This window comes from Actinoplanes sp. HUAS TT8, assembly GCF_051380535.1.
Lineage (GTDB): Bacteria > Actinomycetota > Actinomycetes > Mycobacteriales > Micromonosporaceae > Actinoplanes.
The window spans coordinates 11,535,001-11,591,798 of record NZ_CP195646.1; the positions used below are offsets into that span (position 1 = coordinate 11,535,001).

The 56,798-nt window shown below is 70.6% G+C and carries 49 protein-coding genes; 32 read left to right on the top strand and 17 right to left on the bottom strand.

Translation table 11 applies throughout. The annotated features are described in order from the left end of the window. The first annotated feature begins 73 nt into the window (after positions 1-73). Positions 74-1,525, top strand: a complete 1,452-nt coding sequence (gene argH, locus ACSHV8_RS51550; protein WP_436528005.1) for an argininosuccinate lyase — start codon at positions 74-76, stop codon at positions 1,523-1,525. A gap of 338 nt (positions 1,526-1,863) precedes the next feature. Here argH and ACSHV8_RS51555 read toward each other — a convergent pair whose 3' ends face one another. Then, complete coding sequence (locus ACSHV8_RS51555) at positions 1,864-2,913, bottom strand: LacI family DNA-binding transcriptional regulator (protein ID WP_436528007.1); 1,050 nt, start codon at positions 2,911-2,913, stop codon at positions 1,864-1,866. A 185-nt stretch (positions 2,914-3,098) separates the two neighbouring features. Here ACSHV8_RS51555 and ACSHV8_RS51560 point away from each other — a divergent pair, with 185 nt between their 5' ends. The 4 genes from ACSHV8_RS51560 to pulA all read left to right on the top strand — a co-directional run bounded on the left by ACSHV8_RS51560 (position 3,099) and on the right by pulA (position 12,228). Continuing rightward, positions 3,099-4,358: a sugar ABC transporter substrate-binding protein gene (locus ACSHV8_RS51560; protein WP_436528008.1), complete on the top strand. Its 1,260-nt coding sequence runs from the start codon at positions 3,099-3,101 to the stop codon at positions 4,356-4,358. Next, entirely contained in the window at positions 4,358-5,905 is a 1,548-nt protein-coding gene (locus tag ACSHV8_RS51565; RefSeq protein WP_436528010.1) for an ABC transporter permease subunit, read from the top strand. The genes ACSHV8_RS51560 and ACSHV8_RS51565 overlap by 1 nt, the downstream gene beginning before the upstream one ends. Next, positions 5,902-6,747, top strand: coding sequence for a sugar ABC transporter permease (locus tag ACSHV8_RS51570; protein WP_436528012.1), 846 nt, complete (start codon positions 5,902-5,904; stop codon positions 6,745-6,747). Before ACSHV8_RS51565 ends, ACSHV8_RS51570 begins: the two co-directional genes overlap by 4 nt. A gap of 63 nt (positions 6,748-6,810) precedes the next feature. Further along, positions 6,811-12,228 (top strand): pullulanase-type alpha-1,6-glucosidase, encoded by a 5,418-nt coding sequence (gene pulA, locus ACSHV8_RS51575; protein WP_436528014.1) that lies wholly within the window; start codon positions 6,811-6,813, stop codon positions 12,226-12,228. Between the two features lie 34 nt (positions 12,229-12,262). Here the strand turns inward: pulA and ACSHV8_RS51580 are convergent, their stop codons facing one another. Beyond that, positions 12,263-12,976: a GntR family transcriptional regulator gene (locus tag ACSHV8_RS51580; protein ID WP_436528016.1), complete on the bottom strand. Its 714-nt coding sequence runs from the start codon at positions 12,974-12,976 to the stop codon at positions 12,263-12,265. Positions 12,977-13,113: 137 nt separating this feature from the next. On the opposite strand from ACSHV8_RS51580, the gene ACSHV8_RS51585 reads away from it, so the two are divergent. The 6 genes from ACSHV8_RS51585 (at position 13,114) to ACSHV8_RS51610 (ending at position 19,733) form a co-directional block, all read left to right on the top strand. Continuing rightward, positions 13,114-14,100, top strand: a complete 987-nt coding sequence (locus tag ACSHV8_RS51585) for a BMP family ABC transporter substrate-binding protein (protein ID WP_436528018.1) — start codon at positions 13,114-13,116, stop codon at positions 14,098-14,100. Continuing rightward, on the top strand, positions 14,097-15,737 hold the full coding sequence (locus tag ACSHV8_RS51590; RefSeq protein ID WP_436528020.1) for an ABC transporter ATP-binding protein: 1,641 nt from the start codon (positions 14,097-14,099) through the stop codon (positions 15,735-15,737). Before ACSHV8_RS51585 ends, ACSHV8_RS51590 begins: the two co-directional genes overlap by 4 nt. Next, positions 15,734-16,816 (top strand): ABC transporter permease, encoded by a 1,083-nt coding sequence (locus ACSHV8_RS51595; protein ID WP_436528022.1) that lies wholly within the window; start codon positions 15,734-15,736, stop codon positions 16,814-16,816. The genes ACSHV8_RS51590 and ACSHV8_RS51595 overlap by 4 nt, the downstream gene beginning before the upstream one ends. Then, positions 16,813-17,724 (top strand): ABC transporter permease, encoded by a 912-nt coding sequence (locus ACSHV8_RS51600; RefSeq protein ID WP_436528024.1) that lies wholly within the window; start codon positions 16,813-16,815, stop codon positions 17,722-17,724. Before ACSHV8_RS51595 ends, ACSHV8_RS51600 begins: the two co-directional genes overlap by 4 nt. A gap of 232 nt (positions 17,725-17,956) precedes the next feature. Beyond that, positions 17,957-18,922, top strand: a complete 966-nt coding sequence (locus ACSHV8_RS51605; RefSeq protein WP_436528026.1) for an ornithine cyclodeaminase family protein — start codon at positions 17,957-17,959, stop codon at positions 18,920-18,922. A gap of 268 nt (positions 18,923-19,190) precedes the next feature. After that, positions 19,191-19,733, top strand: coding sequence for a DinB family protein (locus tag ACSHV8_RS51610; RefSeq protein ID WP_436528028.1), 543 nt, complete (start codon positions 19,191-19,193; stop codon positions 19,731-19,733). Here the strand turns inward: ACSHV8_RS51610 and ACSHV8_RS51615 are convergent. From ACSHV8_RS51615 to ACSHV8_RS51625, 3 genes are all read right to left on the bottom strand, one after another. Beyond that, positions 19,694-22,087, bottom strand: a complete 2,394-nt coding sequence (locus ACSHV8_RS51615) for a putative bifunctional diguanylate cyclase/phosphodiesterase (protein ID WP_436528030.1) — start codon at positions 22,085-22,087, stop codon at positions 19,694-19,696. The two genes, ACSHV8_RS51610 and ACSHV8_RS51615, sit on opposite strands and share 40 nt — an antisense overlap. Before the next feature lie 54 nt (positions 22,088-22,141). Further along, positions 22,142-23,782, bottom strand: a complete 1,641-nt coding sequence (locus tag ACSHV8_RS51620) for a diguanylate cyclase domain-containing protein (RefSeq protein WP_436528032.1) — start codon at positions 23,780-23,782, stop codon at positions 22,142-22,144. A 187-nt stretch (positions 23,783-23,969) separates the two neighbouring features. Continuing rightward, positions 23,970-26,309: a putative bifunctional diguanylate cyclase/phosphodiesterase gene (locus ACSHV8_RS51625; RefSeq protein WP_436528034.1), complete on the bottom strand. Its 2,340-nt coding sequence runs from the start codon at positions 26,307-26,309 to the stop codon at positions 23,970-23,972. Between the two features lie 83 nt (positions 26,310-26,392). Between ACSHV8_RS51625 and ACSHV8_RS51630 the strand changes: the two genes are divergently transcribed. Then, the gene (locus tag ACSHV8_RS51630; protein ID WP_436528036.1) at positions 26,393-26,593 is read left to right on the top strand and encodes a hypothetical protein; all 201 of its coding nucleotides are present in this window, start codon (positions 26,393-26,395) and stop codon (positions 26,591-26,593) included. On the opposite strand, the gene ACSHV8_RS51635 is transcribed toward ACSHV8_RS51630, so the two are convergent. Then, on the bottom strand, positions 26,580-27,587 hold the full coding sequence (locus tag ACSHV8_RS51635; protein WP_436528037.1) for a hypothetical protein: 1,008 nt from the start codon (positions 27,585-27,587) through the stop codon (positions 26,580-26,582). The genes ACSHV8_RS51630 and ACSHV8_RS51635 overlap by 14 nt on opposite strands. Before the next feature lie 149 nt (positions 27,588-27,736). On the opposite strand from ACSHV8_RS51635, the gene ACSHV8_RS51640 reads away from it, so the two are divergent. The 3 genes from ACSHV8_RS51640 (at position 27,737) to ACSHV8_RS51650 (ending at position 30,544) form a co-directional block, all read left to right on the top strand. After that, complete coding sequence (locus tag ACSHV8_RS51640) at positions 27,737-28,117, top strand: STAS domain-containing protein (RefSeq protein WP_436528038.1); 381 nt, start codon at positions 27,737-27,739, stop codon at positions 28,115-28,117. A 386-nt stretch (positions 28,118-28,503) separates the two neighbouring features. Further along, positions 28,504-28,803: a hypothetical protein gene (locus ACSHV8_RS51645; RefSeq protein WP_436528040.1), complete on the top strand. Its 300-nt coding sequence runs from the start codon at positions 28,504-28,506 to the stop codon at positions 28,801-28,803. A gap of 109 nt (positions 28,804-28,912) precedes the next feature. Then, the gene (locus ACSHV8_RS51650; RefSeq protein WP_436528042.1) at positions 28,913-30,544 is read left to right on the top strand and encodes an alkaline phosphatase D family protein; all 1,632 of its coding nucleotides are present in this window, start codon (positions 28,913-28,915) and stop codon (positions 30,542-30,544) included. A 7-nt stretch (positions 30,545-30,551) separates the two neighbouring features. On the opposite strand, the gene ACSHV8_RS51655 is transcribed toward ACSHV8_RS51650, so the two are convergent. The 6 genes from ACSHV8_RS51655 to ACSHV8_RS51680 are packed head-to-tail and all read right to left on the bottom strand — an operon-like array spanning position 30,552 to position 37,204. Beyond that, a complete protein-coding gene (locus tag ACSHV8_RS51655) occupies positions 30,552-32,126 on the bottom strand; it encodes a hypothetical protein (protein ID WP_436528044.1) in 1,575 nt (524 codons plus the stop codon). Positions 32,127-32,182: 56 nt separating this feature from the next. Next, complete coding sequence (locus ACSHV8_RS51660) at positions 32,183-33,553, bottom strand: DUF2079 domain-containing protein (protein ID WP_436528046.1); 1,371 nt, start codon at positions 33,551-33,553, stop codon at positions 32,183-32,185. Between the two features lie 39 nt (positions 33,554-33,592). Then, positions 33,593-35,107 carry a sensor histidine kinase gene (locus ACSHV8_RS51665; protein WP_436528047.1) on the bottom strand — a complete coding sequence of 505 codons (1,515 nt, stop codon included), beginning with the start codon at positions 35,105-35,107 and terminating at the stop codon, positions 33,593-33,595. Further along, the gene (locus ACSHV8_RS51670; RefSeq protein ID WP_436528049.1) at positions 35,100-35,777 is read right to left on the bottom strand and encodes a response regulator; all 678 of its coding nucleotides are present in this window, start codon (positions 35,775-35,777) and stop codon (positions 35,100-35,102) included. The genes ACSHV8_RS51665 and ACSHV8_RS51670 overlap by 8 nt, the downstream gene beginning before the upstream one ends. Positions 35,778-35,822: 45 nt before the next feature. Beyond that, a complete protein-coding gene (locus ACSHV8_RS51675; RefSeq protein ID WP_436528051.1) occupies positions 35,823-36,677 on the bottom strand; it encodes a hypothetical protein in 855 nt (284 codons plus the stop codon). 17 nt (positions 36,678-36,694) lie between these two features. Then, positions 36,695-37,204: a hypothetical protein gene (locus ACSHV8_RS51680; protein WP_436528052.1), complete on the bottom strand. Its 510-nt coding sequence runs from the start codon at positions 37,202-37,204 to the stop codon at positions 36,695-36,697. Between the two features lie 183 nt (positions 37,205-37,387). Between ACSHV8_RS51680 and ACSHV8_RS51685 the strand changes: the two genes are divergently transcribed. Beyond that, complete coding sequence (locus ACSHV8_RS51685) at positions 37,388-39,706, top strand: HelD family protein (RefSeq protein WP_436528054.1); 2,319 nt, start codon at positions 37,388-37,390, stop codon at positions 39,704-39,706. 273 nt (positions 39,707-39,979) lie between these two features. On the opposite strand, the gene ACSHV8_RS51690 is transcribed toward ACSHV8_RS51685, so the two are convergent. Together ACSHV8_RS51690 and ACSHV8_RS51695 are read right to left on the bottom strand one after the other, a co-directional pair. Next, positions 39,980-40,579: a DNA-3-methyladenine glycosylase gene (locus ACSHV8_RS51690; RefSeq protein WP_436537362.1), complete on the bottom strand. Its 600-nt coding sequence runs from the start codon at positions 40,577-40,579 to the stop codon at positions 39,980-39,982. Between the two features lie 297 nt (positions 40,580-40,876). Beyond that, positions 40,877-41,452 (bottom strand): MarR family winged helix-turn-helix transcriptional regulator, encoded by a 576-nt coding sequence (locus tag ACSHV8_RS51695; RefSeq protein WP_436528056.1) that lies wholly within the window; start codon positions 41,450-41,452, stop codon positions 40,877-40,879. 98 nt (positions 41,453-41,550) lie between these two features. On the opposite strand from ACSHV8_RS51695, the gene ACSHV8_RS51700 reads away from it, so the two are divergent. Further along, the gene (locus tag ACSHV8_RS51700) at positions 41,551-41,925 is read left to right on the top strand and encodes a DoxX family protein (protein WP_436528057.1); all 375 of its coding nucleotides are present in this window, start codon (positions 41,551-41,553) and stop codon (positions 41,923-41,925) included. A gap of 501 nt (positions 41,926-42,426) precedes the next feature. Further along, positions 42,427-43,131, top strand: a complete 705-nt coding sequence (locus tag ACSHV8_RS51705) for a hypothetical protein (protein ID WP_436528059.1) — start codon at positions 42,427-42,429, stop codon at positions 43,129-43,131. Position 43,132: 1 nt separating this feature from the next. Here the strand turns inward: ACSHV8_RS51705 and ACSHV8_RS51710 are convergent, their stop codons facing one another. Beyond that, positions 43,133-43,372, bottom strand: a complete 240-nt coding sequence (locus tag ACSHV8_RS51710; protein ID WP_436528061.1) for a hypothetical protein — start codon at positions 43,370-43,372, stop codon at positions 43,133-43,135. 236 nt (positions 43,373-43,608) lie between these two features. On the opposite strand from ACSHV8_RS51710, the gene ACSHV8_RS51715 reads away from it, so the two are divergent. The 4 genes from ACSHV8_RS51715 to ACSHV8_RS51730 all read left to right on the top strand — a co-directional run bounded on the left by ACSHV8_RS51715 (position 43,609) and on the right by ACSHV8_RS51730 (position 46,115). Next, positions 43,609-44,484, top strand: coding sequence for a helix-turn-helix domain-containing protein (locus ACSHV8_RS51715; protein WP_436528063.1), 876 nt, complete (start codon positions 43,609-43,611; stop codon positions 44,482-44,484). Further along, a complete protein-coding gene (locus tag ACSHV8_RS51720) occupies positions 44,477-44,689 on the top strand; it encodes a DUF397 domain-containing protein (RefSeq protein WP_436528065.1) in 213 nt (70 codons plus the stop codon). Before ACSHV8_RS51715 ends, ACSHV8_RS51720 begins: the two co-directional genes overlap by 8 nt. A gap of 118 nt (positions 44,690-44,807) precedes the next feature. Beyond that, entirely contained in the window at positions 44,808-45,518 is a 711-nt protein-coding gene (locus ACSHV8_RS51725; protein ID WP_436528067.1) for a CAP domain-containing protein, read from the top strand. 24 nt (positions 45,519-45,542) lie between these two features. Beyond that, positions 45,543-46,115 (top strand): TetR/AcrR family transcriptional regulator, encoded by a 573-nt coding sequence (locus ACSHV8_RS51730; protein ID WP_436528069.1) that lies wholly within the window; start codon positions 45,543-45,545, stop codon positions 46,113-46,115. Here the strand turns inward: ACSHV8_RS51730 and speB are convergent. After that, positions 46,080-47,114, bottom strand: a complete 1,035-nt coding sequence (gene speB, locus ACSHV8_RS51735; RefSeq protein WP_436528071.1) for an agmatinase — start codon at positions 47,112-47,114, stop codon at positions 46,080-46,082. The two genes, ACSHV8_RS51730 and speB, sit on opposite strands and share 36 nt — an antisense overlap. A 101-nt stretch (positions 47,115-47,215) precedes the next feature. On the opposite strand from speB, the gene ACSHV8_RS51740 reads away from it, so the two are divergent. The 3 genes from ACSHV8_RS51740 to ACSHV8_RS51750 are packed head-to-tail and all read left to right on the top strand — an operon-like array spanning position 47,216 to position 49,111. Further along, positions 47,216-47,833 carry a type II toxin-antitoxin system PemK/MazF family toxin gene (locus ACSHV8_RS51740; protein WP_436537364.1) on the top strand — a complete coding sequence of 206 codons (618 nt, stop codon included), beginning with the start codon at positions 47,216-47,218 and terminating at the stop codon, positions 47,831-47,833. Between the two features lie 26 nt (positions 47,834-47,859). Further along, complete coding sequence (locus ACSHV8_RS51745) at positions 47,860-48,435, top strand: hypothetical protein (protein WP_436528073.1); 576 nt, start codon at positions 47,860-47,862, stop codon at positions 48,433-48,435. A 13-nt stretch (positions 48,436-48,448) separates the two neighbouring features. Further along, positions 48,449-49,111, top strand: a complete 663-nt coding sequence (locus ACSHV8_RS51750; RefSeq protein WP_436528075.1) for an adenylate kinase family protein — start codon at positions 48,449-48,451, stop codon at positions 49,109-49,111. A gap of 230 nt (positions 49,112-49,341) precedes the next feature. Here the strand turns inward: ACSHV8_RS51750 and ACSHV8_RS51755 are convergent, their stop codons facing one another. Further along, positions 49,342-50,724, bottom strand: a complete 1,383-nt coding sequence (locus ACSHV8_RS51755; protein WP_436528077.1) for an MFS transporter — start codon at positions 50,722-50,724, stop codon at positions 49,342-49,344. Between the two features lie 73 nt (positions 50,725-50,797). Between ACSHV8_RS51755 and ACSHV8_RS51760 the strand changes: the two genes are divergently transcribed. The 7 genes from ACSHV8_RS51760 (at position 50,798) to ACSHV8_RS51790 (ending at position 56,791) form a co-directional block, all read left to right on the top strand. Continuing rightward, a complete protein-coding gene (locus tag ACSHV8_RS51760) occupies positions 50,798-51,703 on the top strand; it encodes a LysR family transcriptional regulator (protein ID WP_436528078.1) in 906 nt (301 codons plus the stop codon). A 229-nt stretch (positions 51,704-51,932) separates the two neighbouring features. After that, positions 51,933-52,694, top strand: a complete 762-nt coding sequence (locus ACSHV8_RS51765; protein ID WP_436528080.1) for a DeoR/GlpR family DNA-binding transcription regulator — start codon at positions 51,933-51,935, stop codon at positions 52,692-52,694. Continuing rightward, complete coding sequence (gene pfkB, locus ACSHV8_RS51770; protein WP_436528082.1) at positions 52,691-53,632, top strand: 1-phosphofructokinase; 942 nt, start codon at positions 52,691-52,693, stop codon at positions 53,630-53,632. The genes ACSHV8_RS51765 and pfkB overlap by 4 nt, the downstream gene beginning before the upstream one ends. Before the next feature lie 143 nt (positions 53,633-53,775). Beyond that, positions 53,776-54,942, top strand: coding sequence for a mannitol-specific PTS transporter subunit IIC (gene mtlA, locus ACSHV8_RS51775; RefSeq protein ID WP_436528084.1), 1,167 nt, complete (start codon positions 53,776-53,778; stop codon positions 54,940-54,942). A gap of 61 nt (positions 54,943-55,003) precedes the next feature. Then, on the top strand, positions 55,004-55,312 hold the full coding sequence (locus ACSHV8_RS51780) for a PTS lactose transporter subunit IIB (protein ID WP_436528085.1): 309 nt from the start codon (positions 55,004-55,006) through the stop codon (positions 55,310-55,312). Next, positions 55,305-55,754, top strand: coding sequence for a PTS sugar transporter subunit IIA (locus ACSHV8_RS51785; RefSeq protein WP_436528087.1), 450 nt, complete (start codon positions 55,305-55,307; stop codon positions 55,752-55,754). Before ACSHV8_RS51780 ends, ACSHV8_RS51785 begins: the two co-directional genes overlap by 8 nt. Then, a complete protein-coding gene (locus tag ACSHV8_RS51790; protein ID WP_436528089.1) occupies positions 55,751-56,791 on the top strand; it encodes a zinc-dependent dehydrogenase in 1,041 nt (346 codons plus the stop codon). The genes ACSHV8_RS51785 and ACSHV8_RS51790 overlap by 4 nt, the downstream gene beginning before the upstream one ends. Positions 56,792-56,798: the final 7 nt, after the last annotated feature.

Sequence of the window (56,798 nt, forward strand, 5' to 3'; positions counted from 1 at the left end):
TTATTATGCGTACGGCCTTGAGTGCCCCGTCCCCGCACCCCTCGCGGCGATAGGGTCGGCAGGGCAGCGCAACATGATCGAACGAGGAGTAGGTGTGCCGGAGAGTGACGAGCCGACCCGGCTCTGGGGTGCGCGGTTCGCCGGCGGCCCGGCGGAGGCCCTGGCCCGGCTCAGTGTCAGCGTCCAGTTCGACTGGCGCCTGGCGCCGTACGACTTGCTCGCCTCCCGGGCCCACGCCCGCGTGCTGGCCAACGCCGGGTTGTTGAACGCCGACGAGCTGGGCCGGATGCTGGCCGCGCTGGACGATCTGGAGCAGGCCTGCGCCACCGGCGAGTTCCGCCCCACGATCGAGGACGAGGACGTGCACACCGCCCTGGAGCGCGGCCTGCTGGAGCGTCTCGGCGCGCTCGGCGGCAAGCTGCGCGCCGGCCGGTCCCGCAACGACCAGGTCGCCACCGACCTGCGGCTCTACCTGCGCGATCACGCCCGCGGGGTGGCCGTCGCGCTGATCGAACTGGCCGACGCGCTCACCGAGCAGGCGTCCCGCAACGTCGACACCCCGGCGCCCGGCCTGACCCACGTGCAGCACGCGCAGCCGGTCAGTTTCGGTCACTGGCTGCTGGCGCACGTCCAGCCGCTGCTGCGTGACCTGGAGCGCCTGCGGGACTGGGACGTGCGGACCGCGATCAGCCCGCTCGGCTCGGGTGCGCTGGCCGGTTCGTCGCTCCCGCTCGACCCGGCCGCCGTCGCCAAGGAGCTGGGCTTCTCGGCCCCGGCGGCGAATTCGATGGACGCTGTCGCCGACCGGGACTTCGTGGCCGAGTTCCTGTTCATCACCGCCCTGATCGGCGTCCACCTGTCCCGCCTGGGCGAGGAGGTGGTGCTCTGGACGTCCACCGAGTTCGGCTGGGTCGAGCTCGACGACGCGTTCGCCACCGGGTCGTCGATCATGCCGCAGAAGAAGAACGCGGACATCGCCGAGCTGGCCCGCGGCAAGAGCGGCCGGCTGATCGGTGGCCTGGTCGCGGTGCTGACCATGCTCAAGGGTCTGCCGCTGACCTACGACCGGGACATGCAGGAGGACAAGGAGCCGGCCTTCGACGCCGTCGACACCCTTGAGCTGCTGCTCCCGGCGCTGGCCGGGATGATCTCGACGATGACCGTCCGGGTGGACCGGCTCGCGGCCGCCGCCCCGGTCGGGTTCTCGCTGGCCACCGAGGTGGCCGACTGGCTCGTCCGGCGGGGTGTGCCGTTCCGGGACGCGCACGAGATCACCGGCAAGCTGGTGGCGTTGTGCTCGGCCCGCGAGTGCGAGCTGGACGATCTCACCGACGACGACCTGACGACGGTCAGCGACCACCTCGACCCGTCGGTCCGTGAGGTGCTGTCGGTGTCGTCGGCCCTGGCCGCGCGCAAGACGCCGGGGTCGACCGGGCCGGGGCCGGTCCGGGATCAGCTCGGGACGGTCCAGCACAAGCTGGACAACTGGCGGCAGTGGGCGGTGGAGAAGGTCGTTCCCCGCTGATCAAGCGCGGAGAGCGGGGCCGGCGACTGCCGGTCCCGCTTTTTGTGTCTGTGGTGGCGCGGGTCACACAGGAAAAGTTGCGAAGAGTGATGGCGAGCGGCGGCTGCGGTCACTCGCCGTTGCAAGAAGAGCGCATGTCCTTGCGGCCGTTGACCGAATACGTCGCGAGTTCCTGGAATCTTTCCGGGCATGCCGTCCCAACCTGCACCGACGCCATCCGCGCGAAGGAGTCCAAGAACACGCTCTCCCACTCACGTCCGCAAATTTGTCTCGCAGATCCTGCAAGAAGTTGCAGCAAGTTTCTTCAAGGAGCAGCGAACAGAAGGCGGTCGGGCTGGTCAGGCGGCCGGGGACTGGGCGGTCAGAGCGCGCCGCGCCGGCGCCATCGCCGTCGAGCTGCGCACCACCAGCTCGGGCCGGAAAAGGTACTCCGACCTGGGCGAACCGTGCCCGTTGATGTCGTCCACCAGTGACCGCACGGCGGCCACGGCCATGGCCGCCACCGGCTGGCGCAGGGTGGTCAGGGGCGGATCGGTGAACGCCATCAGCGGCGAGTCGTCGAACCCGATCACCGACACCTCGGTCGGAACGCTCATCCCGCGGCGCCGGGCGGCCCGGATCGCACCGAGTGCCATCAGGTCGGACCCGCAGATGATCCCGGTCGCGCCCTTGTTCAGCAGCCGCTCGGCGGCCACCTCGCCGCCCTCGACACCGAACAGGGTCAGCTCGACGAGATCATCCACCTCGGAGGCCGGAACGCCGAGTTCCCGCTGCATGGCGGCCCGGTACCCGGCGAGTTTGCGCTGCACCGGGCTGAACCGGTGCGGCCCGGAGATCATCCCGATGCGCCGGTGGCCGAGCGAGGCCAGGTGCCCGACGGCCAGGTCGCCGGCGAGCTGCTCGTCGCACGACACGAACGGCGCGTCGAGGCCGTCGGTGTGCCCGTTGACCAGCACGATCGGCAGCGGGCGGGCGATCAGGCGGTGGTAGCGCTCGACGTCCATGGTGGTGTCGGCGTGCAGGCCGGAGACGAAGACGATGCCGGAGACCTGACGGTCGAGCAGCATCTCCACGTACTCGTCCTCGGTGACGCCGCCCGGTGACTGGGTGCAGAGCACCGGCGTGTACCCCTGCTGGGCCAGCGTCGACTCGATGACCTGCGCGAACGCGGGAAAGATCGGGTTGTCCAGCTCGGGCACGACCAGGCCGACCAGGCCGGCGCTGCGTTTGCGCAGCCGCTCGGGGCGCTCGTAGCCGAGCACATCGAGGGCGGTGAGGACCGCCTGCCTGGTTTCCGGGGAGACACCGGGGCGGTCGTTGATGACGCGAGAGACCGTCGCCTCGCTGACCTGGGCTTGACGGGCGATGTCCGCCATCCGTGCGCGCATGTTGCCACTGTAGTGCCGTGCTGTTTCCGGCCAGCGCCCTGCAAGCCCTTCCATTGACTGCAAGAGCTTGCTAACGTCCCCGCAACAAGGACGACACCTTACCGATCCTGTGGGCGCCGAGCTATGTCCGCGCCCTGGTCATCCCTTTTAAAGCGCTGAATCCGTATAAGAACGGGAGCTTCACCATGCGCATCCGCACTGCCGGAGTGATCGCGGCCAGCATGCTCTGCCTGGTCGGCGCCGCCGCCTGTGGCGACAGCAAAGAGACACCCACCAGCAACCCGTCCGCCGAGAAAGCAGCAGCCGGCGGCGAGCTGGTGATCTGGGCCGACGACAAGCGCTCGGCCGCCCTCAAGCCGTTCGCCGACAAGTTCGGCGCCGAGAACGGCGTCACCGTCAAGATCCAGGCGATCTCCAAGGACCAGCAGACCACCTTCCTCACCGCCTCCCAGCAGGGCAGCGGCCCGGACGTGATGGTCGGCGCGCACGACTGGATCGGCAACCTGGTGCAGAACGGCGCCATCGACCCGGTCCAGCTGACCGACGAGCAGAAGACCGGCCTGCAGGCCGGCGCGCTCAAGGCGGTCACCTTCAACAGCCAGACGTACGGCGTTCCGTACGCCACCGAGAACATCGGCCTGATCCGCAACACCGACCTCGCCCCGGCCGCCCCGGCCACCATGGAGGACCTGGTCGCGGCCGGTAAGAAGCTGGTCGCCGAGAAGAAGGCGTCGGAGATCCTCTGCCTGCAGTCCGGCCCGACCGGCGACGCCTACCACGCGTACCCGCTGTACGCCTCGGCCGGCGGCTACCTGTTCGGCACCACCGCCGGCGGAGACTACGACGCCAAGGACGTCGGCGTCGGCAAGCCGGGCTCGGTCGCCGCGTTCGAGAAGCTGCGCGCGCTGGGCGAGAAGGGTGACGGCGCCCTGAAGCGCTCGATCACCCCGGACAACGCGGTCGCCACCTTCACCGGCAAGAAGTGCGCGTTCCTGGTCTCCGGGCCGTGGGCGACCGCGGACGCCAAGAAGGCCGGCATCAAGTACGACATCACCGCCGTCCCGCCGTTCAAGGGCGGCAAGGAGGCCACCCCGTTCCTGGGCGTGCAGACCTTCTACGTGGCGTCCAAGGGCAAGAACAAGGCGTTGGCCCAGGAGTTCGTCACCAACTACGTGACCACCCCGGAGCTGGCCGTCGCGCTCTACCAGGCCGACCCGCGCCCGCCGGCCCTGACCAGCGCCCTGGACCAGGTCAAGGGCACCGACCCGGACGTGGCCAAGTGGGCCGACGCCGGTAAGAACGCCATCCCGCTGCCGGCGATCCCCGAGATGGCCGCCATCTGGGAACCGTTCGGCAAGGCCGAGGCCGCCGTCATCGGTGGCGCCGACGCCAAGTCGACGGTCGACGCCGCGGCCAAGACCATCGCGGCCGCGATCAACAAGTAATGACGACACTGCTCGAAGGGCCCGCCACGCGGGCCCTTCCCGCCCCGCAGGAGAAGACCACCTCGGCGCTGGGCCAGGCGATCCGGATCGTCCTGCTCGGGATGGTCGTCGCGATCGCCGTGTGGGCCGCGTTCCCCCTGGTGGAGGGCGGGTACTGGGCCGGCCTGGGCCTGCTGGGGGCGGCCACGGCCGGGCTGCTCTACCTGTACGTCACGCCGCGGCACGTCCCGGCCAAGTACCTGGTCCCGGGCACGATCTTCCTGGTCGTGTTCCAGATCTTCCCGGTGCTCTACACGGCGAGCACGGCGTTCACCAACTTCGGGGACGGCCACCGCGGCACCAAGGCCGAAGCGATCACCGCCATCCAGACCGCTTCGGTGACCCGGGTGCCCGGCTCCACCGAGTACCAGCTGAAGATCATCACCAAGGGTGACGCGCTGGCGTTCCTGATCACCGACCCGAAGAGCGGGCAGGTGTCGATCGGTGACGCCGACGGGCTGAAGCCGGCCGACGCGAACCCGCCGGCGGGCTGGACCGTGCTCACCGCCGGGCAGGCGAGCGCCCGCAGCAAGGAGATCACCGACTTCGCGGTGCCGACCGGCACGGGTGCCATCCGGTCGTCGGGGCTTTCCCGCGCGTACGAGGGAAAGGCTGTTCGTGCTTTTGATCCTGAGACGGACAGCATCCGGGACACCACCACCGGGAAGGTGTGGAAGGCCGACCCGGCGATCGGCTCGTTCGTGGCCGGGGACGGCGACCGGCTGGCCCAGGGCTGGAAGGTCGGCGTCGGACTGTCCAACTTCACCCGGGTGCTCACCGACGACACCATCGCGTCGTCGTTCCTGGGCACGCTGATCTGGGACTTCCTGTTCGCGATCGGGTCGACCGGGGGCACGTTCCTGCTCGGCATGTTCTGCGCGATCGCGCTGCAGTCCACTCGCATGCGGTTCCGCGGCCTCTACCGGGTGCTGATGGTTCTGCCGTACGCGATGCCGTCGTTCGCGATGCTGCTGGTCTGGCGCGACATGTTCAACACCGACTTCGGCCTGATCAACAGCGTGCTCGGGATCCACGTCGACTGGCTCGGCACCCCGATCACCGCGCAGGTGGCGGTGCTGCTGGTGCAGCTCTGGCTCGGCTACCCGTACATGTTCCTGGTGACGACGGGTGCGCTGCAGGCGATCCCGGGTGAGCTGACCGACGCGACCCGGGTGGACGGCGCCGGGCCGTTCCAGGCGTTCCGCGCGGTCAAGCTGCCGCTGCTGCTGGTCGCGCTGACCCCGCTGCTGATCTCGTCGTTCGCGTTCAACTTCAACAACTTCAACGCGATCTACCTGACCACCGAGGGCGGCCCGTTCCCGGCCGACAACCCGAACGCGGGCGCCACCGACCTGCTCATCACCTACACGTACCGGCTGGCCTTCGGTGGGTCGGGCGCCCAGTACGGCTTCGCCGCGGCCATCTCGATCTTCATCTTCCTGATCGTGGCCGTGGTCTCCGCGGTGAGCTTCCGGCGCACCCGAGCGCAGGAGGAGGTCTACTCGTGAAATGGTTCCGTGACACCGGTTGGCGGCATCTGGTCGCGATCCTCGCCGTGGTCTTCTCGCTCGGGCCGATCCTGTTCGTGCTCTCGGCCGCGCTGAACCCGCTGGGCACGCTCTCGTCGAGCACCCTGATCCCGAGCGGGGCGTCGCTGGACAACTTCACCCGGTTGTTCTCCGACACCGACTTCCCGCACTGGTTCCTCAACTCGGTGATGATCGCCGGGCTGGCCAGCGTGCTCTCGATCTTCCTGTCCGCGCTGGCCGCGTTCGCGTTCAGCCGCCGGCGGTTCGCCGGACGCCGTACGGGATTGTTGTTCCTGCTCCTGATCCAGATGTTTCCGCAGTTCCTGGCCGTGGTCGCGCTGTTCCTGATCTTCTCGACGATCACCGACCTGTGGCCCGGGATCGGCTTCAACACCTGGTGGGGCATGATCCTGCTCTACCTCGGCGGGGCCCTGGGCGTGAACACCTGGCTGATGAAGGGGTTCTTCGACACGGTGCCGAAGGAGCTCGACGAGTCGGCGACGGTCGACGGGGCCTCGCACACCGGGATCTTCTTCAAGATCCTGCTGCCGCTCGTCTCGCCGATCATCGCGGTGGCCGGCCTGCTGGCCTTCATCGGCACGATCAACGAGTTCCTGCTGGCCAACCTGTTCCTGCGCGACGGCGCCTCGAAAACCCTCGCGGTCGGCCTGTACGGCCTGGTCCAGGGCTCGGACCGGAACACCAACTTCGGGATCTTCTGTGCCGGCACGCTGCTGACCGCGATCCCGACCGTCGGCGTCTTCATGTACCTGCAGCGCTACATCGTGGAGGGCCTGAGCGCGGGTGCGGTCAAGGGATAGCCAGATCGATCGGAATTCACGACACTCAATCTGCCTGCGAGACGTCCATCGAAAGGGTGCACCGTGGCATCGAGTAAAACGCGGATAGGGACCGCGCTGCTCAGCCTTCTCCTCCCACTGATCGCCGTCCCGGCCTCCGAGGCGGTGGCCGCGGCTCCGACGGAACCGAGCGCCGCGGTCATCGCGAACTGGGGCGCCGACCAGCCGCGCGGGACCGAGGAGCAGTACTACTTCGTCCTGCCGGACCGGTTCGCCAACGGCGACAGGTCCAACGACCAGGGCGGCCTGACGGGGGACCGGCTGGCCACCGGGTACGACCCCACCGACAAGGGCTTCTACCACGGCGGCGACCTCAAGGGCGTGATCGACAAGCTGGACTACATCCAGGGGCTCGGCACGACCGCGATCTGGCTCGCCCCGGTCTTCAAGAACCGTCCCGTGCAGGGCAGCGGCAGCGACATCTCGGCCGGCTACCACGGGTACTGGATCACCGACTTCACCCAGGTGGACCCGCACTTCGGCACCAACGCGGACCTGAAGCGGCTGGTCGCACTCGCGCACAAGCGGGGCATGAAGATCTTCCTGGACATCATCGTCAATCACACGGCTGACGTGATCAAGTACAAGGAGAACCAGTACTCGTACGTCGACAAGACGACCTCGCCGTACACGGACACCGAGGGGCAGCCCTTCGAGGACCGGAACTACGCGGCGGGCGGGAGCGGCTTCCCGGCGGTTGACGCCACGAGTTATCCCTATACGCCGGTTTTTCCGGACAAATCGGACGCTACGGTCAAGGTTCCGGCCTGGCTCAACGACGTGAACATGTACCACAACCGCGGCGACTCGACTTTCAGCGGCGAGAACAGCGAGTACGGCGACTTCTACGGCCTCGACGACCTGTGGACCGAGCGTCCCGAGGTCGTCCAGGGCATGACCAAGATCTACGCCGACTGGATCGGCTCGACCGGCATCGACGGCTACCGCCTGGACACGGTCAAGCACACCGACCTGGACTTCTGGCCGCAGTTCGCGGCCGGGATCAAGAAGGCGGCCGACAAGGCCGGCAAGAAGGACTTCTTCATGTTCGGCGAGGTCTACAGCGCCGATCAGGAGATCGAATCCACTTACGTACGGCAGGGTGAACTCCCGGCCACGCTGGACTTCTCCTTCCAGGCCGCGGCGCAGGCGTTCGTCACCGGCGCCGGCAACGCCACCGGGCTGTCCGACGTCTACGCCAAGGACGACCTGTACACCACCGCGACGACGAGCGCCGAGCGGCTGCCGACGTTCCTCGGCAACCACGACATGGGCCGGATCGGCTCGTTCATCGCCGCCGCCTCGACCGCGGACACCCAGCTCAAGCGGGACCAGCTGGCCCACGAGCTGATGTTCCTGACCCGCGGGCAGCCGGTCGTCTACTCGGGCGACGAGCAGGGCTTCACCGGGCCGGGCGGCGACAAGGACGCCCGTCAGGACATGTTCGCCAGCAAGTCGGCCGACTATCTGGACGACGACCTGATCGGCACCGACCGCACCCACGCGGTCGACAACTACAACACCTCGCACCCGCTCTACCAGGCGATCTCGTCCCTCGCGAAGCTCCGCAAGGCGAACCCGGCGCTGGTGGACGGCGTGCAGACGACCCGCTACGCGGCCGAGGGGGCCGGGGTCTTCGCGGTCTCCCGGATCGACGCGTCGAAGCGGAACGAGTACGTGGTCGCGGCCAACAACGCCACCACCACGCAGACGGTCAGCTTCGCGACGTCGTCGCCGGGGGCCCGGTTCACCGGGATCTACGGTGGGGCCGGCGCGGTCACGGCCGACGCGACCGGGCGGATCACGGTCACCGTGCCGGCGCTGTCCACCGTCGTACTCAAATCGGGGTCGGGAATTGCCACGTCGTCGGCAGCGCCGACCGTGACCCTGAAGCCGGCCGCCGGCACCTCGGTGGCGACACGGACCGAGCTGACCGCGGAGACCACCGGCGACCCGCTCGCCACGGTGACGTTCGCGGCGCAGGTCGGCAGCGGTCCCTGGAAGCTGCTCGGCACCGCCGACAAGGCGCCCTACCGGATCTACCACGACCTGGACGGGCTGGCCGGCGGCACCGCGGTGAAGTACAAGGCGGTGGTGCGCGACAGCAGGGGCCGGCTCGCCTCGTCGTCGACGAACATCACGGTGGGTACGGCGGTGGCACCGTCCACCGTCGGCTACGCGATCGTGCACTACCAGCGCCCGGCCGGCGGCTACGACGACTACGGCCTCTACACCTGGGGCGACGTCGACCCGTCGATGTCCACGACCTGGCCCGACGGGCAGCCGTTCGTCGGCGAGGACGCGTACGGCCGTTTCGCCTACGTGAAGCTGGCGCCGAACGCCAAGAGCATGGGTTTCATCGTGGTCGGCAAGGACGGCGTCAAGGACACCGACGCCGACCGCTCGCTCGATCCCACGAAGAACCCGGAAGTCTGGTTGAAGCAGGGCGATCCGACGATCTACACGACCCCGCCGGCCGTGACGCCGGACCAATCGAAAGCGGTCATCCACTGGCGTAAGGCGGACGGCAACTACGACGGCTGGGGGCTGCACGTCTGGGACGGCGCGGCGACCGGCACCGACTGGGGGAGCCCGCTCAAGCCGACCCGGATCGACTCCTACGGCGCGGTCTTCGAGGTTCCGCTGGCCGACGGCGCGACCGCGCTGAGCTACATCATCCACAACGGCGACACCAAGGACCTGCCGACCGACCAGAAGCTGGACCTCGCCTCGGCCGGGCACGAGGTGTGGCTGCTCGCCGGGCAGGAGACGCGACTGCTTCCCCTGGTCAAGGCCGCGGGCGGCACCGGCTCGACCGACCTGACCAAGGAGTCGGCGGTCTGGATGGACCGCTCGACGATCGCGTGGCAGACCGGCACCGGCACCACGCTGCAGGAGGTCGGCGCCGGCACCGACGGCAAGGTCTACGACCTGGTGTACTCGCCGACCGGTGGGATCGGCGTGGCCGACGGCCAGCTGACCGGTTCCTATCAGTCGGTCCGGCTCAGCTCGCGGCGCAACGGCTTGACCGAGGCGCAACGGGCGAGATTCCCCAACCTCTGGCAGTACGGGGCGTTCAAGCTCGACGCCCGCAACGTCGCCGACATCCTGCGCGGCCAGGTCGTGGTCACCGAGCGGGACGCGGCCGGGAAGCTGCTCGCGGCGACCGGGGTGCAGACCGCGGGCGTGCTCGACGACGTCTACTCGGCGGCGACCGATGCTGATCTGGGCTACGCCGACGGCCGGGTCTCCGTCTGGGCTCCGACGGCGCGCGGCGTCGAGCTGGAGGTCTACGCCGCGGTCGGGTCGAGCGCCGTTCTCAAGCCGATGACCAGGGACAACCGGACCGGCGTGTGGTCGCTGGCGGTTCCCCGGGGTGACTACGGCAAGTACTACAAGTTCCGGGTCACCGCCTGGCAGCCGGCTGTCGACAAGATCGTGACGGCGTCGGTGACCGATCCGTACTCGGTCGCTCTCTCTACCGATTCGAAGCTCAGCCAGTTCCTGAACCTGTCCGATCCCGCGCTGGCCCCGGCCGGCTGGAGTTCCCTGAAGAAGCCGGCCGCGACCGCGCCGGCCAAGATTCAGATCCAGGAGCTTTCGGTACGGGACTTCTCCATCGCCGACACGTCGGTGCCCGCCGCCCAGCGGGGCACGTACGAGGCCTTCACGGGTTCCTCGGCCGGCATGAAACACCTGACCGAGCTGGGGAAGTCCGGCGTCACGCACCTGCACCTGCTGCCGGTGTTCGACTTCGCGACGATCCCGGAGAAACGGGCCGACCAGGCTCAACCGGCGTGCGACCTGACGTCCCTGCCGCCCGATTCCGATCAGCAGCAGGCCTGCGTCGGGGCGGTCGCCGCGACCGACGGCTACAACTGGGGCTACGACCCGCTGCACTACACGGTCCCGGAGGGCGGCTACGCGGTCGACCCGGACAACCGCACCAAGGAGTTCCGCTCCATGGTCGCCGGGGTCAACAAGGCCGGCCTGCGCGTGGTCATGGACGTCGTCTACAACCACACGTCGGCCGCCGGCGTCGACGACAAATCGGTGCTCGACCAGATCGTGCCCGGCTACTACCAGCGGCTTCTCGCCGACGGCACGGTGGCCAACTCGACCTGCTGCGCCAACACCGCGCCGGAGAACGCGATGATGGGCAAACTGGTCGTCGACTCGATCGTCACCTGGGCCGAGCAGTACAAGGTCGACGGATTCCGCTTCGACCTGATGGGTCACCACCCGAAGGCCAACATCCTGGCCGTCCGCAAGGCGCTGGACAAGCTCACCCTCAAGCACGACGGCGTGGACGGGAAGAACATCTACGTCTACGGCGAGGGCTGGAACTTCGGCGAGGTGGCCGGCAACGCCCGGTTCGTCCAGGCGACGCAGGCCAACATGGCCGGCACCGGGATCGGCACGTTCAACGACCGGCTCCGGGACGCGGTCCGCGGCGGCGGCCCGTTCGACGACAACCCGCGCGTCCAGGGCTTCGCGTCGGGGCTGGCCGACCAGCCCAACGGTGACGCGGTGAACGGTGACGCCGCTTCGCGACGGGCGCGGCTGTTGCACTACCAGGACCTGATCAAAGTCGGTCTGACCGGGAACCTGAAGGACTACTCGTTCACCGACTCGTCGGGCAACGTCGTCACCGGATCGCAGGTCGACTACAACGGCTCACCGGCGGGTTACACCGCCGCGCCGGACGAGGCGATCACCTACGTGGACGCGCACGACAACGAGATCCTGTACGACGCCATGACGTACAAGCTGCCGCAGGCCACCACGGCCGCCGACCGGGCCCGATCGCAGTCGGTGGCGCTCGCCACCACCGTGCTCGGGCAGGGCGTCGGGTTCACCGCGGCCGGCAGCGAACGGCTGCGCTCGAAGTCGCTGGACCGGAACTCGTTCAACTCGGGGGACTGGTTCAACGAGATCGGATGGGACTGCACCCGGGGCAACGGCTTCGGCAAGGGGCTGCCGCCCGCGGCCGACAACCAGGCCAAGTGGCCGTACGCGAAACCGCTGCTGGCCGACCCGGCCCTCAAGGCCGACTGCGCGGCGATCAATCTGGCCGACACCCGCTACCAGGAGTTGCTGCGGATCCGGAAGTCGTCGCCGGTGTTCGGACTGGCCACCGGTGCCCAGGTGCAGAAGCGGGTGGCGTTCCCGCTCTCCGGAAAGGACGAGACACCCGGCGTGATCACGATGACGCTGGACGCCCGCGGCCTGGACGGCAAGTGGAAGTCGATCACCGTGGTCTTCAACTCCACGGCCTCGGCCGCCACCCAGAAGGTGTCGTCGCTGGCCGGCGCCCGGGTGTCGCTGCACCCGGTCCAGGCGGCGTCGGCCGACCCGGTCGTCCGGACCGCGTCGTTCGCCCCGGCGACCGGCACGTTCACCGTCCCCGCCCGTACCGTCTCGGTCTTCGTCCAGAGCTGACCACTCTCCGGAACCCCGGCCCCGCTCACCCGTTTCAGCCCGGGAGGGCGGGGCCGGCCGGGGGTTTGCGCCGGCGGCGACGGGCGGCGACCGCGGCCGGGTCGACGTCCGGGTGGGTCCACTGCTCGGCCAGGCGCAGGCTCGTGTCGCGGCCGCTGGCCACGTGCTCGTGGGCCAGGGCGGCCGCCTTCTCGGCGTCGCCCGCCTCGAACGCCTCGTAGAGCTCCTCGTGTTCCGCGCACTGGCGGGCCGGGTCACGCTGGGCGGTCAGCCGGAACAACCAGTGGGTCCGCGCCTGCAGGGGCCGCATCAGTGAGCTGAGCAGCGGATTCGCCGACAGTTCGACGATGTCGGCGTGGAAACCGGCGTTGGCCGCGGCGATGCCGGCCTCGTCCCCGGCCGCGGTGGCGGCCCGGGCCGCACTCAGCCGCTCCCGCAACCGGGCCAGGCCGGTGTCGTCGCGGCGTTCGGCGGTGAGCCGCGCGGCGAGCGCTTCCAACGATTCCCGGACGTCGAACAGATCCCGTACGTCCGCGGGGGTGAACGGCGCCACCAGAGCGCCCTTGTTCGGAACCTGGAGCACCAGACCGTCGGCCTCCAGCAGGCGCAACGCCTCACGCAGCGGGATCCGGGACACCTCCAGCTCGGCGGCCAGGTCCCGCTCGACCAGCCGCTCGCCCGGAGCCAGTTCGATGGTCAGGATCCGGCGGCGGAGTTCCTCGTACGCCCGGTCGCGCAGTGATGCCACGTGCGGCCCCTTTCGTGTCGCGCTCCCACCCTAATCGGGTGTGCGAGTGCTAACCGCGAGCTAACAAGCGTGAAACAGGGCGCTCCGAGACTGTCCTCCGTAACGGTATACCACTAACTTCCCCCGGAGGCGTTCTGATGACGCGTACCGTTCCCCTTCTCGCCCTGGCCGCGGCCCTGTCGATCGCCGGCTGCTCCTCGCCCGGCTCCACACCCGACTCGTCGACGCCCGGCGCGGTGAAGGTCGGCGTCCTGTTCCCCGGCTCGCTCTCCGACGACGGCTTCATGGAGTCGGCCCACCTCGGCTACCAGCGCGCCGAGAAGACGTACAGCGGAAAGGTCACCCTGAGCAAGGCCGAGCAGGTCGCCACCGCCGACTACGAGACCGCCCTGGTCCGCTTCGCGAGCACGTCCGACCTGGTGATCTCGCTCGGCGGGCAGACCGACGCCGCGGTCCGGCTGGTCGCGCCGCGCTTCCCCAAGGTCAAGTTCGTCGAGATCGGTGGCCCGGCCGACGGCAAGCCGCTGGACAACCTGGCCCTCTACGACCCGCAGCAGGCCCAGGCGGCCTACCTCGCCGGCGCCGCGTCCGCGCTGCTCAGCAAGACCAAGAAGGTCGGTTTCGTGGGCGGCGCCGAACTGCCGGCCATCGTCAACGCGGCCGAGGAGTTCGGCCACGGTGCCACCGCGGCCGACCCGTCCGTGCAGGTCCTGGCCCCGCAGTACGTCGGCGACTTCAACGACGTGGCCAAGGCCAAGCAGTCCGCGCTGGCCGACTACAGCGCCGGGGCCGACGTGCTCGGCCAGATCGTCAACCTGGGCAAGAAGGGCATGTCGCAGGCGGCCACGCAGACCGGGACCACGCTGATCGGCGGGCCGATCGCACACGACTGCGGGGCCGACTCCGCGTACGCCGGATTCGTCAGGACCGACATCGGGGCCGAGATCGAATACGCGATCGAGCACCTGACCGCGGAAACCTGGAAGGCCGAGAACGTCAAGTTCGGCCTGACCGCGGAGAAGCCGCAGAACGACATCACGCTCTGCACGGCCGACCCCGCCGTCCAGGCGAAACTCGACGCGATCAAGGCGGACGTGGCGTCCGGGAAGACCGCCACGCTGTGACCGCCCTGGAGATCACCGGCCTGACCAAGGTGTACGGGTCGGTCCGCGCACTCGACGGCGTCGACCTGAGCGTCGAAGCCGGAACCGTGCACTGCGTGCTCGGCGAGAACGGCGCCGGAAAATCAACCCTCTGCCATGCGGTGGGCGGTTCGGTCACGGTTTCCTCGGGATCAATGCAATTATTCGGTACGGCGTTCTCCCCGCGCCGTCCGAAAGAAGCCCTGGTCGCCGGGGTGGCGATGGTGCATCAGCACTTCAGCCTCGTGCCGACGCTCACCGTGGCCGAGAACCTGCGCCTGCTCCGGTTGCGCGACCTCCCGTCCCGGCTGGACCGGCTGGCCGACGAGTTCGGACTCCGGGTCCCGCTGGACACCCCGGTCGGTGATCTCCCGGTCGGCGCCCGGCAGCGCGTCGAGATCGTCAAGGCGCTCCTGCGCGAACCCCGCCTGCTGGTCCTGGACGAACCCACCGGCGTGCTCGCCCCGGCCGAGGTGGACGCGCTGCTCACGACCTGCCGCAAACTCGCCGACGCGGGCCGCGCGGTGGTCCTGGTCACCCACAAGCTGGGCGAGGTGGCCCGTGTCGCCGACGTGGCGACGGTCCTGCGCCAGGGCCGCGTGGCCGGCTCGGGCCTTACCGACCTGAGCCCGTCCGTGCTGGTCCCGCTCATGATCGGCCGGCCGGCGGACTCACTCGCTCCCGTCCTCGCCGGTGCTCTCGGCCTCGACGAAGCCTCACGCCCCACTTCGGGGCGTCCCTCGGCCGAAGTTTCGGACCGGGTGGCTCTTCGGATCAGGGGGCTTTCGGTGCGCGGCGCCGGGGGCGGGCTGCTTCTCGATGACGTCGGGCTCGACATCGCGGCCGGGGAGATCGTCGGCGTGGCCGGGGTCGAGGGGAACGGGCAGTCCGAGCTGATCCACGTGCTCAGCGGTGCGACGGCCGCGGACTCCGGAACCGTCGAACTGGCCGGTGCGGACATCACACGGGCCGGACCCGCACGACGGACCGCGGCCGGACTCGGAGTCGTACCCGAGGACCGTCATCACGAGGGCTGCCTGCCGCCGCTCGACGTGGCCACCAACCTCTACCTCGGACGGCTGCGCGAGTTCCGGCGGCATCGGATCCGGCTGGACCGGCGGCGGATGCGGTCGGCCGCCGCCGCGACGATCGCCGAGCACGGCATCAGCGCGCCCGGCCCGGACGCCCCGATGTCCGCGCTGTCCGGCGGCAACCAGCAGAAAGTCGTGCTCGCCCGGGAACTGGCTCTCGATCCGCTGGTCTGCCTGGCCGCGGCCCAGCCGACCCGCGGTCTCGACGTGGGTGCGGTCGACGCCGTCCTCACCCGGATCCGCGCGGCGGCCGCTTCCGGGGCGGCGGTCCTGATCATCTCCAGCGAACTGGGGGAACTGCTGGCGCTGTGCGACCGGATCGTCGTCGCCTACCGCGGAACCCTCTCCGAGCCGATCGACACGGCCGACCCGGACGCCCACGACCGCATCGCCCACCTGATGCTCGGCACCACCCGCGCGCCTGGCGCCACCGATGTGGTCGACGCCACCGACGCGGTCGATGTCACCCACATGGTCGGCGCCGCGCGCACGGTCGGCGAGGCGTGCTCCGGGGACGTGGTCGCGTGACCGCGGTGGTGACCGATTCGGATCGGCGGCCGGGGGCGGCCGTGCTGCGGCATCCGCTTGCCGTTGCGGCCGGTGCGGCCGTGGTCGCGGCCGTGGTCGGACTGCTGCTCGCGGCCGGCGCCTGCACCTCGCCCGCCACGGCGGTTTCCGCACTGGCCGAGGGGATGGCCGGAACGCCGTACGCGATAGGCAGTTCTCTGAATTCCGCCGCCGTCCTGGCTCTGATCGCCGTCGGGTTCACCGTCGCCTACCGGGCCGGCCTGGTCAACGTGGGTGGAGAAGGCCAGCTCAGCGTCGGTGGCGTGGCCGGCGCGGCGGCCGGACTGGCCCTCCCGGAGTCCGTACCGGCCTGGCTCGGCGTCCCGCTCGTCCTGCTCGCCGGCTTCGCGGCGGGCGCGGCCTGGGCCGGGATCGCCGGCCTGCTCAAGGCCCGTCGCGGAACCAGCGAGGTGATCACGACGCTGCTGCTGAACTTCGTCGGGGCCGGGCTCGTCGCTCTCAGCGTCCACGAGGAATCCCTGCTCAGGCAGCCGATCACCTCGGCCGAGACACTGCCGCAGTCCGCGCCGCTGCCGGTCGGCGCCCGCCTCCCGCTGATCGGCCCGATCACATCCCCGGCCACCCTGATCGTCCCGCTGGCCGTGGTCGCCGCGGTGATCACCGCGCTGGTCCTCCGGCACACCGCGACCGGGCTGCGCCTGACCGCGATCGGTCACTCGACGGCGGCCTCGGCCCGGCTCGGACTTCCGGTCGGGCGGCTCGAGGTCGGCGGGCTGGCCGTCGCCGGTGGCCTGGCCGGGCTGGCCGGCGCGGCCCTGGTGGCCACCGCCCCGTACGTTCTGGCCGAGCATTTCACCTCCGGCTACGGGTTCGCCGGGCTGGTCGTCGGCCTGCTCGCCCGGGGTTCGCTGACCGCCGTGCTCGGGGCGGCACTGCTCTTCGGCGCGCTCACCAACGGCGGCATCAACCTGCAGCTGGCCGCGGGCGTACCGGCGGCCTCGGTGCAGGTCGTCCAGAGCCTGCTGGTCCTGCTGATCGCCGCGGCCATGCTCTGGACCCGCCCGGAAGGGACGCGATGACCGCCGTACTGGAAGAAATCGTCTCCGGAGGGGTGCGACTGGCCGCGCCTCTGCTGCTCGCCTCGGCCGGAGAATTGATCAGCGAGCGGGCCGGCGTCCTCAACCTCAGCGTCGAGGCGATGATGCTGACCGGCGCGTTCGCCGGCGCGGCGGGCGCGATGATCACCGGAAGCGCCGTCGCCGGTGTGGTCTGCGCCCTGGTCGCGGGCCTGCTGGTGGCCGCCCTGCAGGCGTTGCTCAGCGTGACCCTGCGCGCCGACCAGATCGTCACCGGCATCACCGCGAACGCCCTGGCGCTGGGCGCCACCACATACGGCGCCCGGCTGCTCTTCACCGGCGGTGACACTCTGCCCGGCTTCGACCCGCTGCCGATCCCCGTACTGTCCGGGATCCCGCTGGTCGGGCCGGCACTGTTCGAGCAGACGGCGCTGGGCTACCTCGCCTTCGTGGTCGCGGCCGGCCTGGCCGTCGGACTCGGGCGCCGGACCTCCTGGGGGCTCGCGGTCGACGCGACCGGCGAGGACGCGGTGATCGCCGACCGGTTCGGGCTACCGGTACGTCTGATCCGCTACTGCGCCGTCCTGCTGACCGGCGCGACGGCGGGCCTGGCCGGGGCCGACCTCGCACTGGCCGAAGTGCACACGTTCAGCGACAACATCACCGGTGGCATCGGCTACCTGGCCGTGGTCGCGGTGATCGCCGGGCGGTGGCGGGCGTGGCCGACGATGCTGGCCTGCCTGTTCTTCGGCATCGCCCAGTCGCTGCAGTTCGCGGCGCCCGCGGTCGGCGTCCACCTGCCGGCGGCGGTGCTGGTCACCCTTCCGTACGTGATAGCTCTCCTGGCCGTGAGCGGCCTGGTCGGTCGAAGCCTCTCCCCGTCCTCTCTCACCGTCCCCTTCACCCGCTGACCCGCTGACCCGCTGACCTACTGACCTACTAATCCGCTGACCCGCCGCCCGCTTACCCGCCGCCCGCTTACCCGCCGCCCTGCCGAGCCGCCGCCCTGCCGAGCCGCCGCCCTGCCGAGCCGCTGGCCCGCCGGCCTGGCTGCCTTGCCCTCCTCGGCTGGTTCTCGGGGGTGCCTCGCGCACGTTGAGGCACCCCGAGAACCAGCCGGGACCTCCACCGAACCGGAGAACGATGACTCTCATCCTGACCCGCTCCGACGTGCTCGAACTCCTCCGCTTCGAGGACGTGATCGCCGCCGTCGAGCAGGCCCACCGCGACCTGGCCCTCGGCCGGGCGGCACTGCCCGCCCCCGCCACCGCCCAGCTCGGCGGCGCCACGTTCCTGGCCATGACCGCGGCCTCCGCCCCGGCCGGCCTGGCCGCCGTGAAACTGCTCGCCGACCTGCCCGGCAACCGTCAGCGCTCCACCGTCCTGGCCGTGGACGCCGAGTCCGGCGCCTGCGCCGCGGTGATCGACGGCGGCGCCCTCACCCGATTCCGCACGGCGGCCGCGACCGCGGTGGCCACCCGCGCCCTCGCCCGCCCGGACTCCCGCGTGCTCGGCCTGATCGGAACTGGCCCGCTGGCCTGGGCGCACGTCCAGGCGTTGCGGACGGTCCGCGAGTTCGACCGGGTCGTGCTCTGGGGCCGCACCCCGGCCCGGGCCGCCGAACTGGCCGCGCGGATCACCACCGAACTCGGTCTGCCCGCCGAGGCCAGGCCGGAACCGCGCGACGTCACGCTCGCGGCCGACGTGCTGTGCACGCTGACCCCGTCCCGCGACCCGATCGTCCGCGGGGCCTGGTTCCTACCCGGACTGCACGTCAACGCGGTCGGCGCGCCGCCCCGCCCGGACCATCGGGAGATCGACGCGGCCGGGATCGCGCGGGCCCGGGTCGTGGTCGACTCGTCGGCCACGGCCGTACACGAATCCGGCGAAGCCGTGCAGGCGATCGCCGAGGGCGCGGTGACCGCCGAGCACTTCCACCTGGAACTGGGCGATGTGCTGGCCGGCCGTGCTCCGGGCCGGCAATCCGCGGAGCAGGTCACATTGTTCAATTCGGTCGGTGTGGGCCTGCAGGACCTGGCGGCCGCCCGCCTGCTGATCGATGAGGCCCGGCGCCGCGGCATCGGCACCGGGATCGACCTTAGCGCCTAGCCGGGGTCGCCCGGGCGTTGTCCACAGCGGGAGGTTGTCCACAGGCCGCGCCGCAAGATCACCCGATTTCCGCCACAATGGTCGGTGGGCGGTAAGCCCCCATGGTTGGGGTGGGGACTGGCTGGAGTGGGGACTGGCTGGTGGGCGCAGGCCGGCCCGCCGGGCGTTTGCCCGGCTGACCCCGGCCCGCCGGGTGTTCGCGCGGTTCGCCTCGGCCCGCCGGGTGTTCGCGCGGCTCACCCCACCTCCCACGACTAGCCTGACCGGCATGGAGTGGAACACCCTGCTCAGCGACCAGCTCGACTTCCACTGGCGGACCCAGCTGTGGCCCAGGCTCACCGGCCTCTCCGACGACGAGTATTTCTGGGAGCCCACCCCCGACGCCTGGACCTTGCGTCCGTCCGGGGACGGTTTCACGATCGACTGGGCGTTCCCGGCTCCGGAGCCGCCTCCGGTCACCACGATCGCCTGGCGGCTGGGGCACATCATTGTCGGTGTGCTCGGGATGCGGGTGGCGAGTCATTTCGGTGGGCCGCCGCTGGACTATCAGACTTTCCGGTGGTCCGGGTCGGCTTCCGGCGCTCTGGTTCAGCTCGACGAGGCGTACGGGAAATGGATCTCCGGTGTTGATTCTTTGACCGACAGTGATCTGGCCCGTCCGGTGGGCCCGTCGGAGGGCCCGTGGGCCGAGCATTCGCTGGCCGAGCTGATTCTGCACATCAACCGTGAGGTGATCCATCACGGCGCCGAGATCTCCCTGCTCCGCGATCTCTATCCGGGGTTCAGGGCGGGTGTCGACAGCCGCGTGTAGAGGTCGCCGGCCGGTTCGGGCCGGCCCAGGTGGTAGCCCTGGGCGAATTTGCAGCCCATCACGGTCAGCAGGTTGAGCTGGGAGGCGTCTTCGATGCCTTCGGCGACGACGCGCAGCCCGAGGGTGTGCCCGAGTTGGATCACGGCGTTGACCAGTTCCTGCTGGCGGCCGTTGCCGGCCATGCCGTCGATGAACGAGCGGTCGATCTTGAGGATGTCGACCGGGATGTCCCGCAGGTAGCCCAGGGACGAGTATCCGGTGCCGAAGTCGTCGATGGCGATCTTGACGCCGAGTTCGCGCAGTTCGTCGAGGCGGACCGAGGTGACGGCGAGGTCGCGCATGAGCACGGTCTCGGTCAGTTCCAGGACCAGGCAGCGGGCCGGGAGGCCGGTGCTGGACAGGGCGTAGGCCACCTGGTCGGTCAGGTCGGTGACCTCCAGGTTGGCGGCCGAGAGGTTGACGCTGACCCAGGCCGGTGCGGTCGCCGGGTCCTCGTCCTGCCAGCGTTTGACGGTGCGGCACGCTTCGAGCAGCACCCAGCGGTCGATCTCGACGATGGCGCCGGTCTCCTCGGCGAGCGGGATGAACGAGCCGGGCATCCGCAGGCCCTGGTCGGGGTCCTGCCAGCGGACGAGGGCTTCGGCGCCGGCCATCTGCCCGGCCGGGACGCCGACGACCGGTTGCAGGTGCAGCCGCAGTTCGCCCCGGTGGACGGCGTCGCGCAGGCGGGTTTCCTGGTCGAGCCGGTTGAGCAGTTGCTCGTGCATCTGGGTCTCGAAGGTCAGGAACCGGTTCTTGCCCTGGTCCTTGGCCGCGTACATGGCGACGTCGGCGTTGCGCAGCACCTCGTCGGCGTCCGCGTAGACGGCGGCGTCGGGCACCACGCCGATGCTCACCGAGACCTGGGCCTCCCGGTTGTGGATCAGGAACGGGCGGGACAGGACGGTCAGGCAGTCGCGGGCGAGCCGTTCGACGGTGGCCGGGTCGGCGTCCTCCAGGAGTACGGCGAATTCGTCGCCGCCGAGCCGGGCGACGGTGTCCTGCGGGCGCAGCGCACCGGTCAGCCGTTCGGCCGCGGTCCGCAGCAGCAGGTCGCCGGCGTTGTGGCCGAGGCTGTCGTTGACCTTCTTGAAGCCGTCCAGGTCGAGGTAGAGCACGGCCAGCGGTCCGCCGGTGGCCCGGGCCCGGGCGAGCGCGTGTTCCAGCCGGTCGAGCAGGAGTTTGCGGTTGGGCAGGTTGGTCAGGCCGTCGTGCAGGGCCTGGTGGCGCAGGTCGTGTTCGAGGGCGCGCTGCCGGCTGACGTCCCGGAGCACGATCACGGCGCCGATCGACCGGCCGGCCTTCTCGATCTCGCCGATGGTGTATTCGACCTGCACGCTGGTGCCGTCCGGCCGTTGCAGGGTCACCTCACCGGTCTCCGGCAGCAGAGTTGCCGCCTCGCGTCCGAGCAGGCCGTCGACGCCGAGGCCGGTGATCCGTCCGGCGGCGGTGTTGGCGAACGCGATCCGGCCGGCCGGGTCGACCCCGCAGATGCCTTCGCCGGCGTTGGCCAGGATGCTGTCGGTGTACTCCTTGGCCAGGATCTCCCGGGCCGAGGAGTCCAGTTGTTCGGCCATCGCGTTGAAGGCCAGGGCGAGCCGGTCGATCTCGTCGGCGTCGCCGTCGGCCGGTACCCGGTGCGAGTAGTCGCCGGTCCGGACCACGCCGACCGCGGTGGTCAGCGAGGTGATCCGTCCGGTGAGCGAGCGGGCCAGCAGGTGGCCGAGCAGCAGGACCAGCAGGAACGCGCCGGCGGCGACGCCCAGGATGACGATCTGGGCCCGCCGCGCGGAGCCGAGCATCTCGTCGTAGAGCGGGGTGTACTCCAGGATGATCGCGCCGATGATCCGGTCGCCGCTGTCCCGCATCGGCACCACGACCTGTTTGATGCCGGCCGGGTAGTCCACGCTCTGCTCGACGAAGACCCGGGATTCGCCGTCGGCGAGGGTGCGGCCGATCTCGTTCCCGGTGTCGTGGTCGAAGAGCGAACCGACATTTTCCGGTACGGCGTCGCCCAGGATCCGTTTGGCGGTGTCCACCACCACGATGTCCCGGTGCTGGCTGTCGTGCAGCCGTTCGATGTAGTTGGCCAGGACTTTCGGCCGGTTGAACAGCGGGGCGGGCGTCTCGCCGTCGGTGTCGACCGGCAGCCCGAGGGCGATGTCCTTGCCGAGGCCGCGGGCCACCTGGGCGGCCTCCTTGGCCGCGGCGTGCCGCGCCGAGTACATGTCGGCGAACCAGGCGGTGGCCGCGGTGGCCGCCACCAGGCAGGCCACCACCAGATAACCAGCCAGGATCTTCCGGCGTACGTTCATCCGCCCTCCCCAGTGAAGATCGGCCGGGGCGGGCCGAAGTTGAGCCGGGGCCGGTCAGCCGGGTGAAACGGCGAACCGCTCGTGCATCTGCTCCTCGAAGATCAGCCAGCGGTTCTTGCCCTGACCCTTGGCCGCGTACATGGCCACGTCGGCGTTGCGCAGCGCCTCGTCGGCGTCCGCGTAGACGGCGGCGTCGGGCACCACGCCGATGCTCACCGAGACCAGGCCCTCCCAGTTGTTCAGGACGAACGGGCGGGACAGCGCGTCGAGGCAGGCCTGGGCGAGGCGTTCGACCACGTCCGGGGCGGCGCCTTCGATGAGTACGGCGAACTCGTCCCCGCCGAGCCGGGCCACGGTGTCCTGCGGGCGCAGCGCACCGCTCAGGCGCTGGGCGGCCGACTGCAGCAGCAGGTCACCGGCGTTGTGGCCGAGGCTGTCGTTGACCTTCTTGAAACCGTCCAGGTCGAGGTAGAGCACGGCCAGCGGGTCGCCGCCGGCGCGGGCGCACTCGTGGGCCTCGGCGAGCCGGCTCATCAGCAGCTTGCGGTTGGGGAGCCCGGTCAGCGCGTCGTGCAGCGCCTGGTGACGCAGGTCGAACTCGAGGGCGCGCTGCCGGCTGACGTCGCGCAGCACGATGACCGCCCCGAGCCGGCGGCCGGCCTTGTCGATCTCACTGATCGTGTACTCGATCCGTACCGTCGAATGGTCCGGACGCTGCAAGCGTCCCTCGGTCGTGCCGGGGGTCGCCTCCAGGCCCGCGGGCAGCAGCACCGAGGCGTCGCGTTGCAGCAGCCCGGCCACGCCGAGGCCGGTGATCCGCCCGGCCGCCGCGTTGGCGAAGGCGATCCGCCCGTTGGCGTCCAGCCCGCAGATGCCCTCGCCGGCGTTGGCCAGGATGCTGTCGGTGTACTCCTTGGCCAGGATCTCCCGGGCCGAGCGGTCGAGTTGTTCGGCCATCGCGTTGAAGGCCAGGGCCAGCCGGGCCGTCTCGTCGGTGCCGCCGGTGACCGGCAGCCGGTGCGTGTAGTCGCCGGTGCGGATCACGCCGACCGCGGTGGTGAGCTTGGTGATGCGCCGGGTGACCGAGGTCGCCAGCAGGTATCCGAGCACCAGGACCAGGACGAACGCGATGCCGGCGGAGATGAACAGGATGGTCTGCGCGTCCCGGGCGCCGTTCATCATCATCTGGTAGAGCGGCGTGTACTCGACGATGACCGCGCCCAGCACCGTGTGCGAGCTGCCGATCATCGGCACCACGACCTGCTTGATGCCCTCGGGGTGGGCCGCGCTGGTCTCGACGAAGACCCGGGACTTCCCGTCCGCGATGGTCTTGGTGACCTCGTCGCCCCTGTCGTGGGTGTACTTGGTGCTGACGTTGGCCGGGTCGACGTCACCGATGATGTACTTCTCGTAGTCGACCGCGACCACGCTGCGGTGCTGCGAGTCGTGCAGCCGCTTGATGTAGTTGTTGAGCGCCGTCGGGCTGTAGTAGAGCGGGGACTCCAGCTCGCCCACGTGGTAGGCGGGCAGCCCGAACGCGATGTCCTTGCCGATGCCCCGGGCCACCTGGGCGGCTTCGAGGGCGGCGGCGCGACGGGCCGACGTCTGGTCGGTGTACCAGGCGATGAGCGCGGTCGCCGCGACCATGAGCGCCACCACCAGGTACCCGCCCAGGAGCTTCTGCCGTACGTTCATCCGTCCCTTTCCCCCGCTGACCTGTCATAGATCGGCGGGGGAGCCGGGTAGATGAGTCAGACCGGGACGCTCTCGCGTTCCATTTCGGCCGGCTCGGACCGGCACCGCCGTGACACCACGCCGAGCACGATCGCCACGAGCACGGCGACCCCGGCCAGCGCCATGGTGAGATCCATGGCGCGATTGTCTACTGAATCAGTTGACTTTGTCGAGTATCGCGAACGTCGGGACGATCCAGCAGGAGAGCCACGTCACTGTCGGCCATCGGGCGCGCGAAGTGGTAGCCCTGGGCGAACCGGTAACCGGCCTGGTGCAGGCGTTCGGCCTGCTCGGCGGTCTCCACACCCTCGGCCACGGCCTGGATCTGCAGGCCCCGGGTGATCCCGATCAGCCCGTCGACGATGACCGCCTGCGGGCTGCGGGTGGTCACGCCGTCGACGAACGACTTGTCGACCTTGAGCCAGCTCACCGGTGTGTCGACGATCAGGCTGAGCGAGGACTGGCCGGTGCCGAAGTCGTCCAGCGCGATCTTCAGGCCCAGCTCGTCGAGCCGGCGGACCGCCTCCAGGGCCCCGCCGGTGCCCAGCACCGCGGTCTCGGTCACCTCGATCACCAGTTTGGCCGGGTCCAGGCCGGTCGCGGCCAGCAGCGCGGCGACCTCGTCGGGGAAGCCGGGTTCGTTGAGCTGCCGGGCCGACACGTTGACCGAGACCTTCTCCGGGGCGCCGGCGCCGTACTCGCGCTGCCACTCGGCGATCTGACGCATGGCCCGTTCCATGATCCACCGGCCGACCTCGATGATCTGCCCGTTGCGCTCGGCCAGCGGGATGAAGTCGGCCGGGGAGACCAGCCCGCGCTCCGGGTGCCGCCAGCGGACCAGCGCCTCCAGCCCGGCCAGCCGGCCGGTCGGCAGCTCGACGATCGGCTGGTAGAGCAGGAACAGCTCGTCGCGGGCGACGGCGTGGCTCAGGTCGGCGCTCAGGCGCGCGTCGGTGTCGGCCCGCGAGTCCATGATCGGGTCGAACCAGGTCCAGCGGCCGCCACCGGCCGTCTTGGCCGCGTACATCGCCACGTCGGCCCGGCGGACCAGCTCCGCGGCCGAGTCCTCGGGCCGGCTCAGGGTGACGCCGATGCTCAGCCGCGGGGTCATCTCCAGCCCGCCGAGCATCAGCGGCCGCTGCACGGTGGCCAGCAGGCCGCGCAGCAGCTCCTCGGCGCCGTCCAGGTCGGCGCCGGGCAGCAGCAGGGTGAACTCGTCGCCGCCGAGCCGGGCCACGGTGTCGTGCGCGCGCACGCTCTGCCGCAGCCGGGTGCTTATCGCGCGCAGCAGGGCGTCGCCGGTGTCGTGCCCGTGCCGGTCGTTGACCACCTTGAAGTCGTCCAGGTCGAGCAGGACGACCACGAACGGTTCGTCGCCGGCCAGCTGCGCGGCCAGGCGCTCGTGGTAGGCCAGCCGGTTGGTGATGCCGGTCAGCGGATCGTGGTTGACCTGGTGATCCAGTTCCTTCTGGTACGCCCGCAGCTGGCTCAAGCTGGCGTCGACCGTGTCCAGGAGTCCCGCGTTGTCCCGCAGGGTGCTGATCTGGCGCACGACGACCAGCACGGTCAGCCCGGTCGCGGCGAGCGCGATGACCGCCTCGTGGCCGCCCTCGGGCAGCTCGGTGGCGAGCATGGTCAGGTAGAGGGCGGCGACGGCGACGTACGGAAGAATGCTGAACCGCCGCGTCCGGGCCCGTTCGACCGGGGCCGCGTACCGCCGCCGCCACTGGCGGCGGGCGGCCAGCACGCCGCTGACCTGGGAGGCCGGCAGGGCGATGAGCGTCGTGCAGAGCCACGGCCGGTCGACCAGCAGCGGGGCGATCCCGCCGGTCACGGCGGCGACGGCGATGCCGGCCGACACGATGTGCAGCGATCGGCGGTCCAGCTGTCCGGCCCCGGCGAAGGCCACTTTGAGGACCGCGACCAGCGCGATCGTGGCCGCGACGATGATGCCGAGGACCGAGACCGGGGTGCCGGTCGGCGAGTTCGTGAACTCGGCCCGGCCCAGCCAGAAGTGCCAGGCCAGCACGCCGCCGGTGATCAGGACGATCGCCGTGTCGAGGGCGAAGCGCAGCCAGTCGCTGCCCGAGCGCTGCCAGGCCGGCAGGCGCAGCAGCGACCACAGGACGATCCCGACGACGAGCCCGAGGAGCACCTCGGTGCGCGTGCTGAAGCTCTGCGAGAGTTCCGGGCCGCCGAGCGCGTCGTCCATGTTGCTGACCACGGCGAGGAGCAGGACCACCGACGACAGCCCGATCCGGCCCCAGAACCGGCGGGTGTCCTTGTCCAGGCCCTCGGCGCGGGACAGCCGGAAGCACTCGCGGACGAAGATCCCGGCGATGACCGGCAGGGGAAGCCAGCCGACGATCGGGTGCGACCAGGCGTGTCCGAGACCGATCAGGAACCAGACCATCACGAACGCGAGCAGGCCGAGGGCGACCGCCGAAGGGAGGTCGATCCGGCGCGGGACACGGTCCGGTACGGGCATGGTTCGTTCATCGGACGGATCCGCGGACGATGAAGTGAAACCCGGGTCTTCATTAACCCCGCGACCGGCCGATCTGACCCTCCGTGGACGAGCCTCTGCTGAACATGATGCGTGACGACCTGACCCGCCGGGTGGAGTCCGCGGCGGCCAACATGACCGACACGCTGCGGCTGCTCGCCGCGGCGCGGAGCGTGTCGGGCGACGGGCCGGGCGCCGACTCGCTCGACGCGGCGATCGAGGAGCTGACCGCGGCCCGCGACGGGCTGCTGGTCAGGAGTCGGTGAACGACTCCCAGTCCAGGCCCAGTTTCCGCAGCCGGCGCAGCAGTCCGGGGTGGCGGACACCGACGTACATCTCGAACCAGTCGGCGTCGTCCTCACCGATCAGCACGACCGTGCCCGGACCGGCGTAACAGCGGGTGAACAGCGACGGCCAGCGCATCGGGCGCAACGGCACCCGGCGCAGCGGGGCGATGATCCGCCGCGCCTGGGGCCGGTCGACGAACGCCATCCCGCCGAACGGGCCGTCCATCGCGGCCCGCGCCAGGGTGGACTGCAGCAGGTAGCCGCTGAGGCGTTCGCGTTCCGGGAGCAGGCGGTCGCTCAGTCCGTCGTACCAGATCCGGGGGTCCTTCTCGTCGGCCTCCATGACCAGCGTGAAGACGCCGTCGCCCTCGTGTCCGAAAGTGAGCAGACCGTCCGGGCGTCCGGGCACCGGCTCGGGGAGGACGACGCTGGAGACACCGAGGACCTCCGGGCGTCCGGCCGCGGCCCGGTAGAAAGCCCGCAGAGCCGGTGGACCGAGAAAATCATCAAATTCACTGACATGTGGTACGTCGTGATACCACCCGGCGATGAAGCGTTCCATCGCCGCGACCGGGTCGTGCCCGGCCCGGGCCAGCCAGTCCAGTCCGGGCGCGACCTGGCCGAGCAGATCGGGCGGGATCGGGGCCTCGAAGGTGAGCCGGATGTCGTGCAGCGCCCCGCGGCGGTAGCCGAGCTCGGTCGAGCGGGCCGTGCCCAGCGTGAGGCACCCCTCGGGTAATCGGGCGAACGCCCGCACCGGCGGCCGCAGCACCCCGGCCAGGCGCTCCTCGACCAGCTCGGGGAACGGGCCGGAGAGCACCAGCTCGTCGGAGCCGCTCTCCGGGGAGACGACCACGATCGTGTCCGAGCCGACCGCGTACGCGGTGTCGCTCCCGGTCAGCAGCGTCGCCCCCGGTCCGGCCAGGGCGAGCGCCTCCGGTTCGGCGACCACCGACCAGAGTTCGATCTCCACCGCCACACGGTAGACGGCTCGGCGGCCGGACGGGGTGGGGGCGGTCACCGGGACCGGAAGCCGACAGTGACGCAGCCCTCATAGCCCGACGATTACGTCTTATCGCGCTGTTGGTCGTATGTACACATCTCTTGGATAGACCTGACGGTATGGGCGAAGTGCGCTGTGTGATCCACCGCAATCCGGGCAAGTCCGGTTCGACGGTCTTCCTGCACCTGGACGGCTGTTTCGACCGTCAGTCCAGCGCCGACCTGCGCCGTGAGATGCGACAGGCCTTCGACCGGGCGCGCGGCGCGCGGGTCGTGGTCGACATGGCCGGTGTGGACCTGATCGGCAGCGAGTGCCTTGAGGTCCTGCTGGTCGGCTACACCCGGGCGATGCGCAGCGGCCACGGGTACGAGGTGGTCAACGCCGAGGGCCATGTCCGGCAGGCGCTCGAAGCCACCGGGCTGTGTCCGCGAAGTGACGATAATCTTTACGCCCCGGCCGCCGGGGACGCCATCGAGGCGGCCCTGGCCGACCTCGGCTGACCACCCTCCACCGCGGACTCGCGGCCGGCCCGATCGGGCCGGCCGTTCGTGTTTCTGGCACATCCGGGTCGCGGCCTGGGCGCGCTCCCAGTGTCCGCGTTGTCGGGATGCGTCCCGCGAGTCGGGATTTCACAAAGCGCTAACCGCAAGAACAAAAAGTAAACGTAGGATCGACCCGGAGTTACCGAAAGCCTCCCTGTGGCTCACCGCCGAGCCTACGATCGAGCCTTGTTGTTCGTCGTTGACGAAGGGGGCTGACCATGGCGAAGAAGTCCAAGAAGTCGAAGAAGGACAAGAAGAACAAGAAGAAGAAGTGATGCGCGTCGGGCCGCCGCCGCCGTGTGGGGGGCGGCCCGCTCGCGGTACGGGTTGATGGAGGCGCTCCCATGCACGATCAGGTGCTCGGCCTGCTGGATGACTGTCTTTCCAAGTTGATGACGCTGCGCGCCGATCTGGCCGCCGCTCGATGTGTCCGCCTGGGGGAGCGGCGGGGCCTCGTGCTGGAGGCGATCGACATCGCGGACGAGTTCGCGACGTCGGCCGGCGTGGCCATCGGCGAGAGGACCGCCCGGGAGCTGGAGTTCGTGGCCCCGGCGCGCGATGGTTTCGCCACCCCGACCGGCCCCGTCCCGGGCGAGCCGGGCCGCGGCATCGGCCCCGCACTGTTGAGCGAGGCCGCCTGCTGACGGGCGGAAGCTACCGGCGAGTTAACTAAGGGGCGACATCGATGAAGCCCGGTCGAACATCTGCCGGACAGCCGCCCTGACCTCTGCGGTTCTTGCTAGATAGAACCTCATGACTGTCCTCCCACGTGCCGCGGTCGATCGCCGTACCGTGCTGCTCGCCGGTCTGTCCGCCGGCGCTGGCGCGGTCGCGGCCGCCGCACTGCCCTCCGGCGCGTCCGCCGCCGATTCGCTCTTCCAGCACGGAGTCGCCTCCGGGGATCCGCTCCCCGGGGGCATCCTGCTCTGGACCCGGGTGACCCCCACCGCCGAGTCGGCACCCGCCTCCGGCCTCGGTCCCCAGGTCGACGTGACCTGGCAGATCGCCACCGACGCGGGGTTCGGCACGGTCGTGGGGTCGGGCACGGTGAGCACCGGCCCGGCCCGCGACCACACGGTCAAGGTCGACGTGAGCGGGCTCAGCGCCGCCACCACGTACTGGTACCGCTTCGGCCTGAACGGCACCTGGTCGCCGGTCGGCCGCACGATGACCGCCCCGGCCGCCACCGACACCGTCGCCCGCCTCCGGGCCGGGGTGGTGAGCTGCGCGAACTGGGAGGCCGGGTTCTTCTCGGCGTACCGGCACCTGGCCGAGCGCGGCGACCTCAACCTGGTCGTGCACCTGGGCGACTACATCTACGAGTACGGCACCGGCGAGTTCACCGCCGGCGGCAAGGTCGTCCGCAAGACCGCCCCCGAGCACGAGACGGTCACGCTGGCCGACTACCGGATCCGGCACGCGCTCCACAAGGGCGACCCGGACCTGAAGGCCCTGCACGCCTCGGTCCCGTGGATCATCACGTGGGACGACCACGAGGTGGCCAACGACATGTGGAGCGGCGGCGCCGAGAACCACACCCCGGCCACCGAGGGCGACTTCGCGGCGCGGGTCGCGGCCGCCCGGCAGGCCTACGCCGAGTGGATGCCGGTCCGGCTGGCCGAGGACGGCCACATCTACCGGCGGCTGCGCTACGGCGACCTGTTCGAGCTCTCCATGCTGGACCTGCGGACGTACCGCTCGGAGCAGGCCGGCGGGGCCGAGGTCGACGACCCGTCCCGCACGATCGCCGGAGCCGCGCAGATGTCCTGGCTCACCGACGGCCTGGTCAATTCGACCGCGCTCTGGAAGATCGTCGGCAACCCGGTGATGATCTCCCGCCTGGACGTGCTCGCCCTCCCGGCCTGGCTGCTCGGCCCGCTCGGCGAGCTGATCGGCGTCCCGCAGAACGGCGTGGTCCTCAACGCCGACCAGTGGGACGGCTACAACGCCGACCGGGAGCGCCTGGTCGACACGCTGCGCGCGCACCGGACCAAGGACGTCGTGTTCATCACCGGGGACATCCACACGAGCTGGGCCAACGAGCTGACCACCAAGGACACCGGGACGGCCGACCCCGCCGCGGCCGAGTTCGTCGTCCCGTCGGTGACCAGTGACAACATCAACGACTACCTCGGCACCGGCGCCGGCGGGCCGCTCAGCCTGCTCGCCGCCGGGCTGATCCGGGCCACCAACCCGCACGTCAAGTGGGTCGAGACGGACGGGCACGGCTTCGGCGTCCTGGACATCACCCGCAGCCGGTGCCGGATGGACTGGTACCACCTGGCCGACCGGACCAGGAAGGACAGCACCGCCAAGTGGGTCCAGGGCTGGTCGGTCGGGCGCGGCTCCTCGAAGATCCGCAAGGAGTCCGCGCCGACCTCGTGACCCGCTGCTAGGCGACGGCGTACGCGCGGGCGATGGTGACCTGCGCGTACGCCCCGGTGGTGCTGGTGACCCGGCTGCGCAGCCAGACCGTGCCGGCGCCCCGGTTGGTGACCGTGCCCAGCCAGGCGGTTCCGCTCTTCTTCACCGGCATCGACTTCCAGGTCTTGCCCTGGTCGAACGACGCCAGCAGCGAGACGCTGCGCGGTGTCGCCGTGCCGATCGCGATGTCCGGGTTCCAGCTACGCCGGTCGGTGGAGATCCGCACCGTCGTGGTCGCGCCGGCCTTGGCCTGGTTGCGCAGGTTCAGCCCGCCCGGCGTCATCTTGGGCAGCAGCACGTCGGTGAGCCGCGGCTTGGCCTTCGGGTCGAGCCGCATCTTGAAGGTGATCTGCGCGCTGCTGGACAGGATGTCCGACGGGTACTTGATCCCCGGCCGGTAACGACGGGCGTTGACCTGCAGGGTGTACCAGTCCCGGGCCGGGACCTTGCCGAGGAAGACCGGGTCGCCGCCGGCCCAGTCCTGCCGCCACTGCGACTTCAGGACCTTGTTCTTGCTGTTGGTGAGGATGACCCGGGACAGTTCGCTGGCCTCGGACGAGTTGTAGTTGCCGGGGTCGCGGAACATGTTCGACGTGTCGAAGACCAGGCCGTTGCCGGTCATCTCGGGCACGTGGAAGGCCGGGCCCCAGGCCGAGGCGAAGAACGTCGTGGCGTACGTCTTACCGGCCGCGACCGTGACGTTGCGCCAGTCGAAGCCGAGCGACGCCGGGCTGCCGTCCGTCTCGATCGCCGACCAGTCGGCGTCGACCTTCCACTTGCCGGCGTTCGCGTGGATCTTGGCGGAGCCGGGCGTCTGCCCGCTCCACACGCCGACCCCGTACCCGGCGTGACAGTCGTTGTTCTCCTCGAACGTGATGCTCGCCTGGTCACTGCCGGCCGGCCCGCGCCGGGCCCACGCGTTGACCGTGCCCAGGGAGGACGTCTTGACGGTGCCGCGCAACCCGGCCGGCACCTTGGCCGTCGGGCCGCCCGCGACCATGTACGTGTCCGAGCCCTCGGCCTGCCAGATCGACGACCAGGAGAACCGCAGGTTGGTCGAGTTGTTCGAGATGACGAAGAGCTTGCCGGGGGAGTTCCACGCGTCGATCTTGATCGGCGCGCCGTTGTCCACCGTGCAGATCGCCGCCCGCATGGTCTGCGTGAAGTTCGCGCCCGGGCTCTTGTCCAGGTTCATGGTGACCGCCCGGCCGTTGCGGGCGTCGATGGTGGCGCTCACCGAGCCGGCCGGGACGGTGACGATGCTGGCCCCGAGCGTGTCGGTGTTGTCCCGGGTGTTCCAGATGTCGGTGATCACCGCGTACCGCCCCTTGGGCAGCGCCTTGGCGGTGAAGCTGGTCGCGGTGTAGCTGGAGTTGCTGGCCAGGTTGATGATCTGCACCTTGGTGCGGAACGTCGCCCCGGACCGGTCGTAGGTCTTGACGGTGAGCTTGCCGGTGGAGGCCGAAGCCGAGGAGGTGGTGCTCAAAAGGGTGACCGGCAGCAGCGTGACGACCGCCGCGACCAGGAGAGGAAGTCTGCGCAACGTGACCCCGTTCGATCTATGTGCGCGGCATGCTAACAAGTCGCCGGGCCGCGATGTCACCCGTGGAAGACGATCACGCCGCCGGTGCGGAGAACGACCTGATATCCGTACGTCGGAAGGTCGTTGATCGCCTCTTTCATCGTCACCTCGGCCGCCATCGTGACGTCGGTCGGATCACTGACGGCGACCCATTCGGGACGCAGCCCGGCCTGGGGAAACGCGGGGAAGAGATAGACCGTGCAGCGGGACGTGAGCTGCGGCGCCAGCCGGTTGTCGGCGGCGACCCGGGCACCGTCCGGGATGCCGGCCAGCGCGAGCCGCAGCTGATCGGCCTCGGCCCGGACGGTCCAGCCGCTCGGGGTCAGGAGCCCGCGCAGTGGCAGCGGCGCCAGCAGCGTCGCGGCGACGGCGAGCACGCAGGTGGCGTGGGCGGCGACGCGGGCCCGGGGCATGGTGGTGACCCGGGGCAGCGCGTCCAGGAACGCCACGAACACGATCGGCATCAGGACCGCGCTGTACTGGTAGCCGGTGCCCCAGTAGGCCGGGTTGGTCGACCAGAACCGCCAGGCCAGCGTCGGCGCGGCGACGAGCAGCAGCGGCGACCGCACGGCCAGGAACAGCGTGGGCGCGAGCAGCCACAGCAGGGTGTGCGCCTTGACGCCCGGCAACACCAGCCGATGCAGCGGATCCGGCCCGTCGAGGCCCGCGCTGCCGGCATAGGCGTAGACGTGTTCGGGATGGAGCGCCGGCAGGATCACCCCGACGATCAGCAGCCCCGCGCCGACCGCGACCGCGATCGTCACCGCGCCCAGCCGCCGCCGGCCGCGCAGCACGAGCAGCAACCCGATGACCGCCACGGTCGCCGGAAGGTCCTCTTTCACCGCGATCAGCGGCAGCGCCCATCCGGCGGCGGCCATCCACCGCCGTTCGGCGACCGCGACCAGGCTGAACGCCAGCATCGGGACGGCGAAGGCAACCTCATGAAAATCAAAGTCAACGGCCGACTGCAGACCCCAGGACATTCCGTACGCCGTTCCGGCGCTCACCGCGGCCCCGGGACCCACCACGCGGCCGGCCAGCCGGGTGATCGGGATCGACGACACCGCGATCAGGGCGGCCTGGGCGACGAGCAACGTGACCGGGCCCGGGAACAGCCGGTAGAGCGGGGCGAGCAGCACGAGAACGGGATGGAAGTGGTCCCCGAGCAGGTTGAACCCCGGTCCCTTGAGCGTCGACACGGGCGCTCCGAACCCGGCGTAGCCGCGCACCGCCTGCTCGAAGATGCCGAGGTCGTAGCCGCTGGTCCGGATCCCCCGATGCCGGTGGAGCGACCACGCCGCGTAGGCGAGGAACAGGGCGGTGGCGAGCACGTACGGCGCGGCGGCGACGCGCGTCCTCCCCGGCGGGCGTTCAGTGGTGGTGAGCACGCGGCGATGCTCGACCGCCGCGGCTGAACCGCCACTGAATCAATCTGAATTTTGTTCAGCTTCGGGCGGTTCGGCTTGGGGCAGTTCGGCTTCGGGCAGTTCGGCGATGAGGCGGGCGCCGCTCGTGGAGTCGGCCACGTACAGGGTGCCGCCGTGCCGGACGGCGATGTCCCGGGCGATGGCCAGCCCGAGCCCGGCGCCGCCGTCACCCCGGTCCCGGGCCTCGTCGACCCGCGCGAACCGTTCGAAGACCCGTTCCCGGTCGGCCTCCGGGATGCCGGGACCGTCGTCGCGGACCGCCACCCGCACCAGGCCCCGCTCCGGTCGCGCGACGGTGACGACGACCCGGCCGGCCGCGTACCGGGCGGCGTTGTCCAGCAGGTTCGTCAGCAGCCGGGTCAGTTCCTCCTCACGCCCGAGGACCAGGGCCGGCTCGGGCGCGAGCACGGAGAACCGCTCGTCCGGCGGCATCCGGTAGAGCCGTTCGCCGACGAGTTCCTCGGCCAGCGCGGCCACGTCGACCGGCTTGCCGGTGGCCGGCGCGGTCCGTTCCAGGCGGGCCAGCAGCAGCAGGTCGTCGGTGAGCCGCTGCAACCGCCGGGTGGTCACGTCGAGGACGGCCGGGTCGGCCGCGTCGCCGTGCGCGAGCGCGACCTCGACCGTGTTGCGCAGGCCGGCCAGCGGGCTGCGCAGCTCGTGGGCGGCGTCGGCGACGAACCGGCGCTGCCGCTCGGCCGCGTCGGCCAGCCGGTCCAGCGTCTCGTTCATGGTGACAGCCAACTGCGCGATCTCGTCCCCGGTATCCGGTCGTGGCACCCGGCTGCTCATGTCGGCGGCGGTGATCCGTTGCAGCTCGGCGCGCATCCGCTCGACCGGCCGGAGCGCGCGCCCGGCGGCCCACCAGGCGACCGCGGCCACCAGCAGGACCGCCGCGGGCAGGCCGCCGATCAGCCACGGGTCGACCGCCCCCACCGCATTGTCGGCGTCGAGCGGCGTCGCGAGGACGTAGGCCGTCGCTTTGACGTCCCCGCTGCTCGGCCCGCCGATGTTGGCCGCCACCAGGATGACCTCGCGGCCGTCGAGCTTGTGCCCCCGCTCGCCGTTGAACGACGGCCGCAGCAGGACGGTGATCTGCCCGGTCCAGCCGTCCATCTCCGGGGGAGAGGAAGGAAAGGTCAAACCACTTTCCCGTACGTAATAGGCCAGGCGCTCCTGGGCCAGCAGCAGCTTGCCGTGGTTGTCGACGACCGCGTACGAGTCGGTGTAGAAGGGGAACTGAGCCCCCAGGCTCAGCTTGCCGAGCCTCTCCGACTCCTCCTCGGTCACCTGCCGGGCCAGCGCCCCCGACTCCGCGTTCAGTCGCGCCTCGGGGGTGTCGTAGGTCGCCGCGATTCCCCGGGCCTCCTTCTGCGCGGTCTCGATCGAGGCTTCCATCCGGTTGGTGTAGATCACGTGGCGCAGCCAGAGCGCCCCGCCGGAGAAGCACAGTGCCGCCGCCAGCGCCGCCGCGACCGCCGCCCGCACCCGCACCGAGGCCAGCCGTGGCCTACGCACGGTCGCCCACCAGCCGATAACCCACGCCGCGGATCGTCTCGATGGTCTGCACGCCGAACGGCTCGTCGATGGCCCGGCGCAGCGCCCGGATGTAGACCTCGACGATGTTCAGGTCCCCGTCGTAGGCCGCGTCCCACACCTCGTCCAGGATCTCGGCCTTGCCGACCACCTCGCCGGCCCGGCGGGCCAGGCAGGCCAGCACCGCGAACTGCTTGGCGGTCAGCCGGATCGGGGTCGTCCCGCGCGCACAGCGGCGCTGCGTCTGATCCACGACCAGGTCGCCGACCCTCAGCCGGGGCGGCCGGGGCTCGCCGCCGCGGCGCAGCAGGGCGCGCACGCGGGCGAGCAGGACGACGTACGAGAAAGGTTTGGTCAGGTAGTCGTCGGCCCCGGTGTCCAGGGCCTCGGCCTCGTCGTACTCCCCGTCCTTGGCCGTGAGCACCAGCACCGGTGTGCCGACGCGCTGCTCCCGCAGCCGCGCGCACACCTGGAAGCCGTTCAGCCCCGGCAGCATCAGGTCGAGGATCACCGCCTGGTACCCGTGCGTCATCGCGAACTCGAGCCCGGTCCGCCCGTCGTGGACCACGTCCACCGAGTAGCCCTCGGCGACCAGCCCGCGCCGCAACGACTCGGCCAGCTCACGCTCGTCCTCGACAATCAGCAGGCGCACGCGGCCATCCTGCCAGCAGCTCCCCGGGGCAGCCTGAAATCGGCTTCAGGATGCGGGCGGTAGCTTGCAGATCCGGCGCAGCATCGTGTCCAGGGCCTTCTTGTCGGCGTCGGTCACCGGGACGGCCGTGACCAGCTTGTCGCCGCCGTCCAGGGTGACCGTGGCCAGGAACTCGAACGGCTTCTTGATCTCGGCCAGCGCGTGCGCGTCACACCGCGCCGGGCTCGCGGTCAGCGGCACGGACGCCGCCGGCGTGCTCGCCGACACCTCGGCCAGCGGTGTCGTGGCGGCCAGGTCCAGCGCGTACATCACGTTGCCGTCCAGCTCGAGAACCCGGACCGTGCCGCTGTTGCGCGTCACCTCCAGGCTGCCGTGCAACCCGGCCGCCCCGGCATCGGTCCACGGCCCGAACCTGAGACCCACGCTGCGCTCGATGGTCCGGGTCGCGCAGTCGGCGTGCAGCAGCTTGTCGAGCAGCGGATTCGGGTCGGGCAGCGGCACGGTGAGCTTCTCGACGACCGTCGAACCCTCGGCGCGGGCCCAGACCACGACGTGGGACGCGGCCGCCGTGGTGGCGCAACTGCCGGTGCCGTACGACACCGGGACGTCCACCCGCAGGCCGCCGACCGGCAGCAGCGCGTCGGTGTCGGCCGCGGCCGCGCCGTCGAAGTCGGGCAGCACCGGCTCGACCCGGGAGACGTGGACCGGGACGTCACCGTTGTTGTGCAGGGCGATCGCCAGCTGCCGGTTCACCTCGTGGACCCGCCACTGCTCGGCGGTGGCGGTGACGTGCAGCTCGGGACCGTCGTCGGCACCGGTGCCGGCCCGGACCGCGACCGCGCCGGCCACGGCGATCAGCACGACGACGGCAGCGCCGAGAAGGATGGGCCGCCATCGCATCCCGTGACTATAGGACCTCAGGCCGGTTCGTGGTCAGTGGCTCGCGCGGCGCAGAGGAACGTGCCGCCGACCGCGAAGGCGCCGAGGACCCCGAGCGAGATCTGCTGTTCGTGGTCGACCTGCCGCTCGTACGTCTCCCGGCTGACCACGGTGGTCTTGTCGAGGACGTAGGCGCCGTCCGCCCGTACCTCCGGATTGCCTTTCAAAGTCACGAACGCGAGCACGATCGCGAGCCAGAAGCCGAAGAAGGCGACCCCGGCCGCGATCGCCGCCCAGATCGGGACGTGCGGCGGAACCCAGGAGGCGAGCGCCCACAGCCGGCGGGGTTGCCGGGTGCGATAGCCGCGCCGGTTGGCCAGGATCGCGGCGGCGAACCCGGGCACGGTCAGCAGCGCGGCGACCCCCACCGCGACGACCTTGTCCACCGGCCGATGGCCCAGCCCGAGCGCGACGATCAGCCCGCCCGCCCACAGCACCCCGGCCCCGCACAGCACGCTGTACAGCAGCAGCCCACGACGCGACATCATCACCGGAGACGCTAATGCCCGGCCGTCGGCCGCGGTGCCGGTTTCGGCATGGCGCTTCACGGGGCTTTGGACGGCTTTTCGCATGGCCGTCAGAGGCCACGCGCTGCTACGATCGACAATCGCTACGTCTTGACCGCGTTAGAGCCGAGAAATCCATCTTCAGAATAAGCCTTGGGGGCAAGGGTGTCAAGTCTGTCAAGCCGCGCCGAGGAACAATCCCACCTTGACACGATCTACGGCCGCCTCGACGAGCTCCGCGCGCAGGCCCGGGACCGCCTGACCGAGTCGCGAACCGGCTCCGCCGGCGGGCTGTACCAGCGTGACGTGACCACCCACATGTACGCCGAACGCCTGGCCCGGTACGACGCCGTCGAAGAGGGCCTCTGCTTCGGACGGCTCGACCTGCGCGACGGCGCGCGCCGGCACATCGGGCGGATCGGGATCCACGACACCGGCGAGCCGCTGCTCATCGACTGGCGGGCGCCCGCGGCCCGGCCGTTCTACGTGGCGACCGCGATCACCCCGTACGACGTGGTCCAGCGGCGGCACATCCGCACCCGGGGCCGCACCGTCGTCGAACTGGACGACGAGATCCTCGACCTGGACGCCGCCCGGACCGGGTCCTCGGCCGGCTCCCTGGTCGGGGAAGCCGCGCTGCTCTCCGCACTGACCGCCAACCGGACCGGCCGGATGCGCGACATCGTCCAGACCATCCAGGCCGAACAGGACCGGGTGATCCGCGCCGAACCGGGTGGCGTCCTCGTCGTCCAGGGCGGCCCCGGCACCGGCAAGACCGCGGTCGCGCTGCACCGCGCCGCGTACCTGCTGTACACGTACCGTGAACAGCTCGCCGCCCGTGGCGTCCTGATCGTCGGCCCGAACGCCACCTTCCTGCGCTACATCTCCCAGGTCCTGCCGTCTTTGGCCGAGACCGGCGTCCTGCTCGCCACGCTCGGCGACCTCCACCCGGGCATCACCGCGCGGAGTGCCGAAGCCCCGGAAGTCACCGAGATCAAAGGCCGCGCGGTCATGACCGACCTGCTGGCCGCCGCCGTCCGCGACCGTCAGCGCGTACCCGCGGAAACCCTGGAGATCGAGGTCGACCGGCACATCCTGCACCTCACCGCGGCCGACTGTGCGCCCGCCCGGCGACGCGCCCGCGAATCCGGCCTCAAGCACAACCTGGCCCGCCCGATCTTCGAAACCGGAATCCTCGACGTCCTCGCCGCCCAGATCGCCGAGCGGATCGGCGACGACCCGTACTGGGACGACCCGCTCGGCGAGGACGACGCACTGACCTCACCCAACCTGCTCGACGACAGCGACCGGGCCGACATTCGCGACGACCTCGCCGGCAATCCCGCGGTCCGGGCCGCCATCGACTCACTCTGGCCCGTGCTCACCCCGAACCAACTACTCATTGACCTGTACGGGGTTCCCGGCGCCCTGGAATCAGCGGCCGCCCCGTCGGCGCTGTCAGGCCGGGCGCATGATCCGGGTTCTGTCGGCTCTATCAGCGCCTTTATCAGCGCCGACGACTGTGCGCTGCTGCGCCGGGAACCGGGCTCGGGGTGGGCCCCGGCCGACGTCCCCCTGCTCGACGAAGCAGCCGAACTGCTCGGCGAGGACAACAGCGCCCGCACCGCCGCGGCGGCCCGCGAACGACGGCGGCGCCTCGCGTACGCGCAAGGGGTCCTCGACATCACCGCAGGCTCGAAATCCTACGAACTCGAAGACGACGACGAAGCCGCCATCCCCAACATCGCCGACATCATGCAGGCCGACATGCTCGCCGAACACCTCGACGAGCACGAAATCCGCTCCGCCGCCGAACGTGCCGCCGCCGACCGTGAATGGGTCTTCGGCCACGTCATCGTCGACGAAGCCCAAGAACTGTCCCCGATGGCCTGGCGCCTCCTCATGCGCCGCTGCCCGAGCCGCTCCATGACCGTCGTCGGCGACCTCGCCCAGTCCAGCGCCCTCGGCGCCCCCACCAGCTGGGCCGACGTGCTCGCCCCGTACGTCGCCGACCGCTGGCACCTCACCGAACTCACCGTCAGCTACCGCACCCCGGCCGAAATCATGAACTACACCCGACGCACCCTGGCCACCGCCGACCCGGCCATCAACCCGCCCCGCCCGGTCCGCACCACCGGGACCGACCCGTGGGAAACCACCGGCACCCTGCCCGAACTGGCCACCCGGACAGTCGACGAAATCGCCCTGACCGGTGAAGGCCGCCTCGCCGTCATCGCCCCCGCCGCCCAGATCGCGCCGCTCAGCGCCGCCCTGCCCGGCCTGACCACCGGACCGTCACCCGACCTGGAAGACCACGCCGTCCTGCTCACGGTCACCCAGTCCAAAGGCCTGGAATTCGACACGGTCATCGTCGTCAACCCGGCCGACATCCTGAAGGACTCACCCCGAGGAGCCAACGATCTTTACGTGGCCCTGACCCGGCCGACCCAGCGCCTGGGCGTCTTCACCCTGCTCAATCCCTGATCGCGCGCCGGCGGATCCGGCATGGGCGACCGACCCTGCTCCCGCCGACGGTCCCTGGCGGTATCGGTGGATTTCGCCCGGATGCGACAGCCCCCGCCCCACGTCAACAGACCCGGCCCCACGTCAACAGACCCCGCCGCACCTCAGGGGGCTTACCGCCACCGGGCCAGGGTAGTCCGAATTGCCAAGATCATGCCGGTGGCCTGTGGACAACCGGCCAGTGTGGAAAGCCTCGGATGAGCAGGGAGATGTGCTAGGCGCTGGGCGGGGTCGTCACCGCACGCGAGGCGGGCGGATCTTGGGGGTGTGGCGGCGATACGCGCTGACCGTCGGATCCCCCGAGAGCCAGAACCGCCAAGGAACGTCGTGAGCCGAGGTGACCCCGACCCGTGGCCCGGCCTCGATCTCCCCGACCTCGGTGTCCGGCGGGGCGAGCGTCGCCGGGCCGGTACCGTCGACGACCGAGGTGTCGTTGGCGGCCCGATTCAGGTCGAGTACCTGCATCAGCTTGCCCGGGCCGGCGGCCAGATCGGAGTCCCGGCGCGCGGCCGGGCGCCGGGACCGAGCGACCTCCAGGCCGTCGACCACCTCACCGGCCCGGAGTAGCACAGCCGCGGCCCGGCCCTCCTCGCCGCAGACGATGTTCGCGCAGAAGTGCATGCCGTAGATCTGGTAGACGTAGAGGTGCCCGGCCGGCCCGAACATCACCGCGTTCCGATTGGTGAGCCCGCGGTGGGCGTGGCTGGCCGGATCCGCGCCGAGCCCGCTGTACGCCTCGACCTCGGTCAGCCGCACGGTCACCCCATTCGCGGCGAGGCGCCAGCCGAGCAGTTCCCGCGCGGCGACGTCCACGGCTTCCGCCGGCAGCTCCATCCACCCGTATGTCACCTCTCCACCCAATCACCGCCACCCCCAACCCCCTCCAGGGGTCCCCACCACCAGCCAACGGCCTCCCCGGCAGCCGTGACCACCAGCCGAAACCACCCAGCTGGCGCTGACGGTCGCTTCCGGGTCTGCGAGACAGCCGTGGCTGCCAGCTGAGCTCGTCTGGCTGGTGTTGACGGTTGCTTCCGGGCCTGCGAGACGACCCTGACCGCCAGCTGGGTTCGTCTGGCTGGTGCTGAGGGCTGTTCGGGGGCCGGCTTCGGAGCGCGACCCGGAGGTGGAGCGTCAGCTGGAGGTGGGGGCGGCGCGCGAACCGGAGGTGGGGGCGGAAGCGGAAGCTGAAGTGGGAGCGGGGGTGGGGTGGAGGGGGGAGGTGGGGCGGGTGGTGCCGCAGGGGTCGGTGGGGTCGACGGCGTGCATGATGCGGCGGCCGATGTCGCGGAGTTGGCGGGTCTGGGCCTTGGTGAGCTGGTCGAAGACCAGGTGGCGGACCTCGGCGACGTGCCCGGGGGCGGTCTCGACGACCTTGTCCCAGCCGTCGTCGGTGAGGACGGCGAGGGTGTAGCGGCCGTCGTCCGGGTCCGGTGTGCGGCGGATCCAGCCGCGTTTCTCCAGGCGGCCGACGGCCTGGGAGAGGCGGGCCAGGGAGCCCTCGGCGAGGACGGCGAGCGTGCTCATGCGCAGGGTCCGCTGGGGGGATTCGGAGAGGCCGGCGAGAATCCCGTACTCAAAATTGCTGAGGCCGGCGTCGCGCTGCAGCTGTGTGTCGAGCGCGGACGGGAGCCGCATGAAGAGGCTCATCAGGACCAGCCAGGCTTCGCGTTCCTCGCTGCTCAGCCACTGTGGGTCGGACGTCTCCATGCCCCCGAGCATAGCTCAAGCATTTAACCCATCATCGCTTGCATGTTTAAGTCATGAGGTCTAGCTTTCCCTCAACTGTTGAAGTGAATTGAGGGATCATGAACGTCGTTTTGTGGATCATCGCGGGCCTGCTCGCGGTTGCCTTCCTGGGTGCCGGCGTGATGAAGGCGCTCCAGCCGAAGGAGAAGCTGATCGCGTCCGGGATGGGCTGGGCCGGGGACTTCAGCGACACCCAGGTCAAGCTGATCGGCGTGGTGGAGGTGCTCGGCGCGATCGGCCTGGTCCTGCCGGCGGCGCTGGACATCGCCCCGATCCTGGTTCCGCTGGCCGCGACCGGTCTGGCCCTCGCGATGGTCGGGGCGATCGTGGTGCACGCCCGGCGCAAGGAGAACCAGGCCAGCGTGCCCAGTCTGATCCTGCTGATCCTGGCCGCGGTGGTGGCGTGGGGCCGGTTCGGTCCGTATTCGTTCTGATCCATTCCGGACGGACGCGGCGCTCCTGGTGACGAGCGTGTTACTGATCGGTATAGTTCGCCGCCGTCGGTACGGGCTGGGGAGCGAGCGATGGTGCAGGCAGGCGAGCCGCAGGGCAACGAGGAGCCGGCTCCGGACAACGCCCCACAAAATCGGGAAAAGTCCGAAATAGTGGCGGCGAACTCCACGGAGGTCACCCGCGTCCTCGACCCGACCGTGATCAACGCGCTACGAGCCGCCGCCGCGGACCGCAACCGCGCGGCGGCCCCCACGGCGCCCCCACCAGCCGCGCCCCCGAGCAATGCGGCCCCGGCCAAAGCGGCCCCGGCCAAAGCGGCCCCCGGTAATGCAGCCCCCGGTAAGGCAGCCCCGAGCCAGGTGAATCCGACCAAAGAGGAAGCACCTCCCGAAACACCCAGCGCCCCGCCCACGGCAGCCGCCCGAGCCACGGAAGCTGCCCGACCCACGGGCGGGCCCGCGGAGGGAGCACCGGCGACGGGCGTGCGCCGCTTCCTCCGTACGGGAAAATTTCGCCTCACCACCGGAATCGCCGCCGGCGTCGCATCGGTCCTGGTGGTTCTCGTCGCCCTGACCTGCAGCGGCGTCTTCGGAGGCGCCCCCGCCGAGACCGGCATCCCCCTCGCTGACCTCCCGACCGGCCCCGGTGCCGGCACCTCGGCCGCGTCCCCGACGCCCGCCGCCCCGAAGCCCGCGTCGGGCCCGGTCCGTGCCGCCGGTGATCTGGACGCGGTCTGCGCGAACACCTATTTCCCGACCGCGCCGAAGTATTCGGCCAAGGGCCCGCACCCGGTCGTCATCAGCGCCCGGGACCGCCTCGACCTGGACGGCCGCTCGGCCCGCGTCCTGAACCGTTACGCCTATTCCGGTTCGGCGGCGGCGAAGAAGACCTGGGCCCCGGCCGCGAAGCAGGTTCAGGTCGTCGCGTGTCTGGATCTGATCGGCGGCGGGGCCAGGGTCGCGGACTGCAAGACGGACGTCGCCGCGTCGCCCAAGATGCCGCTGATGGTCGGCCGGTACCGGCTCACCGTGTACGAGGTGTCCACCGGCCGCAAGCTCGCCCAGTCCAGCCTGAACGGCACCGGCAAGGCCTGCCCCTGGGTCGTTGTGACCGGTTCTGACCCGACTCTCTACACCGCCGTCGACGACGCTCAGCTCTACCGCGCGTTGCAGGCGAAAGTGAAGTGAGTCAGGCCGCCCAGCCGAGGAAGCGTTCGTAGAGGTCGGCCGGTGGGCCGCCGGAGCCGGCGGCCCAGTCGTCGATCGCCTCGATCAGGCATGAGCCGAGGTAGACGGAGAGGCCGTGCGGAAAGTTCTGGTACTGCTCGGCGAGTTCGACCTTGGCGGTGGCGCACGGCCACGGCTGACCGCAGACCCGGCAGTCCCACGTGGGGCGCTCACCGACGTGTTCGGTCCGCGGCACGAGCATGCTGAACCTTACCTTCCGCGATCCGACGACTACACAATGGAGCGTTGCGTGCTTTAGGCTCGGGCTCAAGCCGCGGTAGCGAGAATCCCAGAAATGGATTCCCGATGTCTCGATGCAGTCGTTCGGATCGTCTCGTTCGAGACATCCGCCGGTGGTCGGGGCCTCCCTCGACGCCGCGGCGAGGCGACAGCACACCGCCAGGCGGGGCGGGGTGCCAGCGGGAGGAGGTCGCCGGCATGTCCGAGACGGGGTCGACGGTACCGAGACGGCAGGTCGGGCGGTTGCTCAAGCAGCTGCGCGAGCAGGCCGGCATCTCGCTCATGGCGGCGGCGCAGGAGCTGGAGTTCTCCCGCGCCCGGATGTACCGGATCGAGAACGGTGAGGTCCCGGTCCGCAAGCACGACGTGATCGCCATGTGCGGGGTGTACGGCGCGCCCGGCCACATGACCGAGGTGCTGATCGGCCTGGCCCAGGAGTCCAAGGCGAAGGGCTGGTGGCACGCGTACGGCGACGTCGTCCCGGCCTGGTTCGAGCTCTACGTCGGCATGGAGCAGGCCGCGTCCCGCCTGCGGCTGTTCGCGCCGAGCGTGATCCCCGGCCTGCTGCAGACCAGGGAGTACGCGGAGTTCGTGTTCGGCCGGTGGCTGGGCGACGACCCGGTGGCGGTGGAGAACGCGGTGGCCGTCCGGCTGGAACGCCAGTCGCTGCTGCGTCGCAGCCGCCCGAAGGCGCCCCGGCTGGAAGTGATCATCGACGAGGGCGTGCTGCGCCGATCAGTTCCGGACACCCTGGGCATGCAGAAGCAGCTGGCCCATCTGGTCAACGTCTCCACCCGGCCGGACATCAGCGTCCGGGTCGTCCCGTTCGCGGCCGGCCCGCACCAGGCGTCCAGCTCCGGGCAGTTCACCGTCCTGGAGTTCCCGGCGGTCGGGACGGCCTCGCCGGAGCCGACCACCATCTATTGCGAGAACCTCACCGGCGCGCTCTACCTGGATAAGCTCGCCGAGGTCGAGACCTACGAGAACATCTGGGCGACGCTCGATGCCACGGCGCTGAGCCAGTCCGATTCCGATGACCTCATCGGCGCGATCATCAAGGAGAGCGATGGCTGACCTGACCGGTGCCGTCTGGCACAAGAGCACCCGGAGCGGCGGCAACGGGGGCGACTGCGTCGAGGTCGCCGGCAATCTTCCGGGCATCGTGGCGCTGCGGGACACCAAGGACCCGGACGGGACGATCCTGATCTTCACGCACGCCGAGTGGCAGGCGTTCCTCGACGGGGTCCGGTCGGGCGAGTTCGACGTCGGCGCACGTTGACCCTTATGAGTCCGTGAGCCGTTCCTTAAGGAATCCTTTCCGGCACTCCGCTCACCCGGCCGGTCGCGCATAGTCATGGGGCGTCGTCCCCCTGTCCGGCCAACCGAGGTGAATATCCGTGTCGCTCCCCGCTGCCCGTCGTTTCCGCTACACGATGGTGACGGGCACCGCGGCCGTAGCTCTCGGCGCCGGATTCATCGTGATGGGACTGGGTCAGCAGGCTTCCGCCGACCCCCGTCCGGCCGAGGTCCCGCTGGCCGCGCCCGCGTCCCCGAGCGCCGTCCCGGTACCGTCGGCCAAGCCCAAGGCAGCGCCCTCGTCCCCGTCGCCGTCACCCAAGGTCACGAAGACCAGCGCGACCCCGAAGAAGAAGCCGGTCACGACCAAGGTGTCCACCCAGAGCCCGGACGAGCAGATCCTCACCGAGGTGCTCGCGCACATCAATGCCGCCCGCGCCGACGAGGGCCTGTCCGCGCTCAAGCTCGACGAGGACCTGTCGAAGGCGTCCGAGCTGCACAACAAGCTGATGATCAACAGCTGCGGGCTGTCCCACCAGTGCTCGGGCGAGGGCGACATCGGCAAGCGGTTCAGCGCGCAGGACGTCGACTGGAGCAGCGCGGGGGAGAACATCGGCTACGGCTCCAGCGGCAGCAGCGCCTCCGCCATGATCAAGGCGGCCAACGGGCTGACCGACTCGATGCTGGCCGAGAAGGCGCCGAACGACGGGCACCGCAAGAACCTGCTCAGCACCGGCTTCAAGCGGATCGGCCTGAGCATCATCCGCGACAGCAAGGGCGTGACCTGGATGACCCAGGACTTCGTGGGCTGACCGGCGGGGTGGTAGACATTCCGGGTGAGGCGGTCGGCGGCTAAGCGGGTCGAGGTGCTCGCCGCGGCCGGCGAGGTGGTCGCGGCGCGCGGTGCCGACGCGACCCGCTTCACCGACGTGAGCGCGGCGACCGGCGTCGGCGTCTCCACGCTGCAGTACTACTTCGGCACCCGTGAGGACATGCTGATCGCGGTCTTCCGGCACGCCGTGCAGCGGGAGTTCGAGCTGGTCGACGCCGCGCTGGAACCGCTGACCGACCCGTGGGAGCGGCTCCTGGCCATCGTCGGCCACCTGGGCAACGACACGACCTGGCGGCTGTGGGTGGAGAGTTGGCGGTGGGCCTCGCGCGACGCGGAGGTCCGGGCCGACGTGCTGAACGACTACACCCGGTGGCGTGAGCTGATCGGGGAGAACATTGCTCACGGCGTACAAAATGGGCAATTTCCGCAGAATGCGGATGCTCGGCAGGTCCTGGCGCTGATCGACGGCCTCGCGTTGCCGGTGGTCCTCGGCGACCCGGCCATCGACCGGGCCGCCGCCCGAAACCTGCTGGAGGATGCGCTAGGCCGTCTGCTGGGACGTGCCCCGACCCTCTAGCAGGGGCGTCGACCGCTTCCAGCGCGGCCCGTCCCCGTCCTTGCGCCGCCGCGCCATCCCGGACAGTGCTTCGAGCACCACCCGGTTCCCGAGCATCGCGGTGATCTCCGCGTGGTCGAACGGCGGCGAGACCTCCACGATGTCCATCCCGACCACCGGCAGTTCGTGGCAGATCCGGGACACGCTGTCGAGCAGTTGCCGCGCGGTGAACCCGCCGGGCTCGGGCGTGCCGGTGCCGGGCGCGTGCCCGGGGTCGCAGACGTCGATGTCGACCGAGAGGAAGACGCCGTCGCACCCGTCCATGGCGATCTCGAACGCGCTGTCCAGGACCGCGTCCAGCCCGCGCTCGACGATCTCGCTCATGTGGAACGAGTTCATCTTCTGGTCGGCCATCCAGTCCAGGACGTCCGGTCCGGGCCAGTATCCGCGCAGGCCCAGCTGCAGGAACCGGTCGCCCCGGACGGCGCCGGACTCGATCAGCCGCCGCATCGGCTGCCCGTGGCCGTAGAGCGAGCCGAACTCGATGTCCCCGGTGTCCGCGTGCGCATCGAAGTGGATCACCGAGATCCGTTGGGGCGCGTGCGCGCCGGCCACGCCGGCGACGTCCGGCCAGGTCACCGTGTGGTCGCCGCCGAGGACGAGCGGGATCGCGCCGTGCCTGGCGATGAACCCGACGCCCTCCTCGATGGCCGCGCAACTGCGCTGGATCTCGCCGCTGAACACTTCCAGGTCACCGGCGTCCTTGACGGTCAGGTCGGCGCCGAGCGCGTCGACCCGCATCGCCATGTGCGGGCGGGTGCCGTCGTGGGCCAGGTAGTCGGTGCCGCGGATGACCTGCGGTCCGAACCGTGCGCCGGGGCGGTGCGACGTGCCGCCGTCGAACGGGGCGCCGATGATGACGACGTCGGCTTCCTCGTACGTGGCGGGCTCCCGCCAGTCGCACGCGGGCACCCCGAGGAACGTGTAGTCCGGCCCGAACATCGGTCCATAGCGCGTCATGTTCTGCATCCTTCCCGGCTGATGGTGCTGCCGGGGACTGTATCGCCATACTGTATGGCCGTACAGTTTTGGGTGGCCGTTAAGGTTCAGCCGTGCTCGAAATGCTGATCTCCCTGCTGCGCAGGCTGTTCGGGGCGCCCGAGTCGCGGTCGACCGCGCGCACCCGGCCCGCGCCCAAGCCCGCCGCGCCCCCGCGCCCGGGCGTGTCCCCCAAGCCCCACAAGCCGTCCGCGCACCCGCGCTCGGGCGCGCCGCACCACCCCACGCCGACGCCGCCCCGGCAGGCGCCGCACCAGCCGAATCCCGCGGCCCCCAAGCCCCGCCCGCCGAGGCACGTCCCCACCGAGGACCACCGCCGCACCATCGCCTACGCCCCCGACCTGGATGGCGACGCCGACCCGGGCGAGATCGTCTGGACCTGGGTCCCCTACGAGGACGACCCGGCCCAGGGCAAGGACCGCCCGGTCCTGGTCGTCGGCCGCGACGACCGGACGCTGCTGGGCCTGATGCTCTCCAGCCAGAGCGAGCGCGACGGCCAGCGCAACTGGCTGGCCCTGGGCGCCGGCGACTGGGACCGCAGCGACCGCCCGAGCTGGATCCGCCTGGACCGGGTCCTGGAGGTCGATCAGGACGGCATCCGCCGCGAGGGCGCGATCCTCGATCGGGGCCGCTTCGATCGGGTGGCGGAGACGCTCCAGCGGGATTACGGCTGGGCATAATCGGACAACGGGCTAGCGTTGCGGGCATGGATACGGACGTCATGGCCGGTTTCGGCGGCAAACAGGCGTGGCTGGCGGTGGCCGAGGCCGAACCGGGGGCCGTCCTGGCCGCGCTCGGCCTGCGTGATCTCGGCCCGGTCCGCTGGCGCGACGGCCTGGATGTGGCCCACCTCAACGGCGACCGGGTGGCGGTGACCCCGCCGCTGCCCGGCGCCCGAGGTACCTCGTGGGTGCTGGCGCTGGGCCGCCGGCTGATGGTCCCGGGCCCGGATGTGGTCGCTCTGTCGGCGACGCTGGGGACCGAAGTTCAGTACTTCGCCACACATCGGGTGACGGAGTTGCATCGATGGCAGCGCGCGGTGAATGGTGATCTAGTGCGCGCCTTCGGGTACGTCGGCCAGACCGGCGAGGTCACCTCGTGGTTCGGCGAGCCCGGTCCGGCCGAGCGGGAGGCCGGCCTGCCCGGCGAGCTCGATCCGGAGGAGTCCACGATCCTGGTCTCCGAGCGCGACGTGTTCCGGGTGGCCGGCGCCTGGAGCATCGACCCGACCACCCTGACCGGGCCCGCGCCCGGCCCGCTTCGGATCGGCGCGGCGGACTGAGAGGCACCCCGACATGCGCAAGTACGTGATCATGGGAGTGCAGGGCAGCGGCAAGGGCACCCAGGCCCAGCTGCTCGCGCGCGACCTCGACCTGGTCCACATCGGCGTCGGCGACATCTTCCGCTGGAACGTGCGCAACCACACCAAGATGGGCGCGCAGGTCCGCCGCACGATGGCTTCCGGCGAGCTGATCGGTGACGACGTCGTCGAGTCGGTCGTCCGGGACCGCCTCGACCAGCACGACTGGAACTTCGGGTTCATCATCGACGGCTTCCCGCGCAACGGCCGCCAGGCCGAGTTCTTCATGGAGAGCTACGACATCGACGCGGTGATCCACCTGGAGCTCCCGGACGACGAGGTGCGCCGCCGCGTGCTCAGCCGCCGCCTCTGCCCGAGCTGCGGCATGGACTACAACCTGATCGCCGACCGCCCCGAGCAGGAGGGCCGCTGCGACATCTGCGGCCACGAGCTGGTCACCCGCTCCGACGACACGCCCGAGGCCCTCGAAGCGCGCCTGCGCGACTACCACGAGAAGACGCGCCCGGTCCTCGAACTGTTCCAGCGCAAGGAGGTCGTCCACGACGTCGACGGCCGCCCCCCGGTCGACGAGGTCCAGAACGCTATCCGCAAGACCCTCGGCCTCCCCGCCTACCTCCCGGCGCCGGACCACAAATAGATCAAAATCAGTCAGAGGTACGTCCTAGCCCGGCCCCCAACCGCAAGGCCGGCCCCCTGGTCCACGGCCGCGAGGTGATCCCGGTGCCGGGCCGCCCGGCGCCCATCCGGCGAAAGCGGATGGCCCGCGACCCGGCCCCGGGTCGAGGCCCCGGCCGCGCCCCCGGGCTCCGGCTGGTGCTCACGGCTGCCTCCGGCACCCGGGAACAGCCCTGAGCACCAGCCGGATGCTCACGCCGGGACGGGCTCGCGGGTGGAGGTGGGGGCGGGCCAGGTGGCGACGACCACGACGGCGGCGAGCAGGAGGACGCCGGCCAGGATGCGGTAGCCGACGGCCAGCCCGGCCATGAAGTCGTCGGCCGAGCGCAGCGCGTGGTGCGAGGTCAGCACGGTTCCGATCACGGCCACCCCGAGGGCGGCCCCGACCTCCCGGGCCGCCGAGTTCAGCCCCGAGCCGAGCCCGGCGCTGCCGGCCGGCAGCCCGGCGAGGATCCCACCGGTCAGCGCGGGCGCGCACAGCCCCATCCCGGCGGCCATCAGCAGCAGGTAGGCGGCGTAGACCGGGTACGGCGTCCCCGCCCGCACGGTCGAGAGCAGCGCCAGGCCGGCCACGATCAGGGACAGTCCGGTCGCGATGATCGGCCGGGGCCCGTACTTCTGGGTCAGGGGCACGGCCCGCCGCGACACGACTCCCATCCCGATCGCCAGGGGACCGATCGCCACCCCGGTGAGCAGCGTCGAGTACCCCTTCACGTCCTGCAGGAACTGCGCGTTGACGTAGAACAGGCCGAACAGCGCGAAGAACGTGGCACCGACGCCGAGCGCGCCCGCCCGTACCGAAGCAATCGTGAAGACCCGGGGATCGAGCAGGGGCTTGCGGGACCGCAGGGCGTGCCCGGCGAAGGTCGCCAGGACGAGCAGCCCGGCACCGAAGGACGCCAGCACCACGGTGTCGGTCCAACCCCTCCCGGGGCCCTCGATGATGCCGTAGAGCAGCGCGAACAGCCCACCGGTGAGCAGCACCGTGCCGATCGGGTCGACCGACGCGTCGTGGCGGGGCGCGCGCGGCACCCAGGCCGCCACCCCGGCGACCAGCAGCACGGCCACCGGGACGAAGGTCAGGAACAGGGCGGGCCAGTCGAGGTACTGCAGCACCGCGCCGGCGACCAGGTTGCCGACCATGCCGCCGAGGCCCATGCAGGCGGTCCACAGGGCGATCGCGTGCGGGCGCCGTTCCGGCCGGGTCGCGTGCAGCAGCAGCGCGAGCGTGGCCGGCTGGGCGAGTGCGGCCGCGACGCCGCCGAGCGCACGTCCGGCCTGGAGCACGGCCACGTTCGGGGCGTGCGCGCTGATCAGGTTGGCCAGGCCGAACAGGGCCAGCCCGGCGATCAGCACGCCCTTGCGCCCGATCCGGTCACCGAGTGCGCCGGCCGGGATGAGCAGTCCGGCGAAGGCCAGCACGTACGCGTCGACGATCCAGATCAGATCGCTCGCGCCCGGGTGCAGATCGCTCGCGGCGAGTTGCGGAATGGCCAGGTTGATGCCCGCGACCAGCGACTGGAGGGCCAGCACGGTCAGGCACATCAGGGCCAGGGTGGAGTTCTCGCGTCTCATGTGATCGACGCTAGGATCGGCCATATCTAACGTCAAATGCATGCTTTGCAGGGGAAGGTTGCGTCAGACGCATATGAACCTGGACCTCAACCTCCTGATCGCGCTCGACGCCCTGCTGGAGGAGGGCAGCGTCGGCGGTGCTGCCCGTCGCCTGCACCTGTCCGAGCCGGCCGCCAGCCGCGCCCTGGGCCGGATCCGGGCGGCCGTCGGCGATCCGATCCTGGTGCGCTCCGGCCGCCAGATGGTCCTGACCCCGCGCGCCCAGGAGCTGCGCACCGAGGTTCACGCCCTGGTCGAGCGGGCCCGCGCGGTCTTCACCCGGCCCGGCCCGCCCGAGCCGGCCACGCTGCAACGGGTGTTCACCGTGCTCGCCGACGACGTGGCCATCGCGCTCGGCCCGGAGCTGCTGGACCGGGTCCGGGCCGAGGCGCCCGGCGTGAGCCTGCGTTTCCTCGGCGAGGACCCGGCGGCCGACGGGGCCGCGCGGCTGCGCGACGGCCGGGTCGACCTGGACATCGGCGTGGTCGAGGACGCGCTGCCCGAGATCGTCGTCGAGCCCCTGTTCACCGACCGCATGGTCGCGGTCGTCCGGGCCGGCCATCCGCTGGCCGCCGGTGACCTCACGCCGGAGCGTTTCGCCGCCGCGGCGCACGTGAGCGCGTCCCGCCGGGGCCGGCTGACCGGCCCGATCGACGACGTCCTGGCCGGGCTGGGCCTGACCCGGACGGTGGCGATGGCCGTCCCGACGTTCGGCGCCGCCCTGGTCGTGGTCGCCCGTACCGACCTGGTCGGCCTGATGCCGGCCCGGCTCGGCCGGCGCGCGGTCGAGGCCCTGGGCCTGCGGGCGCTGGAGCCTCCGTTCGGCCTGCCGGCCAAGGAGATCGCGATGGCCTGGCATCAGCGTTACGAGGCCGACGGCGCCCACCGCTGGCTCCGCGCCCGGGTCCGCGAGACGATCGCCGCGCTGACCGCCGATTGAGTGGGCCGGTCGGTGAAACCCACACGATCGGCTGCCGGAAACCAACACAAGCGGGCATCGCTGAACTCTTCGCGGCTTACGCCGGGTGCGGGGGATATCACCGTATTCACCACATTGGTCACCCACGACTTCCGATGTAAGGAGACCGAAATCTCTTTGACATATTGCGCTCGGACAGAAGCGGGCGTAAACAAAGACAAAGCAAAATCAATGCCAGGGCGGTGAGTGGATGTACGCGGAGGAACGGCAGCAGGAGATCGTGCGGCGCGCCCGCGCCGAGGGCCGGGTCGACGTGGTGGCGCTGGCGGACAGCTTCACGGTCACGGCCGAGACGATCCGGCGGGACCTGACCGTGCTGGAACGGGCCGGCGTGCTGCGCCGGGTGCACGGCGGGGCGATCCCGGTCGAGCGGCTCGGCTTCGAGCCCGCCCTCGCGACCCGTGACGCCGTGCTGATCAGCGAGAAGGAGCGGATCGCCAAGGCCGCGCTGGCCGAGGTCCCGGAGGACGGCGCGATCATCCTGGACGCCGGGACGACCACCGCCCGTCTGGCCCAGCTGCTGCCGGCCGACCGGGAGCTCACGGTCGTGGTCAACTCCCCGGTGCTGGCCGCGATGCTCGGCCTCAAGCCGAACCTGACGGTTCTGCTGCTCGGCGGCCGGGTCCGCGGCAAGACCCTGGCCACGGTGGACGACTGGGCGCTGCGGCCACTGTCCGAGATGTACGTCGACGTGGCCTTCATGGGTGCCAACGGCTGCTCGGTCGAGCGCGGCATGACCACTCCGGACCCGGCCGAGGCGGCGGTCAAGCGGGCGATGATCGCCGCGGCCCGCCGGGTGGTGCTGCTGGCCGACCACACCAAGATCGGCAACGATTATCTGGCCCGGTTCGGCGGTCTCGCCGAGCTGGACCTGCTGATCACCGACGCCGGCCTGGACCACGAACTGGCCGCCGAGGTCGAGGCCACCGGCGTCCGGCTGGTGAAGGCATGATCCTCACGGTGACGCTCAACCCCAGCGTCGATCGGGCCCTGGAGGTCGACGAGCTGCTGCGCGGCGCGGTCCTGCGCGCGGTGGACTCGCACATCGACCCGGGCGGCAAGGGCGTCAACGTCTCCCGCGCACTGCTGGCCAACGGCGTCCGCTCCACCGCGGTCGTCCCGGCCGGCGGGGCCGAGGGCGAGCAGCTGGTCGACCTCCTCAAGGGGGAGGGCGTCGACCTGGTGGCCGTCCCGATCACCGGGCGGACACGTTCCAACATCACCCTGGCCGAGCCCGACGGCACGGTCACGAAGATCAACGAAGCCGGCCCGGTGCTCTCCACCGACGAGTTCGAGCAGGTCAGCGACGCGGTGCTGGCCGCCGCGACGGACGCCGACTGGGTGGTGATCTGCGGCAGCCTGCCGCCCGGCCCCTCGGTCCCGGCGTTCGCGGCGCTCTGCGAGCGGCTGGTCGCGGCCGGCGCCCGGCTCGCCGTCGACTCCAGCGGCCCGGCCCTGCTGGCCGGGGTCAACGCCGGCGCGGCACTGGTCAAGCCGAACCGGGAGGAGCTGGCCGAGGCGGTCGGCGCCGAACTGCGGACGCTCGGCGACGTGCTGGAGGCCTGTGACCGGCTGCGCAAGGCGGGCGCGGGCACGGTGCTGGCCAGCCTCGGCGCGGACGGCGCGGTGCTGGTCGAGGAGTCCGGCGTGCTGGCCGGCATCTCGCCGGTGACCAATCCGCGCAGCACGGTCGGTGCCGGTGACGCGCTGCTGGCCGGGTTCCTGGCGGCCGGCGCCCACGGTCCGGCGGCGCTGACCGAGGGCCTGGCCTGGGGCGCGGCCGCGGTGAGCCTGCCCGGTAGCCGGATGCCGCGACCACAGGACGTCGACCGTTCGACGGTCCGCATCGATCCCCACCCCGACCCGGCCCGTCCGCTCGGCTCGCACTAGACCGGCCGTACCTGGCAAAAGACGAAGCGGCCGTGAGGTCGCGGCGAAGCTCTACCCGCAGCAAACCCGAAATTCAGTAACAAATATCGATTTTCAGTACGGGGGATGTGGCACGACCCCAGTCCAATGAAATGGAGATCCTCATGGCCTCTTCGTACACACCCGAGGTCACCGGCGGCGGTTTCCGGGCTTCAGTGCAGAAGCTCGGCGGCTACCTGGCCGGCATGGTGATGCCCAACATCGGTGCCCTGATCGCCTGGGGCCTGATCACCGCGCTGTTCATCCCGGTCGGCTGGATCCCGAACGAGAACCTGGCCCAGCTCGTCGACCCGATGATCAAGTACCTGCTGCCGGTGCTGATCGGTTACACCGGCGGTCGCATCGTGCACGGCCAGCGCGGCGCGGTGGTCGGCGCGATCGCCACCTTCGGCGTCGTGGTCGGCGCGGACGTGCCGATGTTCCTCGGCGCCATGATCATCGCGCCGTTGACCGCGTACGTGCTGAAGCTGTTCGACGGCGCGATCGAGGGCAAGGTCAAGCCCGGCTTCGAGATGCTCATCGACAACTTCTCGGCCGGCATCATCGGTGGCGCGTTCGCGATCCTCGGCAAGCTGGCCATCGGCCCGGTCGTCGACGGCCTGACCAAGGCGGCCGGCAACGCCGTCGACTGGCTGCTCGACCACAGCCTGATGCCGCTCGCCTCGATCCTGGTCGAGCCGGCCAAGGTGCTGTTCCTGAACAACGCCATCAACCACGGCGTGTTCGGCCCGCTCGGTGTGCAGCAGGTGCAGGAGCACGGCAAGTCGATCCTGTTCATGATCGAGTCGAACCCCGGCCCCGGCCTCGGCCTGCTCACCGCCTACCTGCTCTTCGGCCCGAAGTCGCTGCGCCCCAGCGCCCCGGCCGCGATGATCATCCACTTCCTCGGCGGCATCCACGAGATCTACTTCCCGTACGTGCTGATGAAGCCCCGCCTGATCCTCGCGATGATCGCCGGCGGCATGTCCGGCGTGGCCACCTTCATGATCACCGGTACCGGTACGGTCGCCACCCCGGCGCCCGGAAGCATCTTCGCCTACTTCGCGGTGACCGCCAAGGACGGCTACTTCGGGATGATCCTCGGCGTCGTCATCGCCGCCGCGGTCACCTTCGGCGTCGCCTCGGCGCTGCTCGGCTTCGGCAAGCTCAAGTCCGACCAGGAGATCGACGAGGCCGCCGAGGAGGAAGCGGCCGCCGACGCCGCCGCCGAAGGCAAGCCGGTCGCCGTCGAGACCACCGCCACCAGCACCCCCAAGGAACAAACCGCCTGACAAGCCCGCGGGTGGCCGCCTCGCACGGGCGGCCACCCCAGATCCGAACGGAGGTCCGGCCATGGCCACCATCAACGGCAAGGACATTCACAAGCTCGTCGTCGCGTGCGACGCCGGCATGGGCAGCAGCGTCATGCTCGCCAGCACCCTGCGCAAGCAGCTCGGCAAGACCGGCGTCACCGTGGAGCACACCCCGGTGAACTCCATCCCGGCCGACGCCGACCTGGTCGTCTGCCACAGTGGCCTGGCCGCCCGGGCCCGCTCGATCGCGCCCGGCAAGCCGATCGTGCCGTTCCAGATCTTCCTGGGCGACCCGGCCGTCACCAAGGTCGTCAAGGCCATCCAGCAGGGCACCGACCTCAATGTCTGAGCTGCTGGACCGCCGGGCGATCAAACTGGCCGAGAAGGCGGCGGACCGCGACGACGCGATCCGCCGCACCGGCGAGGCGCTCGTGGCGATCGGCGCGGTCGAGCCCGGCTACGTCGACACCATGCTGGCCCGCGAGCAGAGCATTTCCACGTACGTCGGTGAGGGTGTCGCCATCCCGCACGGCACCCTCGGCGGCAAGGAACTGGTGCACCGGGACGCGCTGTCGTTCCTGCGCTTCCCGGACACCGTGGACTGGGACGGCGAGCCGGTGACGCTGTGCGTCGGCATCGCCGCCAAGGGGGACGGGCACGTCGAGCTGCTCGCCGCCCTCGCCGAGATCCTGCTCGACGAGGACCAGGCCCGTGAACTGCGCGAGGCCACCGATCCCGAGACCGTGATCCGGCTGCTCGGGGCCCTGAAAGAAGAGGAAAGCAGCTCATGAAGGTCGTGCGATTCCACGCTCCCGGCGACGTCCGTTTCGAGGACGTGCCGGAGCCCGAGGCCGGCCCGGGTGAGGTGAAGATCCGGGTCCGGAACTGCTCCACCTGCGGCACCGACGTGAAGATCTCCAAGTTCGGCCACCACCACATCCACCCGCCGCGGGTGATGGGCCACGAGATCGCCGGTGAGGTCGTCACCGTCGGCGACGGCGTCGAGGGCTGGCAGGCCGGCGACCGCGTGCAGGTCATCGCCGCCATCCCGTGCGGCGTGTGCCCCGAGTGCGTGCGCGGCCGGATGACCATCTGCCCCAACCAGGTCTCGATGGGTTATCACTTCGAGGGCGGGTTCGCGCAGTTCATGGTCGTACCCAAGGAGGTCTTGAAGGTTGATGGTCTGAACCGGATCCCGGAGGGCGTGTCGTTCGCCGAGGCATCCGTGGCCGAGCCGCTGGCCTGCGCCCTCAACGCGCAGAATCTGGCCCGCGTCGGCGACGGCGACGACGTGGTCGTCATCGGCTCCGGGCCGATCGGCTGCCTGCACGTCCGGCTGGCCCGGGCCCGCGGCGCCGCCCGGGTCTTCCTGGTCGAGCTCAGCCGGCAGCGCCTGGAGATGGCCGCCAACCTGGTCAAGCCGGACGCGGCGATCTGCGCGGCCGAGGTCGACCCGATCGAGGAGGTCCTGAAGCTGACCGACGGGCGCGGCGCCGACGTCATCATCACCGCCGCGGCCTCCGGCAAGGCGCAGGAGCAGGCGATCCAGATGGCCGCCCGGCAGGGCCGGATCAGCTTCTTCGGCGGCCTGCCCAAGGACAAGCCGACCATCACCTGCGACTCGAACCTCGTGCACTACCGCGAGTTGATGATCATCGGCGCCAACGGGTCCAGCCCGGCCCACAACAAGCAGGCCCTGGAACTCGTCGCCACCGGCGCCGTCCCGGTCGCGGACCTGATCACGCACCGGCTGCCGCTGGACCGCGCGATCGACGCGTTCGGCATCGTCGAGCGCGGCGAGGCCATCAAGGTCACCATCGAGCCTTAGGAGTCGT

Bases quoted from the DNA above. Each gene is read 5' to 3' on its own strand.
- argH (WP_436528005.1), top strand. From the start codon at position 74: ATGATCGAACGAGGAGTAGGTGTGCCGGAGAGTGACGAGCCGACCCGG.
- ACSHV8_RS51555 (WP_436528007.1), bottom strand. From the start codon at position 2,913: ATGCGCGCACGGATGGCGGACATCGCCCGTCAAGCCCAGGTCAGCGAG.
- ACSHV8_RS51560 (WP_436528008.1), top strand. From the start codon at position 3,099: ATGCGCATCCGCACTGCCGGAGTGATCGCGGCCAGCATGCTCTGCCTG.
- ACSHV8_RS51565 (WP_436528010.1), top strand. From the start codon at position 4,358: ATGACGACACTGCTCGAAGGGCCCGCCACGCGGGCCCTTCCCGCCCCG.
- ACSHV8_RS51585 (WP_436528018.1), top strand. From the start codon at position 13,114: ATGACGCGTACCGTTCCCCTTCTCGCCCTGGCCGCGGCCCTGTCGATC.
- ACSHV8_RS51600 (WP_436528024.1), top strand. From the start codon at position 16,813: ATGACCGCCGTACTGGAAGAAATCGTCTCCGGAGGGGTGCGACTGGCC.
- ACSHV8_RS51605 (WP_436528026.1), top strand. From the start codon at position 17,957: ATGACTCTCATCCTGACCCGCTCCGACGTGCTCGAACTCCTCCGCTTC.
- ACSHV8_RS51610 (WP_436528028.1), top strand. From the start codon at position 19,191: ATGGAGTGGAACACCCTGCTCAGCGACCAGCTCGACTTCCACTGGCGG.
- ACSHV8_RS51615 (WP_436528030.1), bottom strand. From the start codon at position 22,087: ATGAACGTACGCCGGAAGATCCTGGCTGGTTATCTGGTGGTGGCCTGC.
- ACSHV8_RS51620 (WP_436528032.1), bottom strand. From the start codon at position 23,782: ATGAACGTACGGCAGAAGCTCCTGGGCGGGTACCTGGTGGTGGCGCTC.
- ACSHV8_RS51625 (WP_436528034.1), bottom strand. From the start codon at position 26,309: ATGCCCGTACCGGACCGTGTCCCGCGCCGGATCGACCTCCCTTCGGCG.
- ACSHV8_RS51640 (WP_436528038.1), top strand. From the start codon at position 27,737: ATGGGCGAAGTGCGCTGTGTGATCCACCGCAATCCGGGCAAGTCCGGT.
- ACSHV8_RS51645 (WP_436528040.1), top strand. From the start codon at position 28,504: ATGCACGATCAGGTGCTCGGCCTGCTGGATGACTGTCTTTCCAAGTTG.
- ACSHV8_RS51650 (WP_436528042.1), top strand. From the start codon at position 28,913: ATGACTGTCCTCCCACGTGCCGCGGTCGATCGCCGTACCGTGCTGCTC.
- ACSHV8_RS51675 (WP_436528051.1), bottom strand. From the start codon at position 36,677: ATGCGATGGCGGCCCATCCTTCTCGGCGCTGCCGTCGTCGTGCTGATC.
- ACSHV8_RS51680 (WP_436528052.1), bottom strand. From the start codon at position 37,204: ATGATGTCGCGTCGTGGGCTGCTGCTGTACAGCGTGCTGTGCGGGGCC.
- ACSHV8_RS51690 (WP_436537362.1), bottom strand. From the start codon at position 40,579: ATGGAGCTGCCGGCGGAAGCCGTGGACGTCGCCGCGCGGGAACTGCTC.
- ACSHV8_RS51695 (WP_436528056.1), bottom strand. From the start codon at position 41,452: ATGGAGACGTCCGACCCACAGTGGCTGAGCAGCGAGGAACGCGAAGCC.
- ACSHV8_RS51700 (WP_436528057.1), top strand. From the start codon at position 41,551: ATGAACGTCGTTTTGTGGATCATCGCGGGCCTGCTCGCGGTTGCCTTC.
- ACSHV8_RS51710 (WP_436528061.1), bottom strand. From the start codon at position 43,372: ATGCTCGTGCCGCGGACCGAACACGTCGGTGAGCGCCCCACGTGGGAC.
- ACSHV8_RS51715 (WP_436528063.1), top strand. From the start codon at position 43,609: ATGTCCGAGACGGGGTCGACGGTACCGAGACGGCAGGTCGGGCGGTTG.
- ACSHV8_RS51720 (WP_436528065.1), top strand. From the start codon at position 44,477: ATGGCTGACCTGACCGGTGCCGTCTGGCACAAGAGCACCCGGAGCGGC.
- speB (WP_436528071.1), bottom strand. From the start codon at position 47,114: ATGACGCGCTATGGACCGATGTTCGGGCCGGACTACACGTTCCTCGGG.
- ACSHV8_RS51740 (WP_436537364.1), top strand. From the start codon at position 47,216: ATGCTGATCTCCCTGCTGCGCAGGCTGTTCGGGGCGCCCGAGTCGCGG.
- ACSHV8_RS51745 (WP_436528073.1), top strand. From the start codon at position 47,860: ATGGATACGGACGTCATGGCCGGTTTCGGCGGCAAACAGGCGTGGCTG.
- ACSHV8_RS51750 (WP_436528075.1), top strand. From the start codon at position 48,449: ATGCGCAAGTACGTGATCATGGGAGTGCAGGGCAGCGGCAAGGGCACC.
- ACSHV8_RS51755 (WP_436528077.1), bottom strand. From the start codon at position 50,724: ATGAGACGCGAGAACTCCACCCTGGCCCTGATGTGCCTGACCGTGCTG.
- ACSHV8_RS51760 (WP_436528078.1), top strand. From the start codon at position 50,798: ATGAACCTGGACCTCAACCTCCTGATCGCGCTCGACGCCCTGCTGGAG.
- ACSHV8_RS51765 (WP_436528080.1), top strand. From the start codon at position 51,933: ATGTACGCGGAGGAACGGCAGCAGGAGATCGTGCGGCGCGCCCGCGCC.
- pfkB (WP_436528082.1), top strand. From the start codon at position 52,691: ATGATCCTCACGGTGACGCTCAACCCCAGCGTCGATCGGGCCCTGGAG.
- mtlA (WP_436528084.1), top strand. From the start codon at position 53,776: ATGGCCTCTTCGTACACACCCGAGGTCACCGGCGGCGGTTTCCGGGCT.
- ACSHV8_RS51780 (WP_436528085.1), top strand. From the start codon at position 55,004: ATGGCCACCATCAACGGCAAGGACATTCACAAGCTCGTCGTCGCGTGC.
- ACSHV8_RS51785 (WP_436528087.1), top strand. From the start codon at position 55,305: ATGTCTGAGCTGCTGGACCGCCGGGCGATCAAACTGGCCGAGAAGGCG.
- ACSHV8_RS51790 (WP_436528089.1), top strand. From the start codon at position 55,751: ATGAAGGTCGTGCGATTCCACGCTCCCGGCGACGTCCGTTTCGAGGAC.